This is a genomic window from Pontiella desulfatans, from assembly GCF_900890425.1.
Classification (GTDB): Bacteria; Verrucomicrobiota; Kiritimatiellia; order Kiritimatiellales; family Pontiellaceae; genus Pontiella; species Pontiella desulfatans.
This window is the reverse complement of the sequence record NZ_CAAHFG010000001.1, coordinates 1,325,906-1,383,576: the sequence shown is the minus strand read 5'-3', so window position 1 is coordinate 1,383,576 and position 57,671 is coordinate 1,325,906. Positions and strand designations below refer to the sequence as shown.

At 55.7% G+C, this 57,671-nt stretch carries 31 protein-coding genes (2 of these 31 running past the window's edge); 5 read left to right on the top strand and 26 right to left on the bottom strand.

What is annotated here, in order from left to right:
• The 20 genes from E9954_RS05285 to E9954_RS05190 form a co-directional block, all read right to left on the bottom strand.
• Positions 1-859: the 5' end (the start) of an RHS repeat domain-containing protein gene (locus E9954_RS05285; protein ID WP_136078175.1), read on the bottom strand. The gene continues 2,792 nt to the left of window position 1, outside the view; only the first 859 of its 3,651 coding nucleotides appear in the window; its start codon is at positions 857-859; the stop codon falls past the left edge of the window.
• 197 nt (positions 860-1,056) lie between these two features.
• A complete protein-coding gene (locus E9954_RS05280) occupies positions 1,057-4,284 on the bottom strand; it encodes a BNR repeat-containing protein (protein ID WP_168441988.1) in 3,228 nt (1,075 codons plus the stop codon).
• Positions 4,285-4,952: 668 nt separating this feature from the next.
• Positions 4,953-5,912, bottom strand: coding sequence for a uroporphyrinogen decarboxylase family protein (locus E9954_RS05275; RefSeq protein WP_168441987.1), 960 nt, complete (start codon positions 5,910-5,912; stop codon positions 4,953-4,955).
• 149 nt (positions 5,913-6,061) lie between these two features.
• Positions 6,062-7,327 (bottom strand): hypothetical protein, encoded by a 1,266-nt coding sequence (locus E9954_RS05270; protein ID WP_136078172.1) that lies wholly within the window; start codon positions 7,325-7,327, stop codon positions 6,062-6,064.
• A 122-nt stretch (positions 7,328-7,449) separates the two neighbouring features.
• Positions 7,450-7,920, bottom strand: a complete 471-nt coding sequence (locus tag E9954_RS05265; RefSeq protein WP_136078171.1) for a hypothetical protein — start codon at positions 7,918-7,920, stop codon at positions 7,450-7,452.
• 185 nt (positions 7,921-8,105) lie between these two features.
• Entirely contained in the window at positions 8,106-9,107 is a 1,002-nt protein-coding gene (locus E9954_RS05260) for a LacI family DNA-binding transcriptional regulator (RefSeq protein ID WP_136078170.1), read from the bottom strand.
• A 105-nt stretch (positions 9,108-9,212) separates the two neighbouring features.
• On the bottom strand, positions 9,213-10,562 hold the full coding sequence (locus E9954_RS05255) for an FAD-dependent oxidoreductase (protein WP_136078169.1): 1,350 nt from the start codon (positions 10,560-10,562) through the stop codon (positions 9,213-9,215).
• Between the two features lie 298 nt (positions 10,563-10,860).
• On the bottom strand, positions 10,861-11,052 hold the full coding sequence (locus E9954_RS33455) for a hypothetical protein (RefSeq protein ID WP_136078168.1): 192 nt from the start codon (positions 11,050-11,052) through the stop codon (positions 10,861-10,863).
• Positions 11,053-11,082: 30 nt separating this feature from the next.
• Positions 11,083-12,912: an ElyC/SanA/YdcF family protein gene (locus E9954_RS05245; protein ID WP_281281229.1), complete on the bottom strand. Its 1,830-nt coding sequence runs from the start codon at positions 12,910-12,912 to the stop codon at positions 11,083-11,085.
• A gap of 9 nt (positions 12,913-12,921) precedes the next feature.
• The gene (locus tag E9954_RS05240) at positions 12,922-13,278 is read right to left on the bottom strand and encodes a hypothetical protein (protein ID WP_136078166.1); all 357 of its coding nucleotides are present in this window, start codon (positions 13,276-13,278) and stop codon (positions 12,922-12,924) included.
• A gap of 365 nt (positions 13,279-13,643) precedes the next feature.
• Positions 13,644-15,167, bottom strand: a complete 1,524-nt coding sequence (locus E9954_RS05235; protein WP_136078165.1) for a PEP-CTERM sorting domain-containing protein — start codon at positions 15,165-15,167, stop codon at positions 13,644-13,646.
• Positions 15,168-15,343: 176 nt separating this feature from the next.
• On the bottom strand, positions 15,344-20,539 hold the full coding sequence (locus E9954_RS05230) for a sulfatase-like hydrolase/transferase (RefSeq protein ID WP_168441986.1): 5,196 nt from the start codon (positions 20,537-20,539) through the stop codon (positions 15,344-15,346).
• Positions 20,540-20,587: 48 nt separating this feature from the next.
• Positions 20,588-22,390 (bottom strand): alpha-L-fucosidase, encoded by a 1,803-nt coding sequence (locus tag E9954_RS05225; RefSeq protein ID WP_136078163.1) that lies wholly within the window; start codon positions 22,388-22,390, stop codon positions 20,588-20,590.
• On the bottom strand, positions 22,387-22,602 hold the full coding sequence (locus E9954_RS05220) for a hypothetical protein (RefSeq protein WP_136078162.1): 216 nt from the start codon (positions 22,600-22,602) through the stop codon (positions 22,387-22,389). Before E9954_RS05220 ends, E9954_RS05225 begins: the two co-directional genes overlap by 4 nt.
• Before the next feature lie 120 nt (positions 22,603-22,722).
• A complete protein-coding gene (locus E9954_RS05215) occupies positions 22,723-23,781 on the bottom strand; it encodes an alpha-amylase family protein (protein ID WP_136078161.1) in 1,059 nt (352 codons plus the stop codon).
• A gap of 43 nt (positions 23,782-23,824) precedes the next feature.
• Entirely contained in the window at positions 23,825-24,658 is an 834-nt protein-coding gene (locus E9954_RS05210; RefSeq protein WP_168441985.1) for an alpha/beta hydrolase, read from the bottom strand.
• Between the two features lie 156 nt (positions 24,659-24,814).
• Positions 24,815-30,229: a sulfatase gene (locus tag E9954_RS05205; RefSeq protein WP_168441984.1), complete on the bottom strand. Its 5,415-nt coding sequence runs from the start codon at positions 30,227-30,229 to the stop codon at positions 24,815-24,817.
• Positions 30,230-30,254: 25 nt separating this feature from the next.
• On the bottom strand, positions 30,255-32,096 hold the full coding sequence (locus E9954_RS05200; RefSeq protein ID WP_136078158.1) for a sulfatase: 1,842 nt from the start codon (positions 32,094-32,096) through the stop codon (positions 30,255-30,257).
• A gap of 235 nt (positions 32,097-32,331) precedes the next feature.
• Positions 32,332-33,123 (bottom strand): PEP-CTERM sorting domain-containing protein, encoded by a 792-nt coding sequence (locus E9954_RS05195; protein ID WP_136078157.1) that lies wholly within the window; start codon positions 33,121-33,123, stop codon positions 32,332-32,334.
• A gap of 57 nt (positions 33,124-33,180) precedes the next feature.
• Entirely contained in the window at positions 33,181-35,475 is a 2,295-nt protein-coding gene (locus E9954_RS05190; RefSeq protein ID WP_136078156.1) for an autotransporter outer membrane beta-barrel domain-containing protein, read from the bottom strand.
• A 336-nt stretch (positions 35,476-35,811) separates the two neighbouring features.
• On the opposite strand from E9954_RS05190, the gene E9954_RS05185 reads away from it, so the two are divergent.
• On the top strand, positions 35,812-37,809 hold the full coding sequence (locus E9954_RS05185) for a hypothetical protein (protein ID WP_136078155.1): 1,998 nt from the start codon (positions 35,812-35,814) through the stop codon (positions 37,807-37,809).
• A complete protein-coding gene (locus E9954_RS05180; protein WP_136078154.1) occupies positions 37,806-38,474 on the top strand; it encodes a response regulator transcription factor in 669 nt (222 codons plus the stop codon). The genes E9954_RS05185 and E9954_RS05180 overlap by 4 nt, the downstream gene beginning before the upstream one ends.
• On the opposite strand, the gene E9954_RS05175 is transcribed toward E9954_RS05180, so the two are convergent.
• The 3 genes from E9954_RS05175 to E9954_RS05165 form a co-directional block, all read right to left on the bottom strand.
• Positions 38,471-41,737, bottom strand: a complete 3,267-nt coding sequence (locus E9954_RS05175; RefSeq protein ID WP_136078153.1) for an autotransporter outer membrane beta-barrel domain-containing protein — start codon at positions 41,735-41,737, stop codon at positions 38,471-38,473. The genes E9954_RS05180 and E9954_RS05175 overlap by 4 nt on opposite strands.
• Positions 41,738-41,814: 77 nt before the next feature.
• Positions 41,815-44,217, bottom strand: a complete 2,403-nt coding sequence (locus tag E9954_RS05170) for an autotransporter outer membrane beta-barrel domain-containing protein (RefSeq protein ID WP_136078152.1) — start codon at positions 44,215-44,217, stop codon at positions 41,815-41,817.
• A gap of 187 nt (positions 44,218-44,404) precedes the next feature.
• Positions 44,405-46,693, bottom strand: a complete 2,289-nt coding sequence (locus tag E9954_RS05165) for a hypothetical protein (RefSeq protein WP_136078151.1) — start codon at positions 46,691-46,693, stop codon at positions 44,405-44,407.
• A 226-nt stretch (positions 46,694-46,919) separates the two neighbouring features.
• Between E9954_RS05165 and E9954_RS05160 the strand changes: the two genes are divergently transcribed.
• The 3 genes from E9954_RS05160 (at position 46,920) to E9954_RS05150 (ending at position 51,489) form a co-directional block, all read left to right on the top strand.
• Positions 46,920-48,857, top strand: coding sequence for a histidine kinase (locus E9954_RS05160; RefSeq protein ID WP_222847064.1), 1,938 nt, complete (start codon positions 46,920-46,922; stop codon positions 48,855-48,857).
• Positions 48,854-49,519, top strand: a complete 666-nt coding sequence (locus E9954_RS05155) for a response regulator (protein ID WP_136078149.1) — start codon at positions 48,854-48,856, stop codon at positions 49,517-49,519. The genes E9954_RS05160 and E9954_RS05155 overlap by 4 nt, the downstream gene beginning before the upstream one ends.
• Positions 49,520-49,665: 146 nt before the next feature.
• Complete coding sequence (locus E9954_RS05150; RefSeq protein ID WP_222847063.1) at positions 49,666-51,489, top strand: arylsulfatase; 1,824 nt, start codon at positions 49,666-49,668, stop codon at positions 51,487-51,489.
• 345 nt (positions 51,490-51,834) lie between these two features.
• On the opposite strand, the gene E9954_RS05145 is transcribed toward E9954_RS05150, so the two are convergent.
• The 3 genes from E9954_RS05145 to recD2 all read right to left on the bottom strand — a co-directional run.
• Positions 51,835-54,231: a hypothetical protein gene (locus E9954_RS05145; protein WP_136078148.1), complete on the bottom strand. Its 2,397-nt coding sequence runs from the start codon at positions 54,229-54,231 to the stop codon at positions 51,835-51,837.
• 128 nt (positions 54,232-54,359) lie between these two features.
• Positions 54,360-56,228, bottom strand: a complete 1,869-nt coding sequence (locus E9954_RS05140; protein ID WP_136078147.1) for an SHD1 domain-containing protein — start codon at positions 56,226-56,228, stop codon at positions 54,360-54,362.
• A 181-nt stretch (positions 56,229-56,409) separates the two neighbouring features.
• A protein-coding gene (gene recD2, locus E9954_RS05135; protein WP_136078146.1) for an SF1B family DNA helicase RecD2 crosses the window boundary here: on the bottom strand, positions 56,410-57,671 show its 3' portion. It continues 895 nt past the right edge of the window; the window shows 1,262 of its 2,157 coding nt (coding positions 896-2,157); its start codon lies beyond the right edge, outside the window; its stop codon occupies positions 56,410-56,412.

Below are 57,671 nucleotides of genomic sequence, written 5' to 3'. Positions count from 1 at the left end.
CGGTTTCCGGAAAGGTATCGAACGTATCGCCATAGTTGCAGACAATGAAGATAACCTGGTCACTTTGCATGAAGGCATCGCCCATCAGATCCTTGATCACCCACAACGCCCGGCGGGTTTCGATATACTGGTTGATCGGCGAGGTCGGAATGCCGTTTCTTGCCGATGCGACAGGCGTTTCATGCCGCGGAATCTGAAAATAGATCTTCTTGTTGCTCGTACTCGGATCCGTCCACAAATCCTGCAACAGGGTATGGACGTTATACCGATCCTCCACCCATCGCGTGGCGCTCGCCTCGATCATAACCCCGTCAAAGATAGCCTCCTGGGCCAGCGCCAACCGCTCCTGGTCATTGTTGCGGAGGTTGAAGCAAAGGGTCACATCCCCGTGTCCATTGTTATCCAGCCAGTCGCGAACGTCTTGGACGTCCTGAAGATAAAATTTCCAAACAGTCCCGTCTTTCTCCTCATCATAAAGCATGATGATATCGATCTCGCCGCCCCGGTTTTCAACCGTTGCAAACTCGTTCGCCATCCGCTCAGCCAAGGTCCGGCTGTGTGCGGGCGCATATTGCGATCGGGCGATCTCCGCCATACCGGGAATCGACTGGTCAATCCGGCCGATCATCGTGTCCCAGTCACTGGTATTGGCGCCGTCACCGGCTGGCCGGGCCGGTCGGGCATCCAGCAGCACATAGTTGATCCCGTCGATCTTATCGATGGCCATGTCCCATTGATCGAGGTTGTCGGCCGCCACGCCCTCCCACTTGTGGGTGCCCAGCCACACCTTATAGGCCGAGGCTTCCGAGGCCCATAAGCAAAAGACCGCAAACCATGCAAATATCGTTGTTCTAGTCATAAAATCTTCCTGTATATCGCCTTCGACCTGGTTGTTATCCTTTGGATCCACCGGCCAAGCAATGCAAGCCAGCGGATTCCTCTTTCATCGTAGGTGTGTTGTATAAACGACTAGAAACATTCGGCAACACAGTCGCACTTCAAATCGTTGAAATGGATGCCCGCCAGCTCTCCTTGGCCGATTACCCAACCGAAGGCTTATTGCTCGATCAGCCGGAAGAAATCCGCGCCATTGGTCGGGGCAACGCTCACCGGTGGAACCGTGCCGCCCGGAATGTCATGCCAGGTTCCGTTCACCAGGTTGGTGCGGGATTGCACCTTGAAGCGGTTGTCCGACCAGGTGAACACCATGTTCCCGTTGCTGAAATTGTATTCAAGCACCGGGGGATCGGCCGGTTCCGAACCGCCCACGAGCGAAATCCCGACATTGTCAACAAACAGGTGGTGGCCTCCCCCGTCTCCGGTTCCCGACGAAAACTCCAGCTGGAAGATCACTGTCCCGCCTGCTTCAAGGACGTTATCGGCGAGAACGTTCAAGTAGATTTCAATATCATCGTGCTGGTCGTGCCCCTCCAACCCTCCATTCAGAGAGGTGATCGCATCATTGGGCGAAGTGAAGACATTGCCGACCGAAATATCGCTGCCGGCCAATACGTTCAGCGCATAGGTTCTCGCCGCGTTGGGACGGAAAGCAACGGCGTCGAAATGGAACGCCCCCAACTCGAAGTCTTCCGTACCGGTATTGTTGATCGTCAACGTAATCTCCCCGTCGGTCTTGCCATTGGTCAAGGTGAAGTTTGCGCCGTGGACATCGGTCGTTGCGCTCGCGGCGGGAGGCCCGGCATGGTTGCCCCACGTCGTGTCCCCACTGGAGCCGCGGCCGGGATCGGTGCTGGTGTCGGTCGTGCTCCAGCTTTCCGTCCCGCCCACGGCGGAGGCGGTTGCGGTGGCGGTTATGTCCGAGGCGGTGTAGGAGGCACCCGGCGCGGTGTCGCTGTCCCAGCCATCCCATCCCGCAATCAGCACGCCGGGTGGAGGCGGCGAAAGAACACCAACCTGGATCGAGCCGCTACCGGCGAACACGGCGGCTCCCAGCGCATTCAACTCCGATGCCGTGTAGACGGAGCCGGTGCCCACACTGGTGCTGCCGATGGCCAGGTTGGCAACCGTCCATCGATTGCTTCCAAAATCCACCGTGGCGGAGGCGCTGTCGGCAACCGTCAAGGCGGCGCCAACAGCCAACCCGTCCCAGTTGCCCATAATCGCCACGCTGCCGTTGGCCCGCACATCGATATCGGCCGAACCCACGGCACCTGCGCTCGCAAATTCAATGGTTCCTCTCTCGCTGATCCAGGCGCCGGAAAAACTGTTGCCCGGGTTGTCGATGAAGAGCGTGTGGGTGGAGGCGATGTTCGAGGAGGTGCTGCGCAGCTCGGCGCTGCCGCCGATGTTCGAAAGTATCCGCAGGTTTCGCACCCCGGTGGTATTCCAGTACCCAACCAGTGCGGCATTGGTGAGCACATTGATGCTTCCGGCCAAGGTCGAGGTCACATCGAGCCCGGTGCTTGCCCGGATATTGCCGCCATCCAACACCAGATCGGGCACCACGACGACATGGGCGCCGATGTTCCTCAGGGCAAGCTCGCCGCCTTGCAAGACCGTCAGCATGTCGCCGGCGAAGGTGGCGGATGTGGAGGGTGAGCGCAATTGCATGGAGGTCTCGTAGTCGATTCCAGCCATCGGGGCGATCGCCGGATCCCAGGTTGAAGCCGCGTTCCAGGTGCCTTGATCCACGACCTGCGTCACCGTTCCGCCCACCGGGATCAGGCTGAATGCCCAGACCATCCCCGGAATCACGGTTGAATCGGCCTGCACCTCGTCGATGCGCCAATAATAAGTGCCCAGGCTTGAAAGCGAGGGCGAGGGCGAGAACACCGTGCCCGGTTGCTCCCCCTTGTATTCCGGCGAGCCTGTGGTTGCCGAGGCAACCGCCGATTCGCTGGTTCCCAAATATACCCGGTGGGCTGTCGCGTCGATGCCGGCCGTCCATTCCAAAGCCAGGCCCACATCTAATACCGCCGCACCGTTTTCCGGCACCGGCAGGATCGCCTTGCCGGAGACCTTGTAATCGAACACATGCAGGGGCGATGGCGCTTCCCCGGTGTTGGGCGGTTCTTCCTGCCCATAGAAGGAAAGGATGCGGTCGGACTCCCACCGGGAATAGTCGATCTGCCCTTCCCCGCCTTCGGTGGTGCCGCTTTCGGTATAGACCTGCGACCAGCTCCAAGCGGTTTGCCCGGCGTTGGGCACGCCCTTGGCGATGCGGGGATTTCCCCCATCCGCATAGGCCAGGAACAGGTTGCCGTCGTCATCGCCGCACAGCTTCGGGCGGCTGCCGTCGAAGGAGAGCGTTCCCTGGCTCCAGGTACCGGCGGCGTTGCGCCAATAGTGCTGATAAACATTGTTATGCTCCACCATCACATGGCAGCTGCCATCCGGGAAGGCATAGTGGGTGTATTGGTTGGAGAGGCCGATATTCTGCGGAATCGGGGCCACGATCAGTCCGGGCGAATTGATCGATATAAAAGAAGAACCCGTCGTACCTATTTGCGTTCCCGCATTGTTGCGCCACGTCCGTCCGTCATCGTCGCTGTAGGCATAGTTCAAATCATGGTTGCTGGCGGAAGTGGTACTGGTTTCGCGCCAGCCCCACGAGACATGCAGCCGGTTGCCGCCGTATGAAATCCCGTTGATGTAGGGGTTGCGGGAGGTCGAGGAATACGCCCCTGAGTAGCTTCCACTGCGGGAAATGAACTTCCCTAGCCCGGTCGTCCAGTCGTGCGTCGTCCCGTTGTATTCCTGGATCATGCCGTCGCCGCTGCCCGATCCCCCATAGCGATAGTAGAGCATCAGGTTTCCGTTGGGCGCGTTGAAGAAGGTGGGATAGGTCAGCTGCGTGATTGACCCAACCGATCCCAGATTGTCCGTGATCGAGCTGAACAAAGCCGTACTCCAGGTCACTGATTCCGGATTGGAAGCCACGCCGATATTGGAGACGCGGTAGTTGAGGTCGTCCTTGTGGTGATCGAACATGAGATGGATGGTTCCATCCTTCTGGCAGATGCCCACGGAAACCACATTATGTGAATCACTAACCGAAATCGTATAATCGGTGAAACGGATCACCTCCCACGCCCCATCCGGGAGCTTGCGCCGCGCCAGGCAGACATGGCGATCCCCGTTGTAGTAGGTCGCATATTGATAGCCCTTGAACGTTGCCATGGGGAACCGCTGGTAGGTGCGTCCGTTGACGTTCCGGTTGAACGTGGCTGCGGAACTGCTGAAGTTCAGCGCGTTGTCATCCACGATCGTGGACTGCAACAGCTCCACCTCGGCGGCCTGGCAGACGGATGCTCCCAAAACCATTGCGCCGGTTGCCAAACGTACGTATTTGTTAATTGGGTTCCTATTCATATTCGATCGATCAGCCTCTAGACCGGTTAGCCATTGGAAGTGTAATTTTAAAAATTGGACGGGAACAGGTGGTTTATCGTTCAATTAGCTGGAAGAACACTTTCCAGATGATCCTCATACTGCGCCTGAATTCCATCCTCTGCCACGTTGTAACCCGAACAACGACCTTGCAAACGACGGGCAAATTCAATCATCAAGAACGCCATAACCGCCCTAAGGTAACGTTTCGCTTCATCGGCCCTCTCAATAATTCATTCATGCGGTCATCGCACCAGCATCCGCTTCCATTACGGTTTCCTCGGATTATTCACGGATGTAATTTATCATCTGGAGAGGAAACTTCACCAACACACCCTGATTCATATCGTTAAATCAAGGTCTTTATCGCCATTTTAAACAAGAGTTCGACAAGTCGGCACTCTTGGTATGCGCCGCCGCGCGTCCCTGCTGGTGCCAAAAGAATCGGCATCCTCCTTCCACGATAGCCTTCACGCCTACCAGGCAAGGAACAATTGGCATGCATGAAGACAATTGGAAACGTCGGTTGAAAAGTGCGACGGGCTACGTTCATACCTACCGTCCTTAATGCATATTCTAGATTTACCCCATCAGCACCAATGTCATATTTCATACTGATGTACTGTTTCTATAAAGGCGAAAATATTACAGAGCGGAGTGTCGGCTTGGGCGAAGTGGCAGGAACAGGGAATGAACCCATCTGGACCTAACTCATCCAAGCACTTGCGGGTTTCATCCGCAACCTGCCGCGCGTTGCCAAAAGGAAGAATTTGCTGGTTTTCTACCCCTCCGTGGAAGATGACCAGGTTGCCGTACTTTTGCTTCAGCTCCTTGCAATCCATGCCGGGGCACACATGCTGAATGGGATTGAGCACATCGATGCCTGCCTCGATCAACCGCGGGATCAGCGGCTCAGATGCACCGTCGGTATGGAAGAACACCTTGGCCCCGTGGGAATGAATCATGGAGCACCATGCCTTCAGGCGGGGGAACAGGAACTCCTCGAAGGCATCCGGCGACATCAGCAGACTCGACTGCGAACCAAGGTCATCGCTAATGAATACCATATCGACCGCCCCATCGGCGGCTTGCAAAAAACGGTTCACCATTTCGCCCTGCACCGAGGCAATACGGTCGAGTGCCGCATGCAGGAATTCCGGTTCGGCAAGGGTGTCCATCAGAGCTTCCTCGAGCGACCGCATTGAACAATAGATTTCGAACAAGGAAATCCACGGCCCCAGTGTGACGAACTCCCGGGAGAGCTCTTTCGCCTCCCTGACCGCCACCTCATAATCATAGCTGTCCGGGCTTGGCCACGAGTAGGATTCGAGTTGACTGGGACAATCAAGTTCCAGAAGAGGATTATAGGAAACTTCCCCATATTCCGCGTTGGCATTGGCCTCGACCTTCTCGAATTCCACCCCCCAGTGGTTGACCATGCCCTGGCGGTTCGGGTCAATTATCTCAGCGCCCTTATACGGCACACCCAACCAGGCAATCTTGTCCACGCCCAATTTCCGGTAGACATCCAACTCGTGTTGCACCCCAAGGCGCATTTTCATTTTGTCAACCAGCTCTGGCACCATCCAGATGTCCACCGGGATCCTATCGGGGGTCTCCCGGTTCAATACGGCTCTTACTCGCTCTCTTGCATTCATAGGAAAGTTTCTCCGAAGGTTCCTAAAGGAACCGGTGTGGAACATTGTTCGTTTTAGCGGAAAACCCAGGTTGGATATTCTTCTTCGGTGGGGCGCGATGGCACCATGCGGTCACCCTGTTTGTTGAAGTAGGCATTGAAAGGCAGCTTCCGGATCCTACTTAGGTTTTCATATAGGAAGTCGTGCGAGGTTTCGTGGGCGATGATTGCTCCCCGCTCATCCTTCAGGGTAATCACGTAGCCGCCATATCTGGACCCCCGCATGGGTGCGGAATCGCGTATTGCCTGACTCTGGATCCGTACGGCTTCGCCCTTGAATTCGAAGGAGCGCCTGTTTTCCCTGGTGGGTGTAAAGCTTTCCGACCGCCGATCCAGATAAATCCAGTGGTCTCCCTCCACCTCTTCGCCGAAAGCATAGTATTCAACCTCCAGTTTGCGGCTGTATTCCCGTGCGGTGTTTTGGCGCACTTTCGCCCCGAACGTGTAATCGAAGATACGCAATGGCCGCTGGATGGCATTTGCATTGAACGGACTCAACGGCGGGGGCGGGACTTGCCTGCTGCTTTTATGGAAATCGAGATCGAACTCCGGCGGATCCATCAGGTCGATCACCCTGAGGGATTCGGCGGAGAGTTGCGCGATCGGATATTTAATCTGCTTGCCCTTCGCAGTCTTAAAAACGGCCTTGTCGCCAATATAGGTTATGAACTCGGCCTCCAGCTCTTTGCCCATTGTGCTCGACCAAACCCGCAGTCCCTTTTCAAGAAGAGGAATCTTGGGTTCATCCTCAATCCGCACCATCGCTTTCATTTCCTCCGTGGTTTCCTTCGCCATATAGTCACGGAAAATCGGGCCGTTGGTCACGCAGGCATCGCCGGGAACCAGATCGCGATGAATCAGGTCGGCTAGGTTATGGGAAACCTCCGCAGTCTTGAAAATCGGCAAGGTCGGCCCCAGCAGAACCGGGTTCTTGGGATACTCCTCATCCTTAACCTCGACACAGAGCAGGGAGCAATACACCCCGCCGGTGATTTCGGAGGTCACCACTTCCATATCCAGCGGAACCCCGGCCTTCAAATCGATCCAGTCCCCGACGGTCGAAAGGTTGTTACCGAGTGGATGCTTGAGGCTTTTCGATGTCGAGGTTTGCCACAACTGGACAAAATTGCTGGCATGCCCATCGGCCGTCGTGCCTGTTGTCCAGGCAGAGAGCATGACCACCTCGCCATCCACGCGAACCGCGAGAAGGTCGTCCCCCATCCCCCAGAACCGGATGGTCACATCTTCCGGATACACCAACTGCCCCTTGTAGTGCGCCATCCAGCACAATCCTTCGGTGTCCGGTTCGCCGTAGGCTTCCGGCGCCAGAGTGGATTGTACCGGAGGAACCGCAAAGGTGGTGGCATAGAGTTTGCGGGGCGAACGGTAGTACTGCGCTATTTTCAGCCCATTTCGTCGTACATCATTTCATAGGACGAATCCAGCATGAGGAACACCTTCTCGCCCTTGCCCTTGATGCCGAAGATCTCAAACTGCGGCATGGAAAAACCGAGGCTGGCCGCCCCACCGAGCCCCCCACCACCGGCACCGCCAATGCCACCCTTGACACCTGTGACCTCAGGCATCTTGATATCGGGCATGGTCTTGTTCAATTTAGGGGCAACCACAATCCTTTTGCGAAGCTTGGGCTTCTGCACCTTCTTTTTCTTAACATTAACTGGAACCTGCAGCCTTTTGAGTTGCATTTTCGGGCGTTTCACCTCCGCCGCCTTGAAATTTTGCTCGTCCTTCGTGATAACGGTCACGGCCACAAAGGACAGCGCAACCACAATTAAAACCGCATGGATGCCAAGACTCACCAATGCCGCGCTCGACTTTGCGTGATTCGCAAAAAACTGTTTTTTCCTAGCCATTCAAAACCTCCCGACCATGGCAGCCACTATTGCCGCACCAAACCATAGCATCAAGATATCAAACCTTTGATTATAGTCAAGTAACAAAACGGGCCGGGTCGCGAAACAGGAAAGGCCGCACCCCAAAAGGACGCGCCCAACCAAAGAATTACACAGCAAATATACGTCTGACCTATTTGCCGAAGCTAGTTGCCCGTGGAGCTTCGCAAGCGTAGCTCGGGAGCCACCTCAATGGACTCAGTCGGGTCGCCGGCAATCCGCTTGATCAGCGTATCAATGGCCAATGCGCCAATTTCCTGCACCTGCTGGGAAACCGAACTGATTGGAATGGGGCACAAACTACAAACGGGAGAATCATCGACCCCGAATACCTTGACGTCGTCCGGTACCTTTTTGCCATGGGCGAGCAGTTCGTTAATGCCGCCATACGCCTGGTGGTCGGACTCGGCCACGAGGCCATCGAATTCGATTCCGTTTTCCAGCCAATGGAGAACCGCTTCGCGCCCAGAATCCATGTCGTAGCGTTCGATCGCATCAAACACCAGAGCACAATCTTCTAGCACACCATGCTCATCCAGCGCCTTCAAATAACCCTGGTAGCGCGCCTCCATGGAACGGATGTGGGCAATTTTCCGGCAACCGTTTTCCAACAGATGCTTGGTCGGCAAATACCCCACCTGGAAGTCGTCGCAATAGACATTGATGCTACCCGGCTGCTTTTCGGCATTCTTGTATAGGGTCACAATGGGAATTCCGCTCTCTTCAATCTCCTTATAGAGATCTGCCAGATCCGGGTGGTAGATGCCGGTAATCAACAGGCCGTCAATCTCGGCGCGGGCAGTCTTTCCGAAGCGTTGGAGGAATTCGTTGTCGGTCTCGTAGAAACTCAGGCAGAGCCGTTGCTCCCGGAAGTTCGCCTGCGTGCTCAGCCCCATCAGCAAACGCTCGACCAGATCGGAGCCCGGCGCTCCCAGCGGATGGACAAAGACGCCGATGGAACCCGTTTTCCCGTTGCGCAACGCCCGTGCAAGAATGTTGGGTTTATAGCCCAACTCTTTCGCCTTAGCCAAAATAGCCAGCCGGTTTTCCTCGCTGCAGCCCGTCGTCCCCATCCGCCCACTAAGCACCTTGGAGACCAGCGGAATGGAGAGGTTCAGTTCGTTTGCAATATCCTTAAGCGATGCCATCGATTAGTCCTTCTTCATTAAAATGTGTTAAGAAATGAATAGAAGCCCACCATCATAGCCATGTCAAAGGTTTAATTGATGTACACCGCCATCATCTCCCTCGGTCTACTGATGAACAACGCGCACATCCACCGCAAACTTCGCCCCGCGCTCCTGCAAGGTGCCATGTAGCGCCCCGCCATCCACTTCGTCCAGCTCCCGACCATCGCGTACCGCCCAAGCTGCGGCCAAACCCGCAGCCTGTCCCAGCGCCATCGCCGTACCCGTTACCCGATACGAGGCATGCGCCTCGTGATTACCCGAAATGCAACGTCCTGCCACCAGCAATCCGCGCATGGATTCCGGCAGCATGGCACGATAAGGAATTTCGTAGGGCTTGATCCGCACCCGCCCCAAATCCTCATCGGTGCCACCCTTCTCCGGATCGTGCACATCGATCACAAATGCGCAGCTGGTCACCGCATCGTCAAAGCACCGGCCTTCGATCAAATCCTCGATGGTCATCGAATAGCGCCCCTTGAGCCTGCGCGCCTCCCGCACGCCGATCTGCGCGGCGGAGTGGGTCAGCCGCACGTTCTTGAATTCCGGGATATGCCGGAAAACCTCCACCGTCTCCGCCGCCTGCCGCCGGCAATCGATGGTGCCCTGGGTGAGCGACGCGGGATCGAGCGGATCGATGCCGATCGCATGGGTGCATTGCACATCGGCCACCCCGGGCACCGGTGTATTGATCACCCACGGCGCATAGCCGCAACGCGGGTACGGAAGTTTGATGCCCAGCTCCTTCTGCCGGATCACCTCCACCATTTGGTCGAACAATTCCTCCGAACCCGCCTGCTCCCATCCCTCGGGAAGGCCATCGATCTCGAACATCAGCGTCATGGGCTGAAGCATGCCGTCGCGGGCGCGCCCCAGGTCATATTCGCACCCCGCCCGCGCCAATAGATCCCCGTCCCCGGTCGCATCCACCAGCACCGTGCCGAGCACCGCCTCGCGCCCGGCCTTGCTTTCGATCACTACACCCCGTAGCCGGTCGTCCTCCACAATGGCATCGGCCACCAACGTGTAGTACAGCAGCTCAACGCCCGCATCAGCCATCATCTGTTCCAGCGTCCGGCGCATCACCTCCACATCGAAAGTGAAATCGTGCTCCCTCCAGCCGGAAAACGCGCCGGCGGCCGTCAGGTTCTGCACCAGTTCATCCACCAGCCACCCGCGCCCGACACACTCGAAAAACGGATTGAGCAGACCGGCCGTCCAGACACCACCCAAAATGCCGTGCTTTTCAATCAGCAGGGTTTTTGCCCCTTCGCGGGCGGCGGCCAGCGCCGCCCCCACCCCCGCAGCACCGCCGCCGCAGACCACCACATCATATTCGCACCGGATCGGCAGGCTACGTGGCGATTCAACAATTCCATCTTCCGTAATCCGTTTCGGATGGCAATAATCCTTCATGCAAGCCCCTTCGCCCTAGTGGGGGAAAACTAAACAACTCGCGGATTGAAATATCAATATTAAACGTTAGATTACTGGGCATACTAATAAGGATCCAAATGGAAACGAAACAATCAAAGCATGAAATGGTCTCCTGCATTCCATGCATGCAAAAGGATGATTTTGCCCAGGAATGGTGGATGCCGCGCCACCTCGAAAAAAAGGAAGAAGCCGCCCAGCGCACCGCCGATCTCCTTTTCATCGGCGACTCCATCACGCACAACTGGGAATCGGTCGGCGCTGAACTGTGGGATGAATATTATGCCCCGCGCAACGCCTTCAACATCGGTTTCGGCGGCGACCGAACCGAACAGGTGCTCTGGCGCTTGCAGAACGGCGAAGTGGAGGGACTCAACCCTTTCGGAAAACGGATGTCGCAGGAGAGCCGGACTCCATCGCGCATCGGCACCATGACCGACAATCTTTGCCTTGAGAAACGATTCACCATCATATTGCTCCTAATCCGTTGGACGATACCGTATCAATCCTGCCGCCCACGAACCATTTCGGTAAAAGCCTCCAGCAACCGGCCGAACGCTTCCTCCACTAGCGGAGGAATTTCGACATGCCCGATAAAGCCAGCACCACGCGGGCCATACCCGTTTGCATCGTCGCGCAACCGCGGAACCTCGCCCATCGCCAGACGAACGAGGTTTTCAACCGAATGCATCCACCTATGCGCCGGATCGGCAAACACAAGCTGGCCGTCAACCGATTCCAAACGGGGAATGCAGGGGGCAAAGCTGTAGAATTCCGTGCCTGTCCCGTCCCATTCATGGAGGAAGCATTCATGGGATCGCCGTTGCATGGTTGGATCCTGCACCAGCAACACCGACCGGGGAAGATCACCGGCCTGCCTTGCAACCTCCAGGGCATAGGTTGCGTTGTTACCGCAGTTGGTGGATCGGTTTTCAACCAGCAGATCCCCAACCGGGACATTTAGAAAGTCCACCAAGACATCCGCCAGCATATCGGCCTCGGCGCGTCCCTCAACGGGGATCGAACCATAGGTTGGATGCTGGCGGAATCCGTTGCGCAGGTTATGCGTCGAATGCCCCCGGCCACCGACCAGCATCAGCTTTTTGGCCAGCCCACCGTGCAACGCCTTTGCGGCCTGCTCCGCTATGCCGGGTTCCGTAATCCCTCCCAGCAATACCAGCAAATCGACGCATTCCAATCCCCGTGCTCCCGCAGCATCCGGGGCGTTAGCCCAACTTCCGCGGCATAAAAAACAGAAGACTCTGCCGCATGGGGTTGCGCGGATGCAGGCACTACATTTTCGCGCAGGCCTCTTTTGGGTAGGTATGCCGATGGACCGGAAGCGAGGTCCAGCCGATGCCGAGCATCGTATGGATGAGTTTCTGGACGGGGTTGGGGCGACCGGGTTTGCGGATGTGGTGTTCGGGGCCGTCGGCCTCAGGGATGATGAGGGTGCGGCAGCGGTCGGCGAGCTGGTGGTGGAAGGGGTGGAGGCCGAGGTCGCTTTTTTCATACTGCGGAAGGCGTCTTCGACGGGGACGAGGGTGATGTAGAGCCGCCATAGCTGCTGGTCTTCGAGTTCGAGGGTGCTGCGCAGGTGGTAGCATCCGTGCAGATCGCGCGTGGTGTCCCATTGGGTTTCTTTGCGGCACCAGTTGAGGTGTCGGGTTTCGGGCTCGTAGTTGATTTCGTTGAGCCGTGAGGCGCGGGTGGTCCGGCCGGACAGCCGCCCGATGATGCGGTTGACGAGCGCGGGGCCTTCTTCGAGCTTGAGCCGTTTGTCATTACGCATGATCGGCGCGCGCAGGGTTTCGAGTCCTTCGATGAGTTTGCGTTCGGCGTTGTCCTGGATGGCATCTTCTTCCTGCTTTCGTCCGGCGCTGCGGCAGAGCACGACGGTTTCGTCGCCGGAGGTGATCCGGCGGACGAATACGGGTTGTTTTTCGCCGGACTTGCCGCGGCCCTCGACGAGCCGGAAGCGGTCGATGTCGAGGAAGCCGTCGGCGAACTCCGCGCGGGAGCGGCGCTTGCCGTTGACGATGTAGTCGTAGCCGCGGTCGCGCAGTGCATCGAGGTTGGCCAGGCTCGCCATGCCTCCATCGACGATGACCACCGGCCTGGCTTCGCCGCCGGGGATTTGCTCGAGATCGTCGACGTCGTCAAGCAGGGTTTTGCGGTAGCTGATATTCCCGGCGAAGACCTTGTGCCGGATAATGAACCCTTCCGCATCGAGCACGATCCCGACCGAGATGAGCGGGCAGTCGGATCGCTTTTCCTTAGGAGGCGACGCTCCGGCGGGCCAGGGAGTTGAGTGCGCCGCTGCCCTCGAAATAGCCGTTGTTCAGATCGTAAAGCAGGATGGTTTGGTCGAGGTTGAACAGATCGCGCTCCTTGCGGCGCAGGTGGGCCACGTCGGAACCTCCCGCCGGGCTGCCGGCGGAAGGCTTCCGGCTTCCTCCATGTGTTCGATCACCCGGCCCACCCAGTATTCAATGATCGGCTCCTCCGAAAGCAGCTGTTCATATCCGGCCATGCGCCGGGAAAGCTCCGCCGCCACCCGCTTGCGGTGCTCGTCGGGAACCAGGCATCCCCCCAGCGAAACCACCACGCGCTGGCGGACCTTCCCTTCGGAGTCGCGGCGGTTTTCCACCAGTTGCACTACTCGGGTCTTGCGCGTTTTCTTTTCCCTGAAAAACATGGCCGTCCTCCGTTGATCAACGCAGAAAGACTACTTCGGCATTCGCAGGAAAAAACAGGACAAATCCGCATTGCAGTCACTACAGCGGGCATTGAAAAAAACCAGAACCTTGATAATCAAGGCATTACAAAAACCGAGTCTCGGCTTCCGATTTCAAGCAAATTGGCGCATCATGCATAAGACAAACGGGTTGCGAAAAACCATGCCTGGAAAACTTTTTTTAGCCCGCGGAAGTTGGGTTAAGCTAGCGCTTCCCCCTGTCGGGCGCGCAAGGGACCTTCACCCCCAAGTGGATGCGCCCTGCCGGGCACACCAAAAAAAAGCCCCGGACGGTTAATCCGGGGTTTGATGCGGAAAATTGATGATTACATCATGAATCTGCGTCGAATGAACAGCATCCCGCCGCCAAACGCGGCAATTAAACCGAGCGTAGCCGGCTCCGGGATGATATTCAATACCACATCGGCGCTGTTGCCGGAACCGAGCGTCTGGACAAGTTCCCAGTCCACACCTTCCGTACCGAAGCCGGTAACCGTGTAGCTTTTCAGGCTGGCGGTATTATTCACCGCATCCAGCAGTACAAAACTGGTTTCACTTCCAGTGTAGGCTGATCCATCCACTATGAGGTCGAGATCGTCCAGGGTCATCCAGGCAGAAACATTAACCGTACTGACGCCGGTATCGTCGAAAATGAAATTCGCAGTGCCACCGCCCGCAGAACCCAGCCGGGCCAGACTGATCGTCGCGGCATCACCCAAAATCTTTAACTCGGCATTCAAACGAGCCTGTCCAATAAGGTTCATCGTTCCACCACTTACTTCAATATCCGTTTTGACCAGCAACAGATCGGTGGGATCCGTTCCGGTGGTCTCCAGCGTTCCGCTCTGCAGCGTCAGGAGGCCGTTTCCGTCAATCGTCACATTGGCCAGATCCTGCTCAATGGTCCACGTTCCGCCGTTTATATCGAGTTGTCCATTAACCGTGACGGCCGTACCGGTTGTGGTCAAAGTTCCGCCGGTCAGGTTGTAGGCACCATCGGTGCCGACATTCAGCGCAGAAGTCGAGGCCGTCCCGCCGGACTGGTTGAGCGCACCTGCCTTGCCCGCTGTGGCGCCCACGTTAATGGCCGTTGCCGGCGACAGCGCTCCGCTACCGCTCAGGTTGTAGCTTGACGTCCCCGTTCCGCCCACATTGACGGTCGCCGAGGAGACGACACCTGCTGAGTGCTCCATCGTTGTGGTTCCGGCGGCAAGCGCATGGGCGTTGCCGACATTGAGCGTTGCTCCGCTGAGTGTTCCGCCCGTCATGTTGTAGAACGAATTCCCGATGCCGCCCAGGTTGGCCGTGGTCAAGGTCGCCGTTCCACCCGATTGGTTCATCGTGGATTCCCCGGTTCCGGCACCGGCAGTTGCGTTGACAGATCCCATAGTAAATGTCGTAGCATTCAGCACAGCGGTATCCGATAGGTTGTAGGTTCCGGTTCCAGTGCCCTTTGCCCGCACCGTTACCGATCCGGAATCAATGGTGCCATCGCTATGGGTAAGGAGTCCGTGTCCGCCGGCCTGGGTGTCATGGCCGACCAGGATGGTCGATGCCGTCAACGAAAAGTTGTTGGTGAGTTGCAGGGTGGCATCCGATGTCGCGTTGGGCAGCACAATGGTGCCAATGACCACATTGCTGTCCACAGTCAACACCTTGCCGCCGTTCAGCAGCACCGTATCGGACGCCCCCGGCATGACGGTGGAGTTAGCATAGGATCCACCGCTGTTGTCGTTCCACTGACCCAGATTGGACCAGCTCGTATCCCCCGCATCGCGGGTATAATTGGTTGCATAGCCCGAACTCGCGAACACCAAACACAACAGGCCTGCCATGGTTTTCTTCATCATTTCCTGCTCCTCTTAACTATCTAATCGCCATTCAAGGCATTTAATACGTTACTATTTCACTATTATTTGCATATCCCGTGTTTACGGGATGCCTGAAAACGTAGCTCGCATATCTGATGCGGGTTTTCCCGTCGGGGATGTACTTTTCATCCGAGAACGCGGATCGGATATCCGCGCTACAGCACTTCGACCTTCAGGCGGATGAACTCGTTGGTTTTTCCGGTGGTGTCGATGCGGTTGGTGACGGATTCATAATCGGCATCGAGGTTTCCTGTCATTGGAAGCTCGATATACGAGACGGTGTTCCAATCATTGGAAACCAGATTAGAGCTGGCTTCTAAAACATAGCTCAGCTCGCCTTCCGAATTTTTGCGGCGGGCGTGAATATATTCAAACCAGTTCGTAACGCCGCCGGCGGCATAAATTCCAGAGGTTGGAAGATAACCGATATCGGCCGGATTGGTCGGATTGCCGCCCATGGCATATTCATAAAGATTGTTGCCATAATCCAGATCCGGATTGGCGGTGTTGGCGAGGTTGGTTCCGTTCAGCCCAAAGCCGTGGATCCAGTCGGCATAGTTCCCCTGCGGAACCGTTGCCGAACCGGAAACAATCCGGATGCGCCAACTTTCGTTCAGGCCGGAGGAAGGGCGCGGCATGTTGAACACCACATCCATGGTGCCGTCAGCATTCTGCACGCCCTGGTAGTCGTCGTTTTCAGTCACGTCCGCCGTTTCGAGCGGAACCCAGCTTCCGCCGGACCAGCGTTGCGCCTGCAGAGCCAGACCGGATTCAACCCCTTTCACGACCACCGGAACATGCCCGATGCCGCCGCTGTAGATAGTGAAGTCGGCCAGGACTGTGTTTTCCGAGGATTGGATTTCAATGGGATAGTTGCGCAGCAGGGTTCCTTCATGTACCGCAAGATCCAATTTCGCATTATATCGAAACTCATCATGAACCGCGTTCCAGGCATTGGAACCATAGCCCGCAAGACGACTCGCAAATTCGGTATCATTACCCCAATACACACTTGCTTCATTCGGCGGCATAATGAATTCAAACTCACCCTCAACCACATCCCCGGCGCTGTAGGACCGCTCGACGGAATTTGCACTGAAGTCGAACATCATACGATCCGAGCCCCAGCTTCGTCCGTACGTGTGCATGTAGAGCGGGAAGGCGCTCCCGTTCAGCGTGGATGAAAGGTTCAACAATCCGCGGCGGCTCCTCGACACCTTGTCGTAAGACATTCCGTCATCGATGCTCAGCCACTGGTTATTAAACTGCACCGGCGTTTCCTTGTAGGTGTTTCCGCCGGGATTCGCTACATAGGATGAAAGCAGTCCGCTTTCGTCGCCACGGTAATAGTTGGTAAAGGTCGGCCCGGTGTAATAGTCCGCCGCCATCTGGTGGAACACCAACCGTTCGGGCGAGGTCACATCGTCAAGAAACTCATAGGTATAGCCGTGGAAACGGCGATGGTAATCACTTGTCCGCACCGCGCGACTGGAATAGGTCACGCGAATTTTATCGTCGTCGGTCAGACCGCTGTAGAGCACTTCCGTCATATTGGGCCCCGTCCACAGGTAGGCGGTTTTCAACCGTTTGATCCAGCGGTAGGTGTTGGAACTGTCGCGATAAATGAGGAAGTCGCCACCGCCGGAATTTTCCGTCCAGTTATGATCCGTTCCCCCGTTCATCGGGGTGGTAAACGCCGGCCGGATGTCATCCATGAAGGCCGCACCGGCATGCAGGCAGGGGTCGTAGGTGCACGACTCGCCCCAGGCACCGAGCGCACTTTCGTCCCATTTCCAATTTTTGCCCCAGCCGATCAGACTGAGCTGCGAATGCGAGATTGCGCCCGCTCCGCCCCAATAGCCGTAAACGACCCGCAACCGGAAGCGTTTGGTTTCGCCCGCCGCCAAATTCAGCATGGTATAGCCGCGCAGCCAGGAACCCTGATGCACGGTTGGATTATTATTATCTTTGTGCCAGTTTTTCGAAATCTGTACCGGGATGCCGGTTGGTCGTCCGTCGTCCTCTTCGCACATCAGCATAACCGTCCCGGTGATGGCCCGGGGCGTCGGTTGCTCAAAAATCAGCGGAATGTTCTGCGTCGTCATTTCAGGATTGGTGACTTCGATCACATATTCATCCACACGGTTGGTGTCGGCCGGATAGGAAATAGATGTGGCCGGAACATCGATGTGCAGGGCAAATTCATCCGCATCGAATGAAGCAGCCAATCCGGCCAGGGTATCGCGGTTGTAGGCATCGACGATGTAATCGCCCGGATTCCACGCGGACAAGGTGGTGTCCGTGTGGGGCTGGATGGCCAGCACGGCTTCGTCGCCCGCCACGGTGGATTCGTGCAGCACGGAAAATGGCGAAACCACCTTTACCGAAGTTTCCGTGACCCCGGACACATCAGAAGCATCCAGCTTGAGCGCCACGCGATCCGCCCACGCCGTCATCTCGAAACGCACGCCTGCCAGTGTGTTTCCAAGACTATCCTTGAACAGCAGACCGAGGTGATCGAAGCGCTGCACATAGCGGTTGCTCTGGATCAGCCGCACCAGCTGGTTGGTTGAATTCTGAACGGATGCGGAGGTGCAGGTGAAGTTGGTGCCGTCCTTCACCACCGACAGGATCAGATCCGCCAACGTGAAAACGGAAACATCATTAGTCAGCGCCCCGCGGTAGTCCGATCCGGCGAGTGCATCGTAGCCTTTGAAATCCATATCGTCACAGTCCAGCAACAGACTGTAGTAACCGGTCTGAATGACGAGGTCGGGGTTGGCTCTCGCCGCCGCATTGGCCTCGCTCTGGGAGCGGCGGTGCTTCATGGGCGTGGGCAATCCGTTTTCAAAGTAGAGATAGGTATAGTTCAGGTTGTTGTCGGCAATGCCCGGGTTCGGATCTGGATCCGGCGCGCCCGCACTGCCGTGCAACGCATAGACCACATCGTTGTTATCTTCCACATTCGAATTACTGAACGGCAATGCAGTAACATTGTTGCCATAGAGCCGGCCCTCTCCGTCGAGAGTGCCCGTACCGCTTGCCCGGAAGAACCGGATATCGTGCGATGTATGGTTCGTAGTCCAGCCAAGCTGGAATGAATAGCGGCCGGCCGGGAAAACCTTGTCGGCAAAGTCGATCGTATAGTATGGGCCACTGCTGACGGAGGTATTCTCCAGATCAATGTATTCATAAACCCGCGTTTCCCCCGGCGTTCCATTGTTGTAACCGCCGATCCACAACGCCACCTTATGATCCCCGCTCCCAAAGCTCTTGTTGTTCCCGCCTTTGAGGGTAAGGGCAGTCAAGGTTGCAGAATTCGTCAGCGTAAAGGTCTGGCCGACGGCGGTCGTGTAGGAATCATTATCCCGAACCGGCACCCCGTTCACGTCACTGATCGAACTGCCCAGCAGCACCTCATTGGTCGGGTAGGCTGTTCCGACATTCGTAAAACCGGCTTCGGCGAATAATTCCTGCGTTGGTTCATACTCAGGCACCACTTCCGAATCCGGGATGAAATTTGAAAGGATCCCGACATCCACGGAGCTGACAAGGAAGTTGTTTTCGTCGATCAGGTTGAACACATAGTGGGTCGTCCCATCGGGAATCACGGCCTCCGCCCGGCCGTTAACCGCATCCAACTGGGCATCCATGCGGAACCACTCTTCATCCACACTGCCGTCGCCGTTGAGGGTATAGATCAGATCGGCGTGCACCACCGCGGCGCCATTTTCCTGAAACGCCACCCATGCGGTGCCGTTGCTGCTACCGCTGTCCAGCACCGCCGGAACGTTCTCCTTGTTCGTCAGCGTCTGGGTTGTGGTCGGATTATAGTGCGGCAACCGCGCGTTCACGTTGGACAGCCAGGCATTCAGCTCGGCCGAGAGCTGGGTTGCCATGGCGGTCTCCACATCCACCAGATCGGAGTTCTCGCCAATATCATTTTCAGATCCATCCGTGTCGTACAACTTGTAGAGCCGGTACGGTTCGAGGCTGGAGTTGTCGAGCCAGTCATAGTTGCGGAACAGTTTCCATCCATTTTTGCGGATGGTGCTGTGCAATGCGCCGCCGTGCGGAAAGTGCCAATACATGGTGTCGCGCACGGAGCCGTCGAAATGCTTCACCAGATCGCTGTCCTGCGGATCGTCCAGCAGCAGCGATCTCAGGTTGCACCCTTCGAGCCGCTCCGGAACCGGTATGCCGGCGAGCGACAACATGGTCGGATAAAAATCGAGCCCGTTCACCATCACATCGCTGACGACATTGGTCGGCACATCGGGACCGACCACAATGTAGGGGACCCGCACCCCGCCCTCTTCCGCACGGATTTTCCCGCGATCGAGCGGATCATTGTCGGTATACGTTTCGCTGGCGGTTCCCTCCATACCGCCATTGTCGGAAGTCAGGAACAGGTAGGTGTTTTCAATCAGTTTGTGCCCCGGCCAACGCGGGTCATCGGTGTTTTTTAGATATTGGATAATCCGCTGCACATTGAAGTCGAACTCCTCCACCATGGCCCCGTAATAGGGATTGATCTGGGCATCGGCGGAAAGATCCTCCGAGCCGTCCAGCGGATAGGAATAGCCCATCTTCAACGCATACTTTTCCAGCAGCCGTTCCGTCCGGGTCTGGATGGGCGCATGCACATACCATGCGGCATAGTAGCTAAAGAACGGCGCATTGGAGGCCACGGCCATCTCCATGAAATCGATAATATCCTGCGTGGTCTGGTCAAAGGCATATCCATTGGTCGTAGCGTTTCCATCGAGATCCTGTAGCTGATAGGCATCGGAAGGGTCGATTGTGGCGAAGCCGGTCAGGCGGTCACTCATTTTCCGCGAAATACCGAGATCGTGTTCCGAAAAGTCGAAGCCTTGATCGCCTGGTTGAGGGAACGAGTTATGATTAACGGCCACATGCCATTTTCCAGAATGCCCACTCAAATAGCCATAGGGCCTGAGCGCCTCGGCAATGGTGATTTCCTCCAGCTCCATGCGACCGGTGTAATATGGATCCATCATCCGGAACGACTGCGTGTAGGGTTTCGGGCACTCCCCGCCCTGCACCGATGTTTTTCCTCGCGCCGGAAACCGTCCGCTCAGAATTCCGTAGCGACTCGGCCCGCAGACCGGGGTCGGCGAATAGCCCTGTGTGAACCGAATGCCCTCGCTTGCCAGCTGATCCATATACGGCGTTTCATACACCGCATTGGCATCGACGTCGTAGCACCCCACATCCTGCCATCCGAGGTCATCGGCCAACAGGATTACAAAATTCGGTTTTGCCGGGCGCTGGGCTATTGCAAGCAACGCCAGCATCCATATAGAGCAACATGAGATCCACTTCTTCATTCCATTCATTCCTCTTTTAGTCCGCACTATTTATTGTTCGCTGGCTTTTCATTTCTCAACCGGAACAAGCTTCACGCCTTTAAGCCGGAAGTCATTGAACCAGGAAATCGTGTCGGCGGGATAAGCCGTGATTTGAAGAATGCCGGGCTGATCAATTCCAATCTCACCAACCGGTTTTTTCGTCATTTCACCAACGGGTCCGCCGGGACGGACCATCAAACGATCCGATGGCGTCTTCAGTTCATACCCCAGTTTCTCATCTCCATTATCTTCGCTGAACACCTGATAGGTTCCGGGCTGTTTGACGTTCACCGTCCAGACCAGGCCCTGATTATCTTTTCCACCCCAGTTGCGCGTGGTTTGGGCATCATAGTCATAACTGATTCGTCGGACGGAATATTCGCATTTGGCCACCGGCATATGGATGGAGCCATCGGCTGCCTGCTGAATGGTTTCGTCGATAACCTGCGAAACTTCGTCTTCAAGTTCCAATACAATCACGGTGACGCGCGGCTGTTTCTTTTCGTCGGGCAGGTTGATACACAGCTGTGCTTCGTGTTGTTTAAAATCGAGCGCCTGCTTGGATACATCGGCCAAACCGTACACTTTCCGAACCTTAGAAAGCAGCCCATTGAGTTTAACTTCATTTCCTTCGATCTCTTTCAGGTGAAGGTACACTTTCCCCGGTTTGCTCGTGATGGCATAGGGAGGAAATTTTAACGGGCTCGGATCTGCTCCATAAATGGCTTCACCATTCACCTTCAGCCAATCGCCCATGGCCGTAATCGTGTTGACCTGTGATTGCGGAATGGTGCCGTCCGGCTGCGGAGCAACATTCAAGAGATAGACGCCGCCATAACAGACAATCCGGCACAGGCTGTAGATAAATTCCGTGTATTCTTCGGAACGGTCATTATCCCCGCCAAAACAGGTATAGCCCCAACCGCCCTCCGTAACCGATTCATGCGTCTGCCACGGCACTTTCAGATCCGGAAGCCAGGTGGCCTTGCTGACCGCCGGCGTTTTTCCGTTATCAATGGAGACATCAAAATGCCCATAACCCTTCCCCAGCCTTGAATTCACCAGAGCACCCGGCTGATTAGCTTTTACGACATCCATCATCTGTTGGCACTTTTCATCATCCATCTGGACGGGGGTATCGAACCAAACCATAAAAACGTCGCCATAATTCTGCGTCAGCTCTTCCACCTGCATGACGGCCTTTTCTTCGAAGTAGGCATCGAACTTATCCTGCGGCTTAAGGTTACCTTCAAAATCCCAGTGGTTGCCGAAGCCGCCCGGCTCATGCCAGTCCTGGCTCTGGGAATAGTAGAATCCCAGCTTCATATCGCGTTCTGCACATTCTTCGGAAAGTTCCTTCAGGATATCGCGACCATAGCCTGCAAACTCGACGAGATTATACGGATGCTTCGATTGATACATCGCAAAGCCATCATGATGCTTGGCGGTCAGAACAATAAACCGCATGCCGGCATTCTCGGCAATCGTCACCCAATCAGCGGCATTGAACTTAACGGGCTTAAACTTTCCGGCGGCCTCGCGTTCATAATCTTTCACCGGAATAAATGCGCGCTTCATGATCCATTCGCCGGTCACCTCTTTGCCGTCCCACATCCCTTCCAGCTGCGCGTACGGGCCGAAGTGGACAAACATGCCGAACTTGTCCTCATAGAGCTTTTTCATGTTTTCGCGGATTTCCGGGGTATAGATCCCCACCCCGGCCGATCCGAACTCATCGCTCCCTGTAACCTTGATCACCGAATCGACTGAGCTCTGCGAAAACACACACACAGCCCACCCTGCAATAACAGTTGCCAAACATGCTTTCATATCCCGGCTGCCCCATCGTTTCCCTTCAGCTGAACCCCTCTCTTCAATGCCGTTTGGTCACCCAGAATCAGCACATTGGGAAGGTCGGGATCCGGCACGATGGCCCAGCCTTTTTTGCTTTCCTTTTCTGCATCCGATCCGGCCTCCGGGGGATACGCCAATGCCGCTCCGCATAAAACGGCGGCCAGGATAAGTGTGAATGTTTTTTTCATAGGGGTTCCATTCCTTCTCAGGGCTTAATGCATAGGACTCGCATGGAGCGATCGTTCCTGTTGTGCTTGCCCAGAATGCCGCAGTCGCCCTCGGCAAGTCCAAGGTCATCGGTGAAGATTCTATTTTACATCTTTGACCATTCCTTTAATCGCAGCATTGATTTCGACTAACTGTTTGAATTGAGGTGTTGCAAATCCACTGCCCTCCCGCGCAACGGCCCAGGTATACATTCCGCCGGCCTCGATAACCCGGGTAGTCCATTCAGTGGCCTGATCGGTTGGGAAGTCGGCAGCGCCGTCCCGCCACATGGCCTGAAACGGCATAAAGATGGCCCCCAGCGCAGTTCCTTCGCTGGCATCCGGCATTCCGCTTTGATTAATCCACGGACCCGCTTCAATGTTTTCAACCATTTTCACATTGGCCAGCGTCCAGGGGGGCTGTGTTTTCATAGGCACAGGATGGCCAGCCGTATAATCGCAATAGGGAGAACCCTGTATCATCGGGCATCCAACCTTCTTATGCATCGCAACGACGGCCTTTGGATTGCCGGCACGAACCGCGGTCGCAAAACGTTTTCTGTCATCATCCGTAAACCTGGACGAAACGCGATCTATCCACCACCCATCGATCAACCCACCGAACTTGAGCGAATAGTATTCCATGATTTTCGCAACGCCTTCGTTGTGGGTTAATCCCTCGGATGTAAGATACGCTTTCCATTTTTTCATTTGAGCCGGGGCAAGATACCCGGCATCCATTCCGGTCACGCTGAAATAGACGAGCACTTTTATGCCCCGGGCCTTCAAGGCCGTTGCCAGCTCGCCAAAAAAGTCGCGTTGAGGAAACAGATCGTCTCCCATAATGGCTGCCATTTCCGGATAGGGCGAAGAATACCAGCTGGCCTGATGCCCCCGACCAATGTTGATCATGACATGGTTAATGGTCGTCAACCGATCAACCTGCGACATAAAGAAATCGATATCGAAGTTTTCGGCATTCACTGCGGCGGCAGGTGTTTTACTTTTGTCATAAGCCGTTGGGGCCAGAATACGCACACCCCAGGTTCCCTGAAAGGGGTTTGCGCGGGCATGCCGCGCTTCCTGCTGTGCTGAAACGAATGCCGTTGCAGCGCACACAAGAGCCATCATACCGAACCGGAACAACAGTTTGTTTTTCATAATTAAAACCTCATGGACGATCGTCCGCGCTCTTCTTCAGTCGTTAGTCATAGGCAACAAACTCTTTCGGCGCCAGCGGAGTGACGTTGCCCGGACGTACAACCTGGTGCGCTCCTCTCAGAATGCCGTGCTTCACCAGAAAGGCATCCTCCAGTTCGAGCGACCAATAGAAAAAGCGGTTGCGTGGATTCCGCCCATTACAGAACCCGTGCTTGCCGCCATTGCCGATATAAAACTCCGACGCATTCCCTGCCTGTTTCAGATCCTTATGAAACGTCAACAGACTCTCGTTCGGGATTCCCGGGTCCTCGCTTCCGACAAACGTGATCATCGGAGGCAGTCCTTCACGGATAAAATTGGGAGGAGACAGTTCGGCCTCGCACTTAAACCATGGATTATACAAAATTACGGCATTCGGTTTGCAGGAGACCGACAAATCATCGTCCTCGTCATTCACGCCATCGATCATCGCCACTGCCGCGGCCATCTGTCCACCCGCCGAACCGCCGGCCACAACCAGCTTGTCTGGATCAACCCTCAGCTTCGTTGCACTTTTCCGCAAATACCTCACCGCCGACTTGGCATCCTTAACGCATTCCAGCGGCACTTCAATGTTGTCGCGCTCTTTCAGGCGATAATCGACCGACACCGCGACCATTCCCCGCTTGCTCCAATAGGCGCAATCCGGGTAATGCATATCGGGTGTTCCCGTCCGCCAGCTGCCGCCGTGAAAAATTACAATCGTTGGAAATTGTTCCTTCGACGATTCATAGCCGTCCGGCAGGAACACATCCATTTTAAGTTCCGTTTCGCCCACCGTTTTATACGTCCACTGCGCATCCGCCGCACCAAACACGGACGATCCAACCAGTACCATTCCTACCACAAAGTTATTTATATTCATCCAACTAGACTAGCAGGATTCCAAGCCGCGCATATCCTGCATTCACGTGATAACACTTTGTAGTGTTCTCGAAGCGGAGCGGAGAGAATATCCCCTCTTCGCTTCGCTCCGAGGGAACTACGAAGTTTTTCACAGCGCCTCCACCTTCAGTCGAATAAACTCATTGGTCTTACCCGTGGTATCGATCCGATTGGTGACTGCTTCATAGGCGGCATCCAGACTTCCAGTCATTGGAAGTTCAGTATGGGCCGCGGTTTTCCAATCATTGGAAATCAGGTTGGAGCTGCTTTCGATCCGATACGCTATTTCGCCCTCTGCGCCGATCCGGCGAGGATGAACAAACTCAAACCAGTTGGTTCCGTTTTCGGCCAGCATTCCAGAGGTTGGAACATACCCCGTATCGGAGTCATCCAGCGGATCGCCGCCCATGGCATATTCAATCAGGTTGTCGGCGCTATCGTTATCCGGGTTGGCTATACTGGCTCCATCACCCGAATCATCGGTCATGCCAAAGTACTGCACTTTCCACGTTTCAAACGATGTTGCCGTACGTGCCGACAGCGTTTCTCCGGAGGCGATATAGTTTTGCGAAGCCGGCGCCATCAGTGTATCGAGCGATTCATACGTATAAGGGCTTCCCGACACATCTGCTGTTCTCGGGGCAAAACCCAGCAGGCGAATTCCGGCAATGGTTCCATCGTAGGTCTTAATGACACCCGTTGCATACGGATCCCAGGTGATGTGGTACGTTTCATCATCTTCCAATATTTCATAGATCGGAAAACTGCCGTTTACCGGATAGGCATAGAGAAAGAACTGTGGAGAAGTGCTGTTTTCCACGATCTGTAAATCCGCTCCGCTTCCCGTATAGCTATACGCAACCAAAGGCGTATTGGCTTCGGTGTAATCAAACGGCTCGAGCGACGGAACCGCCGTCAACTCGCGCTCGTCGATGCGATCCTGGATATCATCCAGATTGTCTCCGAGAACGAAGTAATACCGAGACCAAACGCCGCGCCCCTGGGTCAGGTAGTATTGCCGGATCGCGCTGATCACATAATAGTTCCGCCAGGAGGTTTCGTCCCAACTGAAAGTTCCATGATGGCCGTAGCGCATCCAACTGATCGACTTCTGATTCGGGAGAAGCGGATCTGGGTCTTGTCCGAAAACGAGCCCGAGACAGGGCGTCGTACCATTGGTGGAAGCACTCCATGCCATGGCTCCGCCGGTGTCGGAATAGTTGGTCTTCACGCCATCGCCGAAGTGTGCCGTCATAGGATCGGACCAGCTCGTCCCACTCGGGTCATTAAAGAAACAATACTCGGTACTCGTGCGGCGCACGCCTCCCCACGGCATATTGAAGTAGGTCGGGTTATCCACACCGTAGTTGTAGTAGCCCTGTGACACTTCAATTACCCCATCCCCCAGATCCTTAACGCCGGTAAAGTAGAGTAGGTCCGACCGCCAATCATCTTCCGGGATACTGTTGGTGTACACCTGCAGATGTGCATGCTGCCCCCAGTTAATCATCATGAAGCTACGGTTCTCTTCATTTACATAGGCCGCAACCGCCGGCGAATAGAAAGCCTCCGTCAATTCATCATCTTTGGTCGGATAAACGCCCGCCTGATGAATAAAGTAAGGTGCATTGTCGTAGGAATTATTCAGGGTTTGGTCGATGGCCACTGACTGCCAGACCTCATCGATCCATGGAGCAGACCCCGGGTTGCTCTGATACTGCGGAGGGACGGTTTCGCCCAGAGCAGGAGTACGCAAAGAAGCAATCTGGCCGCCATGCCCGATGGTCATGGACCAGGACTGATTCAACGCGCCGCTTCCACCATCCATCACGGTCTGCTCCAGCGTGGTGTTCATAACGACCGATTCATCATAGAGGGAACCCCACGCCGAACCGGTCAGTTTAAATCCACGCGTTGCAGAAAAAATAGAATCCGTATAATCTGCATTCGCCGTTGATGCAGGAGCTACAGAACAGATGCGTTCAGATAAACTTGGTGGTTCGACCAAGCGAAGCCACATACCCTCATCCAGAATAACAACAGCCGGCTCACGCCCTTCAAAGCCCACAAAGGAAACCCGGCTGGTTAAACTACCATCCAGCATTGAGTTATAGATCAACGGCATGTAGCCATCAAGCGCCTCATAATCCGATCCATCCACAACAATGGAACCGCTCGAACCCACCGCTAAATTCTCTTCCAGTGTGAGAGGATCAGCCCCCAGCACGCCCAGTTTAAACAGAAGCAGACCATCCAGCCGGAGCGATCGTGCAGATGCCTCGACATCCACCGTTACCGTTACGCCGGACTCAATTTCAACGGAATCGTTTGTGGTTGATACAAGAGATGACCAGTTGGTGGATTCCGCAACAATGATCGTCGATGAGGGCACCTTCACCTTTACGTTATCAACTGTTGCTGCTGGCGCGCTTCCACTGAAGTTACGAGCAAAACCGATCACCAGATAATCATACTCACCCAATTGGTTCGGAGCTGATGTAAACGCTGATAGGTCGAAGGTTCTTGCATAGGACGTCATACCCTGAAAGCCGGACACCGCTACCGCAGCATCGGAAGCAATTCCTTTGGTGCCGACCCAAACGCCGTTGGAGTTCCCAAAATTATAAGCCGTCATGGCTGGCGAGGCGTCTTCCCATGCATTTCCGTTGGATGCTCCGTGATTCAGGATCGCCGTCGTTGGCGTTGAACTATGATCCTGATAGCCCCAGACATGCACATAGAGCGTTTCGTTGTCTTCAGCCAACGCATAATCAAAGCTCAGGGTAAATTCAGACACTGAAGGATTTTCCAGCGTGGACAAATCGATAATGCACCCTGCCGCCCCTTCACTGACCGTAGTATTCACCAGGCTGGTATTCACCAGTTCGCCGTTATCAATCGCCCAGGCACTGCTGCCGCCGATGCAGAATCCCACACTATCCCGTTTAAGGCCTGCGGTATCCAGTGTTGCGCCGGAAAAATCTTCGCTGAAGATTTCTACCTGCGGTGCAGGATTAACATAGGGCAGTTCCACATAGGAAATCGCAAAGGCGGAGTCGAGCAACCCATCACCTCCCGTCCCTACATCCGGATAACTGACGAGGAAATTATTTTCATCAATCAGGTTAAACACATAATGCGTGGTTCCTTCCGGCACCTCGCCTTCGGCCCGGCCGGATGCTGTAATCGTTGCTTCCTTACGAAGCCATGTTTGGCTGGAGCTTTCTCCATTCCGGGTGTAGAGCAAATCGACGCGCTTCATAGCCGCTTTGTCGGTCTCATATTCCACCCACACCACGCCGCCTCCGCCATTACCATTAGTGATAACGCCCGGAACTTGATCCTGATTGGGTAGTGAAGGCGAGCCGGTGTAATGAGGATTATAATGCGGGACATTGGCATCGACCTCGTCCAGCCAGGCTTTCAATGAATCGCCCAGTTGTTCCGTTAAGACCAAGTCGGCATTCCATACGTCGTTGGCCTCTTCGATATCCACACGAACCCCGTTGGTATCATAGAGCTCATAGAGACGAAACTCGTTCGCTGCAGCATTATTCACATGATCGTAGTTCAGGAAGAGCTTCCAGCGATCCTTACGCATCGTGGCATTCATGCGGGTTCCAGAAATATGCGGGTAGCTCCAATACATGGTATCGCGCACATCGCCACCCTCATCGGTAACCAACTCCTCATCCTGCGGATCCGTTAACAACAGCTCCGAAATATCGCATCCGTCGATCCCGGACGGAATGTCAATGCCTGCAAGCGACAGCAAGGTGGGATAGAAATCGAGTCCATTAACCATCACATCGCTGACCACATTGGTGGAGATCCCCGGCCCCACAACAAAAAACGGCACACGCAGCCCCCCCTCCTCCTGAAAAATCTTCCCTTGATCCAACGGGTAGTTATCGGTCACCTTCCCTTGGGAGTCTCCATTTTCCATGCCGCCATTATCCGAGGTCAGGAAGATATAGGTGTTTTCAATCAGTTTATGTCCCGGCCAACGCGGATCATCCGTTTCTTTCAGGTAGGTCATGACCCGATGTACATAGTAGTCAAAGGTTTCGACCATCGCGCCGTAATACGGATTATTCTGCCCCGGTGCAAAATATTCTTCGCCGGTGAGCGGATAATCATAGCCCATGCGATCGGCATATTTCTGCAGCAGACTCTCGGTGCGGATATGCCACGGACTGTGCACCAGATAGGTGGCAAAATAACAGAAGAACGGTTGATTAGTTTCAGTGGCCGAACTCAGGAATCCAAGCGCATTCTCCGTGGTTTGATCATAAGCAAACCCGTTTTCATCGAGGTCATCTGAAAAACCGCTTGTTCGGTCGCCCAGTGTAATCGTTGCCCCGCGGTCACCATCGGAATAGTCAAAACCCTGCTCCAATTCGTCAGGTCCATCCATATGCCATTTACCAATATGACCATTATAATAGCCGGCAGTCTTCAACACTTCCGGCAAGGTGGTTTCCGCAGCTTCCAATCGTCTATGGTGATACGGCGTCATTACCCGACTGCTCAGATCGGAAGGTTGAGGACAGACAGAGCCCCCACTCACCGTGGTGAAGTTCAGTCGAGCCGGATGTTTACCGGTTAGAATAGCGGCGCGGGTCGGCGCACACACACAGGCCGGCGAATACGCTTGCGTAAACCGGGTTCCCTCTGTTGCGAGATTGTCCATATACGGCGTATCAAAAACCTGATTGTTATCGATATCGTAACATCCAACATCCTGCCATCCGAGGTCGTCGGCCAGCAGAAGAATAAAGTTTGGTTGCGCCGGACGAGGATTATCTGAGGGATCCGAAACGGCCAGCATGAAGTCATCGATGACAATGGAAGGATCAGTACCGTTGGCATCGCGGGTGATTCCAATGACCAAATAGTCGAAGGCCGCAATGTTATCCATGCCATTCGTATTGACTGAAAGGTCAAACGTCTGGCTGAAATTGACGAGGTCGGTTCCGGTGGTTGGAATCCGGACTGCCGCCTCTTGGTAGGCCCCTACGTTGACATTGAAAAATTCGCCATTCAGATTTCCAAGGTTATATAGGTCTCCGTTGTTAAAAGCCGTCGATGAAGCACCGATCTTCCACATATTCCCGGCGGTTGCTCCGTGATTAACCACAGATGTGCCATCCGCCGGGGCGGTTGCAAAATTCATCCCCCAAAGATGAACATACAGTTCTTCTGTCGCGGAATTGCCCTGATACAAAAAGCTCAGCGTCAGTGAACTCAGGTTGGTATCCGTAATCCCGGACAGATCAACCAACTGAGCCAGTGAACCTTCATTATTGGAAACATCTGAAGAACCACCTGCATTACCCAGCACTCCGTTAGTGATCGTCCAGACTGAACCGTTTTCAGCATACCACTGCCCATCATTTGCAGCGCCTATGGTCAATGACGTCCCAACCGTTCCTACACTGAAATCATCGTTGATTAATACGGTTTCGGCATATCCGACACATACTGCTCCTATCAGTACAATTCCTGCCCACATAGATTTCATAACGCGTTCCTCTTTTTTATCTTTTTTACTTAATCGCAATCGCTGCCGTTGAATACGTTTTCTTTTTGACCACTTCCGGATAACTGACCAGAAAGTTGTTTTCATCAATCAGATTGAGAAATACGTGCGTTGTTCCTTCAGGAAGTTTCGCAATGACTTTTGATCCGGAAACCTGCGCCGGCGCACGAAACCACTCCTCGTATCGACCGCCGCCATTCAGCGTATAGATCAGATCAGCCCGCAGTACCTTTGCTCCGTTTTCCTTGATCTGGAATTCGATGACCGCACCTTTCTTCCGATGACTGGAAACAGACGGCGTTTTTCCAATGCCTGGAAGGTCGCCTTTGCATTTCGGGTTGTAGCAGGGATAGCTGGCTTCCATTTCCGTGAGCCTCTGCGTCAGCAGTTTGTTCAGTTGCTCGGTCTTTTCCGGCATCTTAGCCGCAATGTTTTTTGCCTCTTCAATATCGACACGCACCTGCTTACTGCCCTCCGTCATATATAGCTGAAACAGCTCCAGTTCCGGTTCGTGGCCGTTCACATGATCATAGTTTCGAATCAGTTTATAATCCCCCACCCGGATCGTGCTTTCCAACGCACCACCGTGCGGAAAGTGCCACATCAGGGTATCGCGCACGGAACCGTCAGCTTCTTTCACCAGTTTGGGATTGGTCGGATCGTTCAGCAGCAGGTTTGAAACATCGAGCCCATCAAGCGTCTTGTCTTTCGGTTTTTCAGCACCGATCAACCCCAGAATGGTCGGATAAAAATCGAGTCCATTCACCATTACATCCGACTGCACCCCTTTCGGAATCCCAGGACCGACGATAAAGAGCGGTACCCGCGTTCCACCCTCTTTGGCTGAGATTTTTCCGCGATCCAGCGGATTGTTATCGGTATACCGCTCCTCCGGACCACCTTCCATTCCGCCATTGTCGGAGGTAAAGATGATGTAGGTATTTTCGCTGAGCATGTGTCCCGACCAGCGCGGATCTTCCGTAGTTTCCAGATATTGGAAAACCTGCCCCACATAATAATCCAGCGATTCCACCATGGCGCAGTAGAACGGGTTCAACTGTCCCGGCACATTCTTCTTAATGGTATTACGCGGATCAACCCCCAGCTTTTCCACATACTTGTTCAACAAGGCTTCATTGCGCGTCACAATCGGTGCGTGAACCAGCCAGGTGCAGTAATAGAGAAAGAACGGCTCGTTTTTGTTCTCTCGAATAAACGTCAGCGCATCTTCATTATTTTGATGAAAAGGGAATCCGTTTTCATCCAGACGAAACGGATCGTCCGGATCAGTAGTAGCAAATCCACTCAATCGGTCCTTCATCCCCGTATGAGCTCCACGGCTGTGGCGGGTCCAATCAAAGCCTACATCCTCCGGCTGCGGCGCAACGGCATGATGACTCTTTGACATATGCCATTTGCCGGAATGGCCGGTCACATAGCCATTCGCCTTCATGGCACGCGCCAGCGTAAATGAATCCATTGGAATACGGGCGCTGTACCACGGATCCATCATGCGAAAATGTTGGTTAATGGGATTAGGCGGAAACCCGCCGGCCACATGCGTCATTTGTGCCCGCGCCGGATGCGTGCCGCTCATAATCGCGCAGCGAGAAGGCCCGCAGGTGGGTGCCGGCGAATAGGCCTGCCAGAACATCACGCCCTTTTTTGCCAGCGCATCGATATTCGGAGTTTCATAGGGAGACGGCTCATCAATGTCGTAACACTTCACATCCTGCCAGCCGAGATCATCGGTCAGCAACAGGAGAACATTCGGCTTGGCAGGACGATCGCCCCCGCTAGCGGCACCGACCATCAGTCCCAACACCACACTCAATAAACCTGTTTTCATAAACCCTTTCTTACTAAATCACGATTTGTCCGCACTCGGAACCGAGAGCACTCACTACAGTCCGGCAGTTAATGCATTAAAGTGGCACAAAATCGGGGGCCTGCCCATGGGGGTTTTCCCCCGCACGTCGGATCGAAAGAGGCGTAATCAATGCAGAGGAGGCCGAAAACCTCGCCAGCATCAAACTAAAAACCCCGGAGAAACTCCGGGGGTACAACAGCAAAGCCGTGCTGTGCTAAATCACCAACCGACGGCGCACGAATAGGATTGAAGTGCCGACCATGGCAATCAGTCCCAACGTAGCCGGTTCCGGAATCGCCGTTACCGTGATGTCATTAATCGTAGCCATCGGAGTAACTCCTGCTGAATTACGCGAGATGAAAACGCCAAGATAATCATATCCGGTAATATCGCTTACTGCATAATCGGACATATCAAACGTTAAATCGACGGACTGTGCTCCCGATGTGCCGGATGACAACTGGACTGCTGTACCGGCACCCGCTTGGGGTGAATCTAAAACCTCGACGCCCGTATTTAAATTATAGATGCTTACGGTTGTACCGGAACTATACTGCTGCTCCCAAACGTTGCCATTTGTAGCACCAACATTTCCAAACTGCCGCGAAGCTGCAGGCGTTGCATGCGCCACATATCCCCGGAGATGAACATACAAGGTTTCAGATTGGTTGGCCGTCGCAAAATTAACCGCCAAATTAATCTTATTCAGGCTGGAATCCGTCAGAGAACTAATGTCAACCAGACGACCCAATGCACCCTCATTCTGTGCATTCGTTCCGCCGCTGGCATTCGTAACGCTTCCGCCGCCGATCCCCCACTTGGTGCCGCTCGCGGCCTGCCACGCCCCGGAACCGACTGCACCGGAAGTGCCCATTTCATCATAGCGCAAACCGTTATCGGCACTCACCGTACTGGAGTCAAAACTATCACTCAATAGAACGGCGTCAGCATACGCCCCCGCCCCCAAAACCAGGCAAAGCCCGGCTGTTATGTATTTCATTTCCATACTTCTCCTTTTAGCAAGGCATGCCCGAACATCGCACGGACATGCCGGACTCTCTTATTAGAGCGACTCGATCAACAGCTGCATAAAGCCGACATCCTTGCCGGTCATGTCAACGCGATTGGTAACGGATTCAAAGTCATTGGTAAGGCTTCCTGTGATTGGAAGTTCGCTTACCACACTGCTGTCCCAGTTCGTGTTCACCAGGTCCGTACCGAACTCGGCGGTATAGACCAGGTTGGAATCACCGAGACGGCGGGCATAGACATATTCAAAATATTCACCGGCGATTCCATAGGTTGGAACATATCCCCGATCCGCATCATTGGTCGGATTTCCGCCCAGCGCATATTCGGTAAGGTTATCGAACAGATCGCCGTCATAGTCGAAATCTTCGGCGGCATCAGCATCGGTAAGGCCATATCCGCTCGCCCATGTTGCGTATCCCGATCCGAGAATCTTCAGAGTAATCGTATGCGGTGTATTGGTGGTTTCAATGATTTCCCAATCCACCCCTTCAACACCCAGGTTCGTTACCGCATAATCGCTGCCCAGCGAACCGTTATTACTGCCTCCGGAATACAGCACAATATCCTTAGGTCCGCCGGTATATGCTGCACCGTCAATATTGAATGTAACCGTACCCAACGATCCCCATGAGTTGTTCTTCAGGGTGCTCACACCGGTCTCATTCAGTATGAAATCAAAACTTCCATAGTATCGGCCAAAGAGTTGATGTACCGTAATATCAGCGGCATCACCGATAATTCGAACGGTACAACCGCTTTCGCCCCAGATGCGGCTCGTATCTTGATAGGTCCCGCCACTGATTTCAAGGACGCCGCCAGAGGCCAGTGCCACACCCCTTGCAGTTGAGGAAACCGCAGTCGCAACCTCCATGGATCCGCCCGTCACCTTCATCACACCACCGGAATTAATGACGAGCTCGCCCAAAGTCGTCAGCGTTCCACCCGACAGCGTATACACGGAATTCGACAAAGCCGCCGCATCACCAACCGTTAAGGTTTCCACTTCGTTGTCCCCTGCGGTCTGATATACAAATCCATAGTCACCGTCCGATCCGACCATGGTATCAGCACCCCCGATCAAATCTGCGGCAATATTCAATAAAGCCCCGCCTTTCACAACGGTCTCCCATGCGTAAATACCGGAATAATTGCTAGATACATTGACGACCGATGCACTATCGATCATGGCCAAATCCGCCCCCAATGCGCCGGGAACACGGGCCAGATCCCAGTTAGCAGCATTATCCCATTCCGAATCCACCGCACCGGTAAAGAGATTGGTCTGCCCCGGAGCAAATCCATACATTGAGCTGATCGGCATAATAATCTGTCCGTTGGCGGCACTGCCAAGTTCGGTCCACGCAAAAGTAACCAGTCCCGTTGCAGACTCACCGTTTGCAAGGCCGGCGCGTGCATTATCAATTTCAAACTGCAGGGAAGTCACCGGATTGGTCAGCGTAAGCGGTGTGATATCCAGGGCCACAAAGGCACCTGGGTGAGATTGGTCTGAAACCGTAATGGTAACCTCAAGGTTGGTGTCGGAATTATAAACAAAGTCAACGGCTCCAGTCGCCACGGTTGCCGGCGAAACCATATCCATAACCAGCTCTTCCGGGATAACTACCGCCGAAGCAACCACAGCAACTTTTTCTGCAGTGAGTTTGATATTATCAAACGAGGTTAACCCAGAGGCATTTGCCTGATTTCGAGTTAATCCAATTGCAATATAATCGTACTGATCCAGCGAAGAGGGCGCCGTGGTAAAGGTGCTCAGATCAAAGGTATTGGTGTAACTTCCGCTACCGGTCAATCCGCTGACGGCGGCATCACTCGCGATCCCAGTCGTTCCGGTAAAAGCGCTGTTGTCTTTGCCTAGGTTATACATATCAAAAGGAGCATTGCTCTGATCCCACACATTTCCGTTTGAGGCCCCGGTATTCATTGTCGCCGTGGTCGCGGATGACGGAGTGCCGTTTTCTTTACACCCCCAGATATGCACATAAACCGTTTCACCCTCGTTGGTCGTGGCATAGTCAAAACTCAGAGTCAGCGAATTTTCACTCGAAAGTCCCAATCCTGCCACGGGAATGATGTGTGCGCAGGCTCCTTCACCGGCAGCCGCCTGCCCGGTACCCGTCAACGCTTCACCGGCAAGCTCCCAATTGGAAACCGTTCGCACGACCCAGCCGGTACTATCTCGCAACAGGTTTCCCGACTTTGCAAGGGATGCGCTCGAAAAATCCTCATCAAGCAGCACCACCTCCGCAAGAGCGCTTATGGAAAGCGCAGCCAACAGTCCTATAGTACACCTTGCGTTTTTCCTCATCTTTATCTCCTTTTCGTTTAGGTTTTCCGGTTTAGCCTTTTACGATTCGTAAGCCATGGTACCGGAACAAATCCATCCGTCTATGGGGGTTTTACCCCCCTCCTGCATTCTCGCCGGTTTCGAATGGATTGGTGGATGACGGGAGCGCGACGTAGGCGTCGTCTTATAACGTTATAGATTCTTCGGCAACGGGAAATGAGCCCCGAAAGAGGCCCTTCGCGGCCGATGTCCACCCACCCGCTCGTCCAAAACCGCGCGGTTGCACACGCCCCCGAAACCCGGTGGGATTGGGAAAACAACTTGTAGTCCGGAGGTAAATGATGGAACTTAATCGGGATGAATCTAACTGGATCAATCTGCATCGCACTATTGCTGACCGGAGCCGCCTTCCCCGCTCGAAGCTTTTCCGATGAGGCTCCACTCGCAACACAATCGGTTGCACAACTGGAAACAAGACGCGACGCCATAGAAGCCGAATTAAGCCAACTCGCCTCCTTAAGTCTGCGCAGCGGTGCCGGCGCCATCGGATACCGCTCACAGGCATACGACACCCCGAACCAGACGGAATGGATTCAAATTGAATTGGGCCAAGAAACCCGGGTGGATCAAGTGGTGTTGGTCCCGACCATCTGGCGAAACGCAAAGACGGGATTCCAGGCCGATGGGTTCCCGCGCGATTTTCGATTGATTACAGGCACAAACTCCGACACCAACGGCTCCGTGCTGGCCACATTCAGGGAAGGCGACTACCCGCAACCGGGCATTGCCCCGTTTATCATTGACTGCCCCGGGACAACCGCTTCCTGGATACGGTTCGAAGCCACGAAACTCTCCGCGCGCCTATTCGATAACCGCTACGATTTAGAAATGGCCGAAATCATGGTCTTCAGTGGCCAGGAAAATGTTGCATTGAAACGCCCGGTAACCGTCCCGCCCCTCACGCCCAACGCCTCGCGAAAAGACATCTATCTGGTGGACGGTTTTTTACCCTACCTCATGGATGCTGCCCAGGGCGAACAGAGCATCGCGATGATTAGCACGGTCTCCTCCACGAATCCGGCGACACTGGAGATTGATCTCGGCACAGCCTTTCCTTTGCATGGAATCCATCTGCATACCGTTGAACAAAGCGATACGGTTCCGCAATCCTTTTCCAGCGACCTCGGCGTTCCGCGTCACTTGCTGGTTGAAGGAGCCGATACCGCTGATTTTTCGGACGCAGTTCAACTCATTGAAATCCACTGTACATCCATATATGAAACAGGCCCCATTCTCATGCGCCACTTTCCCGAAGCAACCTGCCGGCACGTTCGTTTAACGGCCATCGATCCTTTCACGCAACTTGAAGGAGAGATCGCTGTCAAGCGTTTTGGCTTTGCCGAAATCGAACTCCTTTCAAACGCCCGGAACGTGGCGCTTGGAGCCCCCGTAAAAGCCAACTTTGCGCTACGCAACCCTGACCGCTCCTTCTCGTCGCTGACCGACGGGCACAACCTTTATGGCTCGATTCTCCCTATTCGTGACTGGCTTAACGAACTCGCCCGGCGCGAAAAACTGGAAAACGAACTCCCCCTTGTGACGGCCGAACTGAATGAGCGCTATGTGCGCCAGCAAACCAAAATGAGACGGCTTCGCTTGCTGGCGGCCCTCCTTGCAGTCGGCATCGCGTTCACCATCCTCATTGATAAGATCCTGCGAATGCGCCAGGCCGCCCGCCTCAAAGAACGCTTTGCCGCCGACCTGCACGACGAGCTCGGGGCCAACCTGCATGCCATCGGCTTCCTCGGGTCGCATGCCAAGGACGTACTGCATTCGCCGGAAAAGCTTGCCCAAACGGTAGAGGAAATCAATGCGCTGGCCATCCGAACAGGCGAGGCCGCCCGCTACTGCATCGAAATGCAAACCGCCAAAGAGAACCACGAAAACCTGCCGGCCGACATGAAACGGACCGCCCGGCGCATTATTGCCCAGCATGCCTATTCGGTAGCCATAACCGGCGAAGAGATTCTGCAAACCCTTAGTCCACAAAACCGAGCCGATCTGTTTCTCTTTTTTAAGGAAAGCCTGATTAATATTAACCGCCATGCCGATGCCACCGAGGTTCAAATCGCACTCCATGCCGACGAGAGTCGAATTAACCTGGAGATCCGCGACAACGGGCGCGGAATGGGCGCCCACGAAACCGCCGCCATCCCCGCCTCGCTCCAACGCCGCGCCAAACTGCTCGGCGCAACGGTTTCGGTTGCATCATCCGAAGCCGGCGGAACCTCTATTTCATTAAAGCTGAAAACACCAAAAAAACTGCGCTTCGGAAAAACACAGGATGTATCATGACCCAAAAAATCAAACTCATGCTGGTGGAAGACAATCCAGAATATCGACACGTTATCCAATTTGCGTTTCAGGATGATTCTGTTCTGGAGTTGATCAACCAGTTCGGAACCGCGGAACTGGCCCTGCGAAGCCTCCAGAACATGAACACCCGGAACGTTCCCGATGTCATCCTGCTCGACCTTAACCTCCCCGGCCTATCCGGTCTCGATGCGCTGACGGAATTCTCCCGTTTGATTCCCGCCACGAAAACCATTGTCCTCACCCAATCCCATAGTGAAACCGACATCCTGACCGCCATCCAGCGAGGAGCCGCCGGATATCTGCTGAAATCGGCCACGGTTCAAGAGATAAAGTCCGGTATCCAACTGGTCATGGAAGGCGGAGCCTCGTTAGACCCAAAAATGGCGAAGTATGTTCTTAGAAGCATCAGAAAAGGGGAAGCGCTCCCGAAGGAATCCACAACACTCTCCGAACGGGAAATGGAGATTCTTACCCTCATCAGCCAAGGCTTCGCGAGAAAACAAATAAGCCAGCATCTTTCGATCAGTGCAAAAACGGCCGACAACCACATTGCCCATATCTTCGAAAAACTCAACGTGCCCAACGCTCCGGCGGCCGTACACCGCGCCCACGCGCTCGGATTTTTCCCCTCCGGAAACAATTAGAACGCATCGACTTTCAACCGAATGAATTCATTTGTCTTTCCGGTTGTATCGATCCGGTTCGTAACGGCTTCATAGTCAGCATCAATGCTTCCGGTGATAGGAAATTCTATTGTGCTACCGATCTTCCAATCGTTGGAAATCAGGTTGAAACAGGTTTCCAAAGCGTAATCAAGTTCCGCTTCGGATCCGATGCGGCGGGGATAAACATACTCAATCCAGTTTGTTCCGTTTTCATTCAGGATTCCGGCCGATGGAACATACCCTGTATCGCCCGCATCCAGCGGATCGCCGCCCAACGCATACTCAGCAAGGTTGTTGGCAGAATCGCTGTCAGGGTTGGCTGTGCTCGCGCCTTCGCCGGAATCATCCGTCTTGCCAAAGTGCTGAACGCGCCACGTTTCAAACGGAGTGGCGGTGCGGGCAAAGAGCGTTTTGCCGTCGGGCAGGTAGTTTGCCGAAGGAAGCAGTCCGGACAGCGCCGCATAGGTATAGTTCGTTCCGGCGACGGGCATGGTGAACCCGAGCAGGCGCAGGCCGGCCATGGTGCCGTCGTAGGGTTTGACGATGCCGTTGGCATAGGGGTTCCAGGTCAGGTAGCGCGCCCCGTCGTCCTCGATGACCTCGAAGATCGGGAAGCTGTTGCTCACCGGATGCGCATAGAGGAAAAAGTCGGGAGAGCCGCCGTCTTCCACGCATTGGAATGTATCGCCGCTACCGGAGACGCTGTAGGCCACCAGTGGTGTGCCGGCTTCCGTGTAGTCGAAGGCGGCGAGGTCGGCACCGATCACTCCGCGCGCCTGGATGCGATCCGAGAGATCCTGCATGTCGTCGCCAAGCACATAGAAGTGCGTCGACCACAGCCCGTTGCCCTGCGGAAGGTTGTAGCGGCGGACGGCGGTTGATACCAGATAGTTGCGCCAGTCGGTTTCGGTCGGTTTATACTGAGCCTTTCCTCCGGCATAACCGGTGCGGAACCAGCTGTCGGATTTCTGCCCGGGAAGATTGGGGGTCGTATCCTGCCCGAACACAAACGCCATCGCCGGGGTGACACCGTTTGAGGTATTGCTATAGCCCTGCCATCCGCCGGTTTCGTCAAAGTCCTCGCTGCTGCCCCAACCGTTGGTCATAGGAATGCGCCACGTGGTTCCGCCGGGTTCGGAGGTGAACGCATACTCGGTGCTGGTGCGCCGCACGCCGCCCCAGGGCATGTTGAACCAATCGAGATGATCGGGGCCATAGTTGTAGTAGCCCATCATCACTTCGATCACCCCCTGCCCCATATCGCGGTAGCGCGTATAGCAAAGCAGATAGGATTTCCAGTCGTTGGTCGGGTTTTCATCCACATAGATGTTCACATGCGCCTGCGGCGTCCAGTTGACCGTGGTGAAGCTGCGGTTTTCCATATCGAGGTGCGAAGCGACCTGCGGGGAATAAAACGGTTTGGTGAGAACCGGATCCTTCAAGTAGACCCCGGACTGGTGCATGAAATAGGGGCTCCCTTCAGACGGATTGTTCAGCGGCCCGACGGCCACACCCTGCCAGACCTCGTCGTTCCAGGGCGATGTATCCTGTGTGCTACGCCACGATGGCGGCACGGTTTCGCCCAGCGCACCCGTCCGGAGCGAATAGATGAACCCCCCGATTCCGGTGCGCAATTCCCACGACTGGTTGGGATGCGCAGCAGTCTGAATGAGGGTCGTATCCAGCACATGCGCTTCTTCGAACGAAACGCTCCAGGCCGAGCCGGAGGGATCATATTTCCGCGCAACCGAAAAGGTGGTGTTGGACCAATCCGTCGCCACCCGGCTCGCCGGAACCAGCGAACAGAGCCGCTCGGAGAGCGACGGCATGGCAATCACGCGCAGCCACAGGCCATCGTCCTCAACCACTACGGCTGGTTCCCTAATCCCGAAACCCGCAAATGAAACCTGGTTAGTCAAACTGCTGGGTAGGTTGTCCGCAAGAATCAAAGGGAAATAGCAATCGAGCCCTTCGTAGTTAGCGCCATCAATACAGATCGGGTTGGATGAATCCATCACAACACCGGAGGAAACCGTGAATGGAGAAAGACCGACCGAGGAAAGGACGAGCTTTAGGGAGCTGAGCGGTTCAAACCGCAGTTCGGGGACTGCGACACCTGCCTGAACCACCAGCGTGGCGTTGCTGCCGATAATGATGCCGTCAACCACAGGCTGATTGGTGGAAAAGGTGGCGGCCAGTCCGTTTCCGATGCGTGCCAGCACAGCCCCTGACGGCACACCAACTGGCGACCAATTGCCCGCCGTTCCCCACAGGCCGTCGCCGGTCGCGTTTTCAAAAACGGACGTGGTTTTTGACTCCACCACATTCAGCACCACGCTGTCGCCCACTTGCGAGACGGAAGCGTTCGCAAGTCCCGTGATTGAAACCGAACCCGCCATGGAAGCCAGTATCCCTGCATCCAGCAGGGTAAAGTTCGTCGCGCCACCCCAATAGGGTGCTCCATCCACTGCAATCGACGCATTTGCGAGATCCACACTTCCACTTACCTGCATGGTGCCGATGCCAGAAGCATCCAGTTTGAAAGCCATTGTACTGCCCGGTTGTGTGTCGAGCGCCGTGGCCGTGACGACAGCCGAGGTGCCGACCACCATGAACCGGCCGTTGGTGAGAATGTCGAACGTGCCGGTTGCATCCAGGCTGCCGCCGGAGATTTCATACGTTCCCGGTCCGGAACCTCCAATATCCACATCGGGCGTGGTCACCGTTCCGCCGGACTGAACAAAGGTAGCCGTTCCGGTTGCGCCCACTGCTGAATTACCGACCTCAAGATTGGTTGCGGCAACGGTTCCGCCGTACAAGTTGTACGTTCCCGTCTTGGTGCCGGTTGGACGGAGCGAGAGCGTCGTGGCCGCCAACGAACCGGCAAAATGGTTCACGGTTCCATTGCCTGCCTGCGAGGAATTGCCGACATGAAAACTGTTCGCCGTCAGCCCCCCTCCTGAAACAAATTCCACAACGGCGTCCGATGTCGCATTCGGCGCGACCATGGTATTGATGGTTGCATGGGTATCTACCGTCACCGTCTTGCCGGCATTCAGTAGTACCGTGTCGCCGGATGTCGGGAAATTGGTCGCATTCTGGTAACTGCCGGAACTGTTGTCGTTCCATTGATCCAGGTTCGACCAGTTGGTATCGCCGGAGTCGCGGGTAAAGTTCACCGCATGGCCGGATGCGGCAACCATCAGGCACAGCCCCAAAGCAGAACCGAATTTCCGAACCATAATCATTCCTCTTGTTTCTTATATATAAAAACAAGGGGGCTTTCCAGCCCCCGTCTAAATCCATTGAAAATCAAAGCCTATGGCAGCTCTTCGATAACCAGATCGATGAACTCCGCCGTCTTTCCGGTGGTAATGATGCGATTGGTCACCGTATCGAAGTCACCGACGACCGGGCCATATCCAACCACGGAGTAGCCGGAGTTGGTCGTCCAGCTTCCGACAACCAGGTTTTGATTCAGCGCGAGCTCATAGCTGATATCGTTGGTGGCTTCCACGCGGCGGACATGGACATAGTCGATGTAGCCGGAACCAGACACCATGCTCGAATCCATTCCGAGGACGGAACCATTGGTCGGGTCGCCGCCTAGTCCATATTCGTACAGGTTGCTGAGCAGGTCGCCATCCGGATCGGCGCTCGCCAAGGCATTGGTGCCGGACAGATTATACTCGGCAGTCCAATCTTCATAGGGCCCGGCGGAGATCGTCAGGATGACGTTCCCGGAGCCGGTATCCTGCTCCACACTGGCCGTATAGTTCCCGGAAAATCCGGTTACGGTAATATTGGATGTGGCGGCCAGACCGTTAATGCTTTTTCCATCAATCAGATTGATCGTTTGCGATCCACCGGTATAGGCAGAGCCGTCCACATTAATCTTCGTTTTTTGAAGGAACATCCACTCGCTCATGTTAATCGTGCTGACGCCGGTCTCATCGAGATCATAGTTCAGCGTTAGACCAAAATTACCGTAGGTATCTGTCGTTTGGATATGCCGCATGGTAATGGAAGCTTCATCGCCCTTCACGGTAATCGAAGCAGGGTCATAGCAGAGAGTCTGGCTCAGCATGCTGAAGGCACCACCGCTGATCTCCACATTGCCTTCAAAGGTCTGCCCACCACTTGTGTTATTACCCGTAGAGAAGGAACCCGACTGCAGTTTAAGGGTTCCCAAGCCATCAATCGTGCCATTGCCGGCCTGACTGAGCGCGCCTCCATCAATGTTAAGCACGCCGGTTCCACCAATATTGATGTCACCACTGATGTCCATCGTTCCTCCCGTGATATCCATCTCCCCAGTGGAATACAGGGTTGCATCTCCGTCTAAAGTCAGCGTTCCACCGGACAGGTTGTAGTAGGAATTGCTCGGTGCCGTTCCGTCCGGGTCGCCGATTATGAGGGCATCGGTATCCACATCGCCGGCGGTCTGATTAAGCACGCCGTATTGGCCGCTGGCCTGCCCGACGGAGATATCGGCGCTACCCTTCAGGTCGGCCCCCACATTGACGGTGTTAGGCGTACCGCCCGTTGTGCGGACCCAAACCCTGTAGCCGAAGGGTGCCGAGAAGTTGGTTTCCACGTTGCAGACCCGGCCCTGAGCCCCCTGAATGATACCCCTATCGGCCCCGGCAGTACCGGGCACACGACCCAGACTCCAATTCGCAGGATCGCCCCAGGTTCCGACCAATGGCATGAATGTGTTGTTTGCATTGGGTGCAAAGCCGGTGGAAGCACTCACCGGGACAACCGTTTCGTTGGTTGTTCCACTACCGGTTTCACTCCAGGCTATGGTTATCAGCCCGGTTGCGCTTTCTCCCGCCACCAGATTGGAAACCGTGTTGTCGAATTCAATTTCCAGGATGGTGTTTGACGGAGAGGGCTCTGTCAGGGTTTGCGGATTGGCGGACAACAAACTGAACGATCCCGGATGGGATTCCGCAGAAACCGACATGGAAATGTCCATGGTGGAGTCTGCCGTATAGACCACGGCAACGGTTCCCGTGACCTGATCGTTTGGCGGAACGAGAAGCATATCCACAGATGCCGGATCAACCGAAAAGGTGGGAACCGTCCCGACAACCGCCGAGTGCAGCCCGAACACCATATCAAGGCCAAAGGACACTGATGTATCCAATGGGAAATCAACAAAGCTTCCATCCGTGGTTTGGGCATAAACCAATCCCCCGGCATCATAGTCGCCGTCGCCGTTCGCCCGCGCGAAAAACATTTGATGCGCTGCGCCGGTATTTTCCCATTTGAGCTGGAACGCATAATCGCCAGCCGGCAGGGAAATATCGGAGTCCAGGTTGATTGTGTAATATTTTCCGGCCGTCAGCGTGACTCCATTCAGGTCAAAGCTCGTCGGCCAGCTTGTTGCTCCCGCAACGAAATTGGTCGGGTTGGGATCGGCATCGGCACCAATCCACAATTCGACCATGTCATCCCCCGAACTAAAGGTTTTGCTTGAATTAGCCTTCAGCGTGATGGCCCTCAATGTCGTTGCATTGGTTATCGTGAAGGTCTGGCCGCAAATGGCGTGGATCGGATTGGGGATGTCACGGATTCCGATGGAACTCGCACCAATCTCCTGACTGGCGATGATATCCATCTCCGGAAAAACCGTGTTTTCCTGGATCGTGGCCGACTGGGCGGCTGCCGCGCAGAACAGCGCGAACGCGGTTGAAACTACCAATGGCTTCCTCATCCCATCTTCCTCCTGCTTGGGTTTGCTTTCACGAGGGAAAAACCCGCTACCTTTCCCGATTTATAAGCTAATTTACCAAACTGGGGAGTTTTGCCCATCCCGTGTTCACGGGATGGGTCTGTTCCGGAAACGAAAACGTGCCCGCACGGGATCGTACGGGCACGCATCGTTTCACTGCTTTGGGATCTTACTTGTTTTCCAGCCGGTAGAACAACCGGGGCTCGCTGCCGATGCTGTTGGTGGCTTTATACACGTCGCCATCCAGGAACGGAGTCCATTCCGCATCGCCCCATGTGCCGTTCACAAGATCGACGTTGGTCATCACGTTGTATGCGCTGCCGTTTTCAACCGGCCACGAAATCGTTACGGGGCCGCCGGAGGGCATATCCAGACTGATATCCGGGCCGCCGACCGTGATGATCAGCTCAACCGTATCCGTATCCAAACTCTGTGTTACGCTTGCCGCGTAGTCCCCGGCAAAGTTTTGCACAACCACATTGGTCGACAGGTTCTGGAAGTCTCCACCCTTGAACAAGGTGATATTCGTCCCTCCGCCGGTATAGCTTGAACCGTCAACAACGATATCGGTCATGTCGAGGTGCGCCCAGCCAGTCAGGTTAACCGTTGAAACCCCGTTGCTGCCCAACTCGAATTCGACCAGGCTCCTGGCGCTGCTGGGCCGACGGTTATAGGCATTGATTGAAATCGACGCATCATCGCCAATCACAGTCAGCTTCGCCAGCTTGTTCTGGCCGTTCAGGGTCACAGTACCGCCGCTGACTTCAAGCTGCGCCTGGTACGTGAGCACATCGGAGGCCGCTGCCGCCAGGGTGGTAAATGAGCCGGACTTCACTCTCAACAGGCCCTCTCCGTAGTTCACCGTGCGGTTGGCAGGCTCCACATCGAACGTGAGTGCGCCGCCGTCCACATTGATGACGCCGTTGGACAGAATAGAAATGCTAGTCGCAATATCCATGGTTCCGCCGTTCAGGTTCAGCTCGCCGGTCGGGTTGACCGTAAGCGAATCCACATCAACCGACCCGCCGGTCTGCGTGTAGGCCGAATTATTCGTAGCGGTTCCCGTGGCATGCGCGACGGTGAGCGTAGCGACTTCAACGGCACCCGCGGTGTGGTTCAGGGTGCCGTACTGGCCGGTGGCCTGACCAACATGAATCTGATTGGCATTTTTCAGGTCGGCACCGATGTTGAGCACCGGGGAAACTCCGGAAGCCACGCGAATCCAGACGTTGTAACCAAACGGCCCTGTAAAGTTGGTGTCCACATTACAAACAATACCGCCGATCTGAATGAGGGCCCGGTCGGCTCCCAGCGTTCCGGGAACACGGTCCAGGCTCCAGTTATCCGGGTCACCCCAGGATATGCCGTTTCCGGCGCCGATGAATCCATTGTTCGCATTCGCTGCATAGCCGGTCTGGGCCCGAACCGGAACAACAATATTATTGGTTGTGGGCAGTCCCTCCTCGTTCCAGGCAACCGTCACCAGGCAGGTTGCCGCCGCGCCATCCGTCAAACCGGGAGTGGTGTTGTCATATTCAATCTCAAGCGTTGCCGGCCCCGTCAGCGTCTGCGGGGTTGCGGAGAGCACACTGAACGAACCAGCGTGCGATTCATCTGAAATAGAAACCGCAATATCCACATTGGTCGCGGAAATATAGGCAACATCCAGCGATCCCGTAACGATCGTTTCTCCGGGCAGCAGAACCATCAAAAGTTCATCGTCGGGGGAAACCGACACCGACGTCTCCGCCGACGTCTTGGCACTGATCGTAATATTGGAGATTGAAATCGCACCGGCACCATCGTTCGAGGTTACGTTGGAGGCGAAAGCGGCCAGAATCAAATCAAAGTCCTTTACTTCCGCAATGTCGCCTGTGAGTCCGGGGCTTTCGTCGGCCGACCAGGTATAGTTGGTCAGGCTGAACGTCGCCGTGTAGGTGCCGGATGTTGCCGCAAACGAAACAGCATTCCCGGCTGAACCGTTCGGATCGCCCCCGTTGAGGATATTCATATCGCCAAAATCGGTTTCCGCCTGGTTTTGAATGGAACCGTTCTGGGGCTGGGTATTGGCCAGCTGCTCATCCGTACTGGGCGTCCCATTGGTTGTGAATCCGAGCAAATGAAAATACAGCGTGCTGCCTGCTCCGACCGAATAGTCGAACGAAACGATCACCTTATCCAGACCGTCAGCCAGCCCGGACGTTAAAACACTTTGACCAACCGGGCCTTCGGCAGGAATCCCCGGAGTCGTGCCGGGATTGGTCAGCACGCCATTGGTTATGTTCCACAATGAAGTGACGTCCTGATACCATCCCGCATCGGCTTGATTGATACGAAACCGTGCATTATGGGAGATGGTTCCCGACGAAAAATCATCGTCAATTATAACGGCCGCGCCACTGGATGCGGCTAATGCCAAAGGTATACATATTGCTAATGCTGCTTTTCTTATTTTCATCTATTCCTCCTGCTTCGGTTGGGTTTACCAGTTTGGAAAGCACTCGCCTTCCCCGATTCGTAAGCGAAGCTACCAAACCCGGAAAGGTTGCCCATCCTGTGTTCACGGGATAGATGGACTCCGGTGCCTGGAATAGGCTTTAAACATGGAAAAACCAATGCAACAAGGCGTATCGCCCCCTATCCCGTTCATGGTATAAGCAGGCATGGGAATCTCTCGAATACAGATGGCACTCGGATATCTTGCGCTGGCCGCATCGGCCATGGCGAACCCGCTTGCCGACCATTCGCTGGGCGATCTGGAAAAACGCCTGGCGGCCATCGATTCGCAACTCGAGGATCTGGCCGACTATGGACTGGGCAGCGGCATTGGGGCCATTGGATACCGTTCGATTGCCCATAGTAGCCAGGATCAACACGAGTGGATTCAGATCGATTTCGGCAAGGAGGTTCCCCTCGATGAAGTCATGCTGATTCCCTGTATTCGCAGAGACGTAGACAAAGGGTTCCAGGCCGATGCATTTCCCGCGGAACTACGGTTGATTGCAGGAACCAAAGCAGATACCAACGGGACGCTCATTGCCGAATATGCGTGCAATGGCAGCATGGATCCCGGCGTGGCCCCGTTTGTAACTCCCTGCAACGGCATAGCCGCCTCGTGGATTCGGGTGGAATCGGACACCCTGACCCCCCGCGCATTCGACAACCTGTATGTTTTCCAGTTCTCGGAAATCCTCGTCTTCAGCGGAGAGGAAAACGTGGCACTGAAAAAAACCGTTGCCAGCTCCTCCGACCAACCGAATAGTTCCGGAGCTTGGGACAAGGATTTCGTAGTCGATGGATTTGTCCCGTACCTCATGGATGCGGCACACGGCGAACAGAGCATTGCCTATTTGACTCCGCCAAGCACCAACCTCCACCCCGCCCTGACCCTCGATCTGGAAAGCAGCCATCCGATCTCCCGCATCCACCTCCACGCCGTCGGCGCAAGCGACACCCTGCCGCAAGCCTACGCCGGGGATATCGGCATTCCGAAAAGGCTGCATATCGCCGGAGCCAACGTGTCCGATTTTTCCGATGCGGTTCCTTTGCTCGACCAGCACTTCGACACCATCTACGACATTGGCTCCATCATGATGTGGCACATCCCGGACACAACCTGCCGCTATGTGCACCTCTCCGTGGTGGAGCCGTCATCGAACACGCTCTATGGAGACACGCCGCCCCGGCTTGGCTTTTCCGAAATCGAACTCTTTTCCAATGGGCGGAATGTGGCGCTGGGCAAGAGCGTTAAGCCCAATTTCGACCGCCCCAACCCCCACCGCCCGCTGGTCAATTTAACCGACGGGCGCAACATGTATGGCAACATCCTGCCCATTCGCGACTGGCTCAACCAGCTGGCGCTCCGCCACAAGCTGGAAAAAGAACGGCCTTTGATCACCGCCGAACTGACCCGCCGCTATACCCGCCAGAAAACCACCCTGCTGCTCACGGGCTGGCTGGCCGCGCTCCTGGCCATCGGCACCGTCATCACCATCCTCGTCGACCGCATCATCCGCCAGCGCGCCATTTTCCGCACCCGCGAGCGGATCGCCGCCGACCTGCACGACGAGCTCGGTGCCAACATCCACGCCATCGGCCTGCTCGGCGACCTCGCCCAGGCCGCCAAGGAATCGCCGGCCAAGCTCGACAAACTGCTCCAGCGCATGCGGGCGCTCACCGAGCGTACCGGCGCCGCCGCGCGCCACTGCACCAACATGCTCGAAGCCAAAGATCTATACGGCGACCTGGTCGACGACATGCGCAAGACCTCCGCACGCATCATGGCCGACCTCGACTACCGCCTTGAGTTCGAAGGCGAAGAACTCCTGTCGCGGCTCAAACTCCGCAAACGCATCGACCTCTTCCTTTTCTACAAGGAATGCCTTATCAACATTATCCGCCACTCCGGCGCCACCGAAGTCCACGCCAACCTAGCGGCATCGAATACGGGAATCGAGCTGACCATATCCGATAACGGGCACGGGCTCGACGGCGGGGTTCCTTCCTCGCTGAAACGTCGCGCGCGGCTGCTGGGGGCCTTGGTGAAAAACGAAGCCTCCGAAACCGGCGGAACCAAAATATCCCTTATAGTGAAACACGGCAAACTTGGAGCCCTTTTATGAGTCGGAAAATCCGCGTCATGCTGGTCGAGGACAATCCCGAATACCGGGAAGTAATCGACCTCGCCCTCGAAGATGAAATAGATATTGAGCTGATCAGCCAATTCGGCACATCCGAGATCGCGCTGCGCAGCCTGCAGGACATGTCGATGCGCAAGGTGCCCGACCTCGTGCTGCTCGACCTCCGCCTACCCGGAATGGACGGCCTGGATTCGCTGCCCTACTTCAAATCCGCCCTGCCCGACGCCAAGATCATGATCCTCACCCAGTCCGACGAGGAGGCCGACGTGCTGCGCGCCATCTCGCGCGGCGCTTCAGGCTATTTGCTCAAATCATCGACGCTCGCCCAGATTACCGAAGGCATCCGCTCCACCATGGATGGCGGCGCCTCACTCGACACCGGCGTTGCCCGCTTCATCCTCGACACCCTGCAGACCCGGCTGCCCAAGGGGGAAATGGAGCAGATCCTCACCCCCCGCGAACTCGAAATCCTGACCCTGCTCGGGGAAGGCTTCGTTAAAAAGGAGATCGCCGACCAACTCGGCATCAGCTACACGACCGTCGATACCCACGTGACCCACATCTACGACAAGCTCGGCGTCCGCAACGCACCCTCGGCCATCAACAAAGCCCACCGCCTCGGCCTCTTCCCCCTTGATGAATAACGCGGAAGCCGGACGGGGTTGCTTTCCTGGTCGGCTTTTCACTGAACGGATAGACTGTATTTGCGAACATCGTGTGTTTGAGGGATGCCCTCCAAACCATTGCCTGCTACTCTGTTCGCTTTAAATGGATGGAAAAGGAGAACAGGATGGGACTGGAAGTTAACCGTAGATTTTTCATGGCCGGGGCAACAGCCTTGGCAACCGTACCGGCACTTGGCGACAAGGCGAAAAAGCCCAACGTCATTATTGTGATTACCGACGACCAGGGCTATGGCGACCTGGCGTTCACCGGCAACCCGGCCATCAAAACGCCGAACATCGATAAACTGCGCACGCAGGGCACGCTGCTCAATAACTACCACGTCGATCCCACTTGCGCCCCGACCCGATCGGCGCTGATGACCGGCCGCTATTCCGACCGCGTCGGCGTGTGGCACACCGTGCAGGGCCGCAGCATGCTGCGCCGCCGCGAAACCACCATGGCCGACGTCTTCAGCGCCAACGGATATTCAACCGGTATCTTCGGAAAATGGCACCTCGGAGATTGCTACCCCTTCCGGCCCGAAGACCGCGGCTTCCAGCACTGCGTCTACCACCAGGCGGGCGGGGTCGGCCAGGCACCCGACTATTGGGGCAACGACTATTTCGACGACACCTACATCGTCAACGGCAAGCACCAGCGTTTCGAGGGCTTCTGCACCGATGTCTGGTTCGATGAAGGCATGAAGTTCATCAAGACCAACAAAAACAAACCGTTCTTCGCCTACATCACCACCAACGCCCCGCACGGCCCCTACTATTGCCCGGAGGAATACTCCAAGCCCTATGAAGGCAATCCCAATGTCTCGATCCCCGAGGTCTACGGCATGATCACCAACATCGACGACAACATGGCGAAGCTCATGAAACTGCTGGAGGCCGAAGGCATTGCCGAAAACACCATCCTGGTGTTCCAGACCGACAACGGAACGGCCGGCGGCCTGCAGAACGGCCGCGGCTACGACGGCAACATGCGCGGTAAGAAAGGTTCGGAATACGAAGGTGGCCACCGCGTTCCGTTCATCATCCGTTGGCCGGATGGCAAGATCGAGCCCGGCAAATCCATTGAACAACTGACGGCCCACATCGATATCCTGCCGACCTTCATCGATCTGTGCGGCCTGACCGCACCGAAGATCGAGTTCGATGGAACCAGCCTGGCCCCCCTGCTCTTTTCCAAAGGCCGGAGCTGGCCGGACCGTGCGTTGGTGGTGGAATCGCAACGCGTGGTCGATCCTATCAAGTGGCGCAAGTGCTCCGTCATGACCGACCAGTGGCGACTCGTGAACGGGAAGGAGCTGTTCGAGGTCAGAAAAGATCCAAAGCAAGCCGAAGACCTGTCCGCCCAACACCCGGAAGTGTTCCAAAAGCTGCGCGCGGAATACGACAAATTCTGGAACGACGTTTCGCGGGAACACGACCAGACTAGCTACATGGTGATCGGTTCGGAAAAAGCGCCCATCGTTTCGCTCTCCTCCCACGACTGGCTGATCGACAAGCTGCCGCCATGGCACCAAAACCATATCAAAAACGGCGACGTGGCAGAAATTTCGCACTGGGCGATCGAGGTCGAACGCGATGGCAACTACGAAATCTCGCTGCGCCGCTGGCCGGTCGAGGCCGACAAAGGCATCAACGACGGAACCTACGGCAAGGCCTTCAACTACAAGCAGGCACGCATGCGCATCGGCGATGTGGACGAAACCAAACCGATTCCGTCCGGTGCCAAGGAAGTCACCTTCACGGTTTCGCTCAAGAAGGGCCTCACCAATCTATCCCCGGTCTTCATTGGCGACGATCTTTCCGCAACGCCCTACTATGCCTACGTGACCCATAAACCCAAACCCGGATGGCAAACCCCGCAGGGCATGGGCATCCCCGTCTACGACCCTAACTTCGGCCGCATCCCGCCGCAGCTGAAGAAGCGATAGACGGGGACACCGGCTCCGCGCTTCGGTCTACAGGGAAATTGAAAACGGCGACGGTGTTGCCGCATCAGGGCGCTTCGCGCAATTCCGTAGCACGGTGCCCTGCATGCGGGAAACGCCCCGGGGAACCGCGCGACGAAACGCCCATGCCCCGCCCAGGTCATTAAAGGGAATAATTTATGTGATTACTTTATTATTAACTATCACAGTTCGCGAACTGTAATATAGGGAACCACCCGGCTAAACTGAACATCTGCGAGCAAAACGGAAGCCCTGAGCCAAACGGTTGGGTTTCAAGATTCAAGACAGCATCAAGAACTGCGCGGCACCCTCTTTAACCGACCGGCGCTAGTTGCCAGACTTAATGATCCGGATGCGCCACGCCTCGGCCAGGTTGGTCGAGGGGCGGTTGATGTTGAAGGTGCAGTCCAGGGTGCCGGAGGTATTGCGGATGGCTTGGTAATAGTTGTGCCCTTCGGTATCGACCGACTCGAGGGGCAACCATTTTCCTTTTACCTGCCGCTCGGCCTTCAAGGCCCACCCTGCCGGAACGTTGCGGATGATGATCGGAACGTGGCCGACCCCGCCGCGCCCGACGGTGAAGTCGGCCAGCACCTTGCTGTTTTCAGCGGCCTGGATTTCCAGCGGGTAGTTCTTGAGCAATGTCCCCGATTCAACCTCAACCGGCAGCTGAATATTGTGGGCATACTCATCCGCCACCATTTTCCAGACCTCGGAACCCTGCGTTTTCAGACGTTCGACAAATTCTTGGTCATCGCCCCAGTAAACCTCCGCATTTTTCGCCGGCAGAATAAATTCAAGCTCCCCCGTCACCACATCCCCGGCCTTGTAGGATCTACTGACCGATTCCGCGCCGAGATCAAAACTCATCTTGCTGTTTTTCCCGCGCGCAACACCGAATGGATGCATATGGACAGGAAACGGTTGGCCATTGAGGGACGACTCCATGAAGAGCAGGCCCCGCCGCCCCTTTGGATTGGATGATTCGCGATCGCTGCACCAGGTATCGTCCGCGAGCAACCATGAATGGTTAAAGGGAACCGGCTCATCGCCATAGCCGTCAAGGCCTTCCGTCCGCCCCAGTTCCCTAGTCAGTCCGGCTTCATTGCCAACATAGTATTGTTCAAAGTTTACCGAGTGGTAATAGTCCGCCGCCATCTGGTGGAAGATCAGCCGTTTCGGCGATAGGACGTCCTTCAAAAACTCATAGCGATAGGAATGGAAACGTCGGTGGTAGTCGGCCGTCCGCACCGAACGGATGCGATAGTTGAAGCGAATGGCATCGTCGTCGGTGACGCCGGAATAGTGGACTGCGGTCATGTTCGGGCCCGTCCAATGGAAGGCGGTTTTCTGCTGCTTCACCCAACGGTAGGTATTGCTTGAATCGAAATAGACGAGGAAGTCGCCACCGCCCACATTCTCCGTCCAGTTGTAGGCCTTACCCCCATTCTTGCTCGACGTAAAGGCGGGGCGCACGTCGGCAATGAAGGCCGCCCCCAGGTGCTGGGAGGGATCGTAGCACATCGATTCGCCCCAGCAGCCCAGCGCACTCTCGTCCCACTTCCAGTTTCCGCCGTAGCCAATGACGCTGAGGTGCGAATATGAAACCGCCGCCACACCGCCCCAGAAACCGGTTACCACGCGCAGGCGTAGCGTCCGCTTTTCACCGGCCTTGATCGGAACCATGGCATAGCCCCGGAGCCACGGGCCGTCGTGCTTAACCCGATGTTCCTTCTCGTTGTGCCAGTTTTTTGAAATCTGTACCGGGATGCCCGTTGGGCGTCCATCGGCCTCGCAAAGCAGCATGCTGGTTCCGGTGATTGCCTGCGTTTTGATCTCGTTGAAGATCAACGGGAGCACCGCATCCTGCTTCGATGGGTTGCTCAACTCGATGCTATATTCATCCAACCGGTCCTTGTCCTGAGGAAACTGGACTCGTTCCAGCGGAAGATCGAAGCGCAACCCGCATTCCTCTTCGTCGAAAACACACTCCAGCGCCTTGCCGTCCTTCAGCATCTCGGCCCTGCGGACATATGCCGCAACGTCCAAGGGATGGAACGACCGATCCTCATGGGGGTGCAGCATCAGCGATGCGCGGTTCCCGTTGCCCCCCGACCGATGCATCTTGCCGGCCGGCGACTCCAACTGAATGCCCGTTTTACCGACACCATCGATTCCGGACATATCGAGCAGGAGGCTGACGCGATCCGCCCACGCCGTGATCTCCAACCGCCCCCGTCCGTCAAGCGAGTTGCCGAACTTGTCCGTAAAGACCAGCCCCACATGATCGAACCGTTGGACATACTGCCCGCTTTCGATCAAACGTACCTTCTGGTCGGCCCCTTCCTGCACGATCCCGGACGTGCAGGTATAAAGAACGCCGTTCTTTTCCACCCGCAGCGTTAGTCTTGCCGGCGAAAAGCTGGAGACCGTCTGGTTCAATGCCGTTATGTAATCGGAACCGTCCAGCGCATCGTAGCCCGACAACTGCATGGTGTCGCAATCGAGTTTCAGGCTATAGAACCCGGTCTGCACCACCACATCCGGATTCTCGCGGGCCGGTCGGTTGGCCATGCTTTCCGCCCGGCGGTATTTGGACAGACGGGTCGGATAGCCGTTTTCGAAATAGATGAAGGTATAATGCCGGTTCACGTCCTCCGCCACGGCCAAGGAAGACAAAAGCCCCATTGCCAACAACCCGATTTTCCATGCCGATCGCTTCATCTGCCCCCAACCTCAACTATTCAGTGAAGCAAGGAACATACAGGTTTTCCAATGCCCAGGCATCCCCCATTTGCAGGATGGTTCCGCGCCGGGAACGGGCAATGGACCTTCCGTTGCGGGGAGGGAAACTAATATCTCGTGGGTTTGGGGCCGGTGGGGTAGACCCGCTCGCAGCTCTTGTCGAGGAACTGGCCTACTTGTCGCTCCTGCAGGGTTTCGAGGTTGTCGTACAGCCAGTTCGCCGTCGAATTGTAGGCAACGATTTCGCCGCGGACGTCGGTGACCAGCACCAGACTTTCGGCCACGCGCATGCCGCGGCGGTGGTCCATCAGGTCGTAGTCCATCAGCTGGACGGCCCGCTTCCCTTCCATCCGGAAGGCGCGCTTGTTCTCGGCCGTCGGGGTGAAGTGCGCAACCTGGTGGTCGAGCAGCTTGTATTTGTCGGCGTCGAGATACTGCTGGCCGAACGCATAGTATTCCACCTTCAGCTCGTGGTCGTAGGCCATGGAGTTTTCCTGCTTCAGCTTGGCCCCAAAGGTCCATTCGAGGACGCGCGGCGGGGTTTCGTTGAGGTAGGGCGTGGTTTCGATGAACACCTGCTTGCTCGAGCGAAGGAAATCGACCGAGAACTTCGGCGGATTCGAGATCTGGATATAGTCGATGTCTTCGGCCGAAACCTCCGCCACGGGCACCTTGACCTGCTTGCCCTTGGCCGAACGCAGCACGACATCGTTGCCGATCTTGGTGATGTATTCGGCTTCGACGGTCTTGCCGTTGTTAAGCGTCCACAACCGCATCTTGGAAGGCTCCTCCTCCGCCCCGGGCTCCGGGGCTTCGGCCTCCTGCTCGGCCACCACCGCGGTGTTGGTGTTTTCGGGCACCAGGTAGTCCCGGAAGATGGGGCCTTTGAAAACGTCGGCCTCGCCCGGAACGAGATGCTCGAGGATGGCATCGGCCAGGTCGTGCGTGGTTTCCGCCGTCTTGAACATCGGGAAGATGCCGCGGCTCTGGCGGTTGTTTTCGTATTCCGCGTCTTCGACCTCCACCGTCAGCATCGAGCAGAAGGTGCCGCCCGGCACCTCGCCGACGATCACCTCCATGTCCACCGGCTCGCCGGCCTTGAGCTCGATCCAGTCGCCGCCCCAGGCCAGGTTGTTGCCCATGTAGAACTGGCGGTTCTTGGTGGCGTTGCTCACCCACTTCCCGCCGATCAGGTAGGTGCCCCGGTTGTTATCCTCCCAGCAGGCGTTGAGCACGATCTCCCCGTTCACCCGCACCGCCAGGATATCGTCGCCCATCCCCCAGAAACGGAACTTGATATCCTCCGGATAAACCAACTTCCCCTTGTAGTGGACCATCCACGCATAGCCGATGGTGTCGGCTTCGTTGAACGCGGTCGGCGCAACCGACGAGCGGATCGGCGGCATCATGAAACTCGTCGCATACCGCTTGTTCGGCGAGCGGTAGTAGCGGCTGATCGACGAGGGCTTCCAGCCGCTGGAATTAAACTTGATCATCGCGTCCACGAACTGGACATCCGACATCGGGATCGGGCGGCCGGCGCGGTCGCGCTTGAAATCGTAGAAGGTGCCGACAAAGTCGTTGCCGATGGTCTGCCCGCCGCCGAAGACCGTCATCTGCTGCAAATCCGGCAGTAGCTCGAACCCGCCGATGTCCCCGACCAGGCCATCCGCCATCCCGCTCATTTCCGGCAGCTGGATGTCCGGCATGCTGGCGCGCTTGACCTTTGTCACGATGCGGGTGGTCGGTTTCGGCTTGGCCGTCTTCTTCACCTTCACCTTCGGCTTCTTGAGCTTCATCTTCGGGCGGTCGACCGGCTTCGGCGGAACAAACTTCGTCTCCTCCTTCTGGTGCACCGTGAACACCACCAGCATGCCGGCCAGCAGGAACGCCGCCGCATGCACCAGCAAACTCACCACAAACCCGCTCGGAGCCCCCTTGACCACACCCTTCGTTTTTTTACCTTTTTTAATCAAAACAAGCCCTCTCCCCTTATTGCTTTCAAGGCATTGCGCCAGCACGGCAATGCCCTCTCCAATTTTCCGGTTTTTGTACACGTTCCCATATAGCTGGATAGCTGTCCATGAATATCCTCCACACTACTAGCACTATATTCCCAACCATGCGCAAGTCAGCCGCCTGACAGGCCGCCCAAACCTACGCGTATTCCTTCAACCGTTCGGCGAGGGTCGTGGTGCGATCGCGCGATTCGGCGCGGGTGATGGCAAGGTTGAGCGCCTTCTTGGTGCCGAGCACAATCACGAGCTTCTTTGCGCGCGTGAGCGCGGTATAGATGAGGCTGCGCTGGAGTAGGACAAAATGCTGGGTGTGCATCGGGATCAGGACACAGGGATATTCGCTGCCCTGGCTCTTGTGGATGGTGATGGCATAGGATAGCACCAGCTCGTCGAGCTCCCGGAAATCGTAGACCACCTTGCGCCCATCGAAATCGACAACCAGCTCGGATGCATCGTTGTCGATGGACTTGATGCGCCCGATGTCGCCGTTGTAGACATCCTTGTCGTAGTCGTTCTCGGTCTGCATCACCTTGTCGCCGGTGCGGTAGGTGATGCCGAACCGCTCCACCTCGTCGCCGTGCGGGTTGAGCAGCTGCTGCATCACCACATTCAAGTTGCGGGCGCCCAGATCCCCCTTCTGCATGGGGGTCAAAATTTGGATTTCGTCCATCGGGTTAAAGTGGAATTTTTTCGGGATGGACTGCTTGATCATCTTGCCGACCAGCGCAAGCGCCTTGGCCGGGTCGTCGGCCTCGACAAAATAGCAATCGCTGGTCTCGCCTTCCTCGGGAAACTCCGGCGCCTTACCTTGGTTGATCTTATGGGCGTTGGTGATGATCCGGCTCGATGCCGCCTGGCGGAACACCTCGTTGAGATGGCCAACGGGAATGGTCTTGGAGCGTATGATGTCCTGTAGCACGCGCCCCGGCCCCACGGAGGGAAGCTGGTCGGCGTCGCCGACGATGACGACGGCGGCATGCAGCGGAACCGCATCCATCAATTGGGAACCGAGCACGACATCAATCATGCTCGATTCGTCGATAATGAGTACGTCGCATTCGAGCGGGTTTTCGGCATTGTGGACAAAGCCACCTGTCCCCGGGTTGAATTTGAGCATGCGATGGATCGTCTTGGCCTCCATGCCGGTGGTTTCGGCCATGCGCTTGGCGGCGCGGCCGGTCGGGGCGCAGAGGTTGACCCGCATTTTCTTGGCCTTCAGCACCATCAGCACGGAATTGACCAGCGTGGTTTTCCCCACGCCCGGGCCGCCGGTGATCACCATCACCTTGGATTCGATCGATGTCCTGAGGGCGTTGCGCTGGGCGGCGGCGAGTTCGATGCCGGCCTTTTGCTGCACCCACGCCAGCGCCTTGTCGAATTGGACGGGCGGGCACGGATGCT

What these genes read in the sequence shown, in the direction of transcription:
- E9954_RS05195 (WP_136078157.1), bottom strand. Translation starts at nt 33,123, where the DNA reads ATGGAAATGAAATACATAACAGCCGGGCTTTGCCTGGTTTTGGGGGCG.
- E9954_RS05180 (WP_136078154.1), top strand. Translation starts at nt 37,806, where the DNA reads ATGACCCAAAAAATCAAACTCATGCTGGTGGAAGACAATCCAGAATAT.
- E9954_RS05230 (WP_168441986.1), bottom strand. Translation starts at nt 20,539, where the DNA reads ATGAAGAAGTGGATCTCATGTTGCTCTATATGGATGCTGGCGTTGCTT.
- E9954_RS05155 (WP_136078149.1), top strand. Translation starts at nt 48,854, where the DNA reads ATGAGTCGGAAAATCCGCGTCATGCTGGTCGAGGACAATCCCGAATAC.
- E9954_RS05275 (WP_168441987.1), bottom strand. Translation starts at nt 5,912, where the DNA reads ATGAAAATGCGCCTTGGGGTGCAACACGAGTTGGATGTCTACCGGAAA.
- E9954_RS05255 (WP_136078169.1), bottom strand. Translation starts at nt 10,562, where the DNA reads ATGAAGGATTATTGCCATCCGAAACGGATTACGGAAGATGGAATTGTT.
- E9954_RS05165 (WP_136078151.1), bottom strand. Translation starts at nt 46,693, where the DNA reads ATGAAAATAAGAAAAGCAGCATTAGCAATATGTATACCTTTGGCATTA.
- E9954_RS05200 (WP_136078158.1), bottom strand. Translation starts at nt 32,096, where the DNA reads ATGAAAACAGGTTTATTGAGTGTGGTGTTGGGACTGATGGTCGGTGCC.
- E9954_RS05160 (WP_222847064.1), top strand. Translation starts at nt 46,920, where the DNA reads ATGGCACTCGGATATCTTGCGCTGGCCGCATCGGCCATGGCGAACCCG.
- E9954_RS05225 (WP_136078163.1), bottom strand. Translation starts at nt 22,390, where the DNA reads ATGAAAGCATGTTTGGCAACTGTTATTGCAGGGTGGGCTGTGTGTGTG.
- E9954_RS05220 (WP_136078162.1), bottom strand. Translation starts at nt 22,602, where the DNA reads ATGAAAAAAACATTCACACTTATCCTGGCCGCCGTTTTATGCGGAGCG.
- E9954_RS05150 (WP_222847063.1), top strand. Translation starts at nt 49,666, where the DNA reads ATGGGACTGGAAGTTAACCGTAGATTTTTCATGGCCGGGGCAACAGCC.
- E9954_RS05170 (WP_136078152.1), bottom strand. Translation starts at nt 44,217, where the DNA reads ATGAGGAAGCCATTGGTAGTTTCAACCGCGTTCGCGCTGTTCTGCGCG.
- E9954_RS05205 (WP_168441984.1), bottom strand. Translation starts at nt 30,229, where the DNA reads ATGAAATCTATGTGGGCAGGAATTGTACTGATAGGAGCAGTATGTGTC.
- E9954_RS05190 (WP_136078156.1), bottom strand. Translation starts at nt 35,475, where the DNA reads ATGAGGAAAAACGCAAGGTGTACTATAGGACTGTTGGCTGCGCTTTCC.
- E9954_RS05175 (WP_136078153.1), bottom strand. Translation starts at nt 41,737, where the DNA reads ATGGTTCGGAAATTCGGTTCTGCTTTGGGGCTGTGCCTGATGGTTGCC.
- E9954_RS05210 (WP_168441985.1), bottom strand. Translation starts at nt 24,658, where the DNA reads ATGGTACTGGTTGGATCGTCCGTGTTTGGTGCGGCGGATGCGCAGTGG.
- E9954_RS05260 (WP_136078170.1), bottom strand. Translation starts at nt 9,107, where the DNA reads ATGGCATCGCTTAAGGATATTGCAAACGAACTGAACCTCTCCATTCCG.
- E9954_RS05270 (WP_136078172.1), bottom strand. Translation starts at nt 7,327, where the DNA reads ATGGCGCACTACAAGGGGCAGTTGGTGTATCCGGAAGATGTGACCATC.
- E9954_RS05280 (WP_168441988.1), bottom strand. Translation starts at nt 4,284, where the DNA reads ATGGTTTTGGGAGCATCCGTCTGCCAGGCCGCCGAGGTGGAGCTGTTG.
- E9954_RS05145 (WP_136078148.1), bottom strand. Translation starts at nt 54,231, where the DNA reads ATGAAGCGATCGGCATGGAAAATCGGGTTGTTGGCAATGGGGCTTTTG.
- E9954_RS05235 (WP_136078165.1), bottom strand. Translation starts at nt 15,167, where the DNA reads ATGATGAAGAAAACCATGGCAGGCCTGTTGTGTTTGGTGTTCGCGAGT.
- E9954_RS05185 (WP_136078155.1), top strand. Translation starts at nt 35,812, where the DNA reads ATGAATCTAACTGGATCAATCTGCATCGCACTATTGCTGACCGGAGCC.
- E9954_RS05215 (WP_136078161.1), bottom strand. Translation starts at nt 23,781, where the DNA reads ATGAAAAACAAACTGTTGTTCCGGTTCGGTATGATGGCTCTTGTGTGC.
- E9954_RS05240 (WP_136078166.1), bottom strand. Translation starts at nt 13,278, where the DNA reads ATGTTTTTCAGGGAAAAGAAAACGCGCAAGACCCGAGTAGTGCAACTG.
- E9954_RS33455 (WP_136078168.1), bottom strand. Translation starts at nt 11,052, where the DNA reads ATGATGGTGAATCGTTTCTCAAGGCAAAGATTGTCGGTCATGGTGCCG.
- E9954_RS05265 (WP_136078171.1), bottom strand. Translation starts at nt 7,920, where the DNA reads ATGGCTAGGAAAAAACAGTTTTTTGCGAATCACGCAAAGTCGAGCGCG.